The sequence below is a fragment of the Aquimarina sp. KJ22-3 genome, from assembly GCF_055808215.1.
Genome location: NZ_CM147859.1, coordinates 173,015 through 230,685, shown reverse-complemented (window position 1 = coordinate 230,685; position 57,671 = coordinate 173,015). Strand labels below are relative to the sequence as shown.

Sequence of the window (57,671 nt, the reverse complement as noted above, 5' to 3'; positions counted from 1 at the left end):
GTTCAGGTTCGTACTGCTCTAATCCGTTGGGAACACTTAATTTTGGTAAATCGAACAACTTCAGGTTACCATTACCTGTTACCGATACTTTGGCTTCTAGTGACTCTGTAGCATCCAATTCTCGTTTGTTGGTGGTTACCTTAAAATCAAAAGATCCCACTGCCCCCGAAAAATCATCAGGCCTACCTTGTTGTGGCAAAGGTTTTACATTAATCGTTCTATTACCCGCGGCCACGGTCTTGTTTACTGTAGAATATAGTCTACCCCCAAAGATATCTCTTCGTTTGGTAGGCACATCTACAGAGACCGTAAGAGTTAAAGGTTCTATGTTTAATTTCCCCGTTTTTTGAGGATACAATACGGTTTTGCGCAGTACTACAAATCGATAAGGTTCTCCTTTATATTCTCCATTTTCGATCTTCAGTTGTTTCATGTCAATGGCCTGACTCCAAAAATCACTATAGGTTGGACTATCTAATTCGCGCCAATTGCTCACGCTAATCCTTGGGCTTACATACAGTTTATACACTACTGTAATCGCTTCATTGAGATAAGGATTTCCTTTGGAGACTTCGGCAACCAAATGTAAATTCTCGCTGGCTACAAAATCAGAGTTATTTCCATCTTTTGGCTTATCGACAGCTGCTGTTATTTCTACTTGTACTGGTAAGGTTTTATAGGTTTGCCCATCAATCTCTATTGTCGCTTGTTTGATGGTGATTCTACCTCTTCGGGTGGGTTCTAGAAAATAGCTAAACGTTTTTGAATAGGATCTTTTACCATTGATCCAAGAATTACTAATGGATTGATTAGGACCACCTACAACCGTAAATCCCGAAAAAGAAGGAGGTGTAAAGTTATCCCCATCCTTATTCATCTCGAAATCCACGCGTAATCTTTCGTTTACGCCCAACTTTTTCTTACTCACCTTAGCTTCAAACTTTACCTGCGCAACGGTGAATTGAGTTACTGCGAGTACTAGGGTTAGAAAAATTAGTTTTAGTTTCATTCGTTTTATTTTTCTCTTTCACTTCATCAAAAGCTTTAGGGAAGACGATATACTTACCAGTCTTTATCGGTACGTACCTTTTGCCCTTGTGCTTTTTTGGCATTTATCTTATCCTGAACTTTCTTTTCTTCATTATTCATGGCTTCCAAGAGACTTTTTACCTGCTGAGGAGATAGCTGTCCTTGTGCCTGTTGTGGTTTTTGATCCTGAGGCTGTTCTTGTTTTTCATTTTCACCTTGTCCCTGATCCTTTTCTTCGTCTTTAGGCTCTCCTTTATCATCTTTCTCCTGATCGCCTTTATCCTTATCATCTTCGCCCTCTTCCTTATCATTCTGCTGATCCTTTTCATTGTCACCATCATCTCCTTTTTGATCCTGCTTATCATCTCCTTCTTTCTGATCCTGATTGTCCTGATTTTGCTGATCTTCGTTTTGATCCTGGTCCTGATCTTGATCATCCTGGTTTTGGTCATTTTGCTGTTGCTCTTCTTCCAGCATCTTTTTGGCCAAAGCTAGGTTATAACGAGTTTCATCATCCTTGGGATTATTACGAAGTGCATTTTTATAGGCTTCAACCGCTTCTTTATATTTCTTTTGTTCCATATAGGTATTTCCTTGATTATGAAATGCCTTATGTTTTTCGGATTTGGTCGCCGTTTCTATTTTTGTTGCCTCCTTATAACGCAGATGTGCCTCGTCATATTTTTCGGAATTATAATAGGCATTGGCAAGATTATATTTTGCTGTGGGATCTACAGGGTTTTTGGCAATAGCCTTTCTGTACTCTCCTTCAGCCTTTGGGAAATTACCATCTCTGATAAGCACCTCATTACCTGTTGCTACAAATTGTCTCGCTTCATTAGCCAACTCCTCGAGGTTCTGCTCTTGTGCAAAACTCAATCCAAATACAAACAACGATATGATAATACTATAATATTTCATTTTATTGCTCATTAAAAAGGTTTAACTTTTTTAACCAGGATGTCTTTCTCTCTAGCAAGAAAATATCTAAGAACAACAATAAAAGCCCTGCTCCCAAAAACCACTGAAACTGATCTTTGAAATCTGCGAACTGCTTTGCTTCAAACTCTTTCTTATCCATATTTTGTAATATGGTCGTTACTTCTTCTACCACATTACTGGTATTTCTCCCTTCAATATATGTGCCATCGGCTTCGTTGGCAATTTCCTGCAAAATTGACGCATTCAATTTTGTAATTACCGTTTCGCCCTGGCTATTCTTTTTGTAGGACTGTACAATTCCATTTCTTTTTATGGGGATTGGTCCTCCCTTTTGAGATCCTACACCAATGGTAAAAATTTTGATCCCTTCTTCTGCTGCTTCTTCAGCAATTGCTTGTACATTTCCTTCATGATCTTCGCCATCGCTTACAATAAACAATACTCTATTGGTTTGCTCTTCGTCATTGTAATAGGTTTTTGCCAATTCTATCGCCTCATAGATTGCCGTTCCTTGTGAGGATAACATATCGGTATTCATGGATTGAAGGAACATTTTACCCGAAGCATAATCTGTTGTAATTGGCAACTGTGGAAATGCACTAGCCGCATATGCGATGATTCCGATGCGGTCACTTGCCAGATTATTGATAATCTGAGTCACCAATTGTTTCGATTTTTCTAATCGATTAGGTGCAATATCCTCTGCCAACATACTCTTGGAAACATCAATAGCAAAAACAACATCTACTCCTTCTCGTTTTACGGTTTCCAGCTTGGTTCCGATTTTTGGGTTGACCAAAGCCATCACCAGGCAGGCCAAAGCCAGACTAATTACTGCAATCTTCAGTATCGATTTGAAAACAGAGCGATTAGGACTTAATTTCTTCAGCAATTCTGGGTTGGCGAACTTTTTTTGCATCGTCTTTTTCCATACCAACACTCCTAAAAACATGAGTACGAGTACCGGAATCCCCAGTAATAACCAAAAGTATATTTTTTCTTCAAGTAGATACATATGTTATTTGTGTTATCATCTATTATTACAACTATGGATCTCACCTATTGTTACAATTATTAACTCAACTTTTTATCTGCAATGCAAAAGCATTAATCTTTTCTTTCACATCAGCAGGAATTTCATCATCTTTTACCCAGGAATGCACATCTCCCAAATAATTCATGCCTAAATAAGAAGCACTTCTTGAAAATGGCAAATGAAACTCTTCTGGGCGATCATCACTGTTACTACAGCTCAACATACCCATATTCATCCCTCGAAGCATACGACCAAAGTCCTTTTCCTGATACAAAAAATCTGAAATTCGATCCAAAAATGTCTTCATCGTTGCACTCATTGTATACCAATATACAGGAGTAGCAAAAATGATCGTTTGGTAATTTTGTACTATCCCTTTAAAGAGATAATTAAAATCATCATCCTTATTTTTAAATTCATAATCAAAATAACCAATGTCTTTCTGACTAAGATCTACAGCTTCAAAACCAGTAATCTCCTGAAGATATGTTACCACTTTGGATGTATCTCCATGACTACGTGAACTACCAACTAGTATTATTCCTTTATTCATCAATTTTTACACAAAACTTCTAAATACGGTGTATCGAAGCAAAAACTCGACAAAAATCAACAATCCGGCTAGTAGCACCAGGGACCTGAATTTTTCTTCGTAGTTATAAAACTTAAACTCTTCGATATCCGTTTTTTCTAATTTATCAATTTCCTGATAGATTTCTTCTAATTTTTTGTTATTAGTTGCTCTAAAATATTTTCCTCCGGTTGCTTTGGCGATTTCCTTCAACAATTCTTCATCAATTTCTACCTGTACCCTTCCATACTGGAAAGAACCGTTGGGTAATATAGCAACAGGAGCCAGAGCCATCCCATTGGTTCCTAAGCCAATCGTATAGGTTTTAACACCATATTCTACCGCCAGTTCTGAAGCAATTTTTGGATCGATAAACCCGGCATTATTAGATCCATCGGTAAGTAATATGATCACCTTGCTCTTTGCTTTGCTATCCTTAAGCCTGTTTACTGAGGTTGCTAATCCCATCCCGATGGCTGTTCCGTTTTCCAAAACATTGTCGTAGCGTACATCTTTCATGCTATTCAAAACAATAGATTTATCACTTGTAATTGGTGTTTTGGTAAAACTTTCTCCCGCATATACCACTAACCCGATTCGATCATTAGGTCTATCTTTGATAAATTCTGCTGCTACATCTTTTAAGGCCTCAAGGCGATTTGGTCGTAAATCTTTGGCTAGCATACTGGCAGAAACATCGATAGCCATCACAATATCAATACCCTTGGTCGTTTTGGTTTTTGTAGATACATCTACTGTTCTTGGCCTTGCCAGGGCTGTTATAATTAACGCCATTGCAATTAATCGTAGTGCAAACAAAAGTGGTTTTAGTTTTGTTAACCAGCTACCAGTAACCTTAAAACCTTTGATACTAGATATTTTGAGCTCGGCCTGTTGTTTATTACGTTTCCATATGAACCAAGCTATCGCCAACGGTAACAACAAAAACAACCAGAAAAACTGTGGATTTTCGAATGTAAAGTTTTCAAACATTGCTATTTGGGATTTCTTAGTTCTACAGAATTAATAATGCGTTGGGCCACGTCTCTGGCATAACGATCTTCTATATCATACACAACTGTGATTTGCTGAAATCCTCCTTGTTCGGCAAAATTAAGCATCACATATTCATTCTTTTGTGTCGTTTGTTTTACTTGGTTGGTAATCTCAAAATTTCCAAACACTTTTACTCCTTTTGCACCACCCAGGGTCTGGTATTCTTCATTTTTCACCGAAATATTTTTAGCTCCATTCCCTTCTAGATATCCTACACTACCTTCTACTGCTTTTTTAAGATCTACCTGGGTTTGTTGTTGGTAAGATAAGGTGCTTACTACTACATAAAAATTACCAAGTATGCTTCCGTAGGCAAAGGTTTCGTTTCCTTTAAGGATTTGCTTTTGCTCCTCAGTCAATTGATACTCATTTCTGATCAATACTTTTGGAGTAGAGATTGTAACGGGTGGAGATCCATACGCACTAGATATCCATTGGCTTTCTGCCAGCTCCTTGGTAGGATGACCTAATAGCGAATCTTTTACCACATCATACCCTTTGATTAGGATAAAAGCAATGAGTGTAATAGCAACAACTCCTACTCCCGCCAAACTTCCCAGAATAATCTTCTTCTTCCTCTTTTTCTCTGCAACTGTCTTTCTGTATTCCTCATCCGCCAAAAGTTCTTCTTCGGTTGGCTCTGGAATTGCCTCTTTGGTTTCGGTAATCACTCGTTCGATCACATTTCGATCCGCTTTTGCCGTCCCAATATCTGGTTTTGATTTAGCGAATTTGGCCATATCGGCAGTTTTCAGAACACTCTTTAGCTCTTCTACCGTTTGCTTGTCTAAATCCAGTGCTCCGGATTTAATTTCTTCGTCTAACTTGGCGATCAACTCGTCGGTAGTACTCTCCATAGCGTGATCATACACCTCTTCATCAATATATTTTCTTGCGGTATCACTAAGTTGTGAGTAATATTCTTTATGAGAATCTTCTTCAAGTAAATGAGATTCGTCTATTCTTCGCAACGCAAGCATAGCTCTTTCGTAGGCCGGTAATTCTTCTTCTTTGGCCTGTTTCTTCTTTTTCTTCGGAAGACAAAAAATGCAATTGCTCCCAGCAATAGTAATGGAATCAAAATCCACCAAATGTATTTTTTCAAATTAAAAAAAGAAGCATCAACCTCAACCAGAGGTTTGATCTCATACATTTTTTGTTTGGTGGTATCTACCAAAACATCCCGCACCTCTACCTTTAATGAATCGGTAAAAAATACTTGATCCCCAACCATTACTTTTTGTCGAGGTATGGTATATTGTCCCGAATCAAACTGTGTCAGTGCGTACTCTTTAATAAGACTGTATCGGTTATCATTTCTAGCCGTATCAATAGTATACGAATCGATAACCTCTAGTGGCATGAATGTCTGCCCTTCTGGAAAAACTACAATCTGTGTAGAATCTGCTTGCACTTCCATCTTATATCGAATTTCTTCCCCGATTTTGATAGAAGTGGAATCAATAGTTCCCTTTACCTGCGCATAACCTGCGGTAGTCAATAAAGAAAAAACTACCCATAGAAAGAACGGAACTACTTTTAGGTTTTGTTTTTTTGTATGTGGTAATCGATTATTCTTCATTAATAGTGCTACTATCCTCTTCTTTTAAAATATCCTAGTAATTTTTTTACATAACTTTCATCAATCCTACTGCTTAGCGATCCTGCTCCACTTCGATTAAAGCTATCTTTGAAATAGTTGATCTGCTCGTTGTAGTACTTGCTATAATTCTGGCGTATTTTTTTAGAACCTGTATTGACCAAAAGCAATTCTCCGGTTTCTTCGTCTTCCATCTGCACCATCCCAAGATTAGGAATTTCCTCTTCGTACCGGTCATAAACTCGTATTCCGGTTACATCGTGTTTTCCAGAAACAATTTTGAGCGTTTGCTGATATTCGTCTGCAACAAAATCAGACAGTATAAAAACGATGGCTTTCTTCTTCATTACGTTCGAAAGAAACTTCAGTGCCTCGGTAATATTGGTCTTTTTACTCTTGGGTTCAAACTCCAAAAGCTCTCTAATGATTCGCAAAACATGAGACCTTCCCTTTTTTGGTGGAATAAACAGTTCGATCTCATCGGTAAACAAAATCAATCCTATTTTGTCGTTATTTTGCGTAGCCGAAAACGCCAAAGTAGCCGCTATTTCGGTAATGATTTCTTTTTTAAATTGTTGTTGAGTCCCAAATAACTGAGATCCCGAAACGTCTACCATCAACATCATGGTAAGCTCTCGCTCTTCCTCAAAAACCTTTACATAAGGTTCATTATAACGCGCGGTAACATTCCAATCTATATTACGTACATCATCTCCAAACTGATATTGTCGTACCTCGCTAAAGGTCATACCTCTTCCCTTGAAGGTAGAATGATATTCTCCCCCAAAGATATGATCACTTAACCGACGTGTTTTGATCTCAATTTTTCGAACTTTCTTTAGTAAATCCTTAGTATCCATTGCATTTCTTTACGATTCTGATTTTTTGACGAATGATTGAATTAAGTATCTGTGTAATCATTCTTCGAAAACCTAAAAACCCTATGGTACTTCGATCTCGTTAACGATCTTATTGATAATATCTTCAGAAGTTACATTTTCGGCTTCAGCTTCGTACGTAATTCCGATACGATGACGCAATACATCATGTATTACTGCTCGTACATCTTCTGGAATTACATATCCTCTTCTTTTGATAAAAGCATAGCATTTTGCTGCTGTTGCCAGATTGATACTACCACGAGGAGAAGCTCCGAAGTTAATCAAAGGTTTTAAATCTTCTAAACCGTATTTTTCTGGATAACGAGTAGCAAAAATGATATCCAGAATATATTTTTCAATCTTCTCATCCATATAAACTTCTCTCACTGCTTTTTGAGCATTCAGAATTTGCTCTAGAGAGACTACTGGATTTACTTTTTCAAAAGATCCTTTCAGGTTGGCACGAATGATCAACTGCTCCTCATCTAGTTTTGGATAATCAATCACGGTTTTTAGCATAAAACGGTCTACCTGCGCCTCTGGTAGCGGATACGTTCCTTCTTGCTCTACCGGGTTTTGTGTTGCCATTACCAAAAATGGTTTGTCCAGAATAAAAGTCTCATCACCAATGGTTACTTGCTTTTCCTGCATGGCCTCTAGCAATGCACTTTGTACCTTTGCAGGAGCACGGTTGATCTCATCTGCTAATACGAAGTTGGCAAAAATAGGTCCTTTTTTGATAGAGAAATCGTTCTCTTTTATGTTATATATCAAGGTTCCTACTACATCAGCAGGAAGTAAGTCCGGCGTAAACTGAATACGACTGAAACTACCATGAACTGCTCTCGACAAGGTATTAATCGCCAAGGTCTTTGCCAATCCCGGCACCCCTTCTAACAGAATATGTCCTTGACCCAATAATCCGATCAACAATCGTTCTACCATGTGCTTTTGACCCACAATCACCTTGTTCATCTCCAAGGTCAATAAATCCACAAACGCAGATTCCTTTTCTATTTTTTGGTTGATTGAAGCTATATCAATAGAATTGTTCTCTTCCATCTATTTTTAATTTTAAAAGCGTGAATTTAACATTACTAATTCAACATTGCAAATTGTTAAAATAATTTTCGACACCCTGTTAATTCTAGGTTAAATATATCCTATATAACTAAGCAAAAGCCCAAATTTTACAGTATATTTAACGCTCGTTTCAGAAAAAACAGGACATACTGATACACATCGTTTTTACGATGAGTATTTCAAAGACGAAACCTAGATATAGATGTTGCATTTCAAGCAGCCAACATGATCAAAAGCTTTTCTTTTTTGTCTGTGCTGTAGCTATATTTTATTTTTTGGCTACAACAGACGATTTTAAAGAAAGTAAATACTCCCAATATGTTGCTATATCTAATGGTTGGTATGACCATTTTTAGTAATCAGAATTTCTAAAATAAAAAGAATAAGTATTCACCTATGAAAACAGCCTTAATTACAGGTGCTACCAGTGGCATCGGAAAATCTACTGCTATTGCATTTGCCAAATTACACTACAAATTAATTCTATGCGGAAGAAGAGCAGACCGGCTTGATCAACTACAACAGGAATTAGGAGAACATACCCAAGTACATACCTTGTCTTTTGATGTAAGAGATAAACAAGCCGTATTTGATGGTATAGAAAGTCTTCCTTCTGATTTCGATACTATCGATATCTTAATCAATAACGCAGGGAACGCTCATGGATTGGATCCTATACAAACCGGAAATCTGGAGGATTGGGATGCTATGATGGATATTAATGTAAAAGGGTTGTTGTATGTATCAAAAGCGATCATCCCAAAGATGGTTAATCAAAAAACGGGTCATATCATCAACATAGGTTCTATAGCTGCCAAAGAGGTATACCCCAATGGTAATGTCTATTGTGCCAGCAAGCATGCAGTAGATGCCGTAAACAAAGCCATGCTTATTGATCTTAATCAATATGGCATAAAGGTGGGAGCTGTTCATCCTGGTTTGGTAGAAACCGAATTCAGCAATGTACGATTTAAAGGAGATGATGATCGAGCAGATAATGTATACAAAGGTTTTGACCCACTTACCCCAGATGACATTGCGGATATCATTGCTTTTGTTGTTACCAGACCCTATCACGTCAATATTTCAGACTTGATTGTATTGCCTACAGCCCAGGCTACAAGTACTATGGTTAACAAAAGTTTATGATTTCTTTATTTTCACATCATTGTCTCCCGAATAAAAATAGCTAAGTTTATGTTGGGAAAAATGTCGATTGCAATTTGTAAAAGGAATGATTAATAAACGCCTACTTATCAAGAACCTACTCGCTCATAATGACGAAAATAGTTTTTATGACAAAAAGAGGAAGCTTAATATTGGCGAAAAGGAGGGTAAAGCCAAGTTTTTGAAACATATCTGTGCTTTATCCAATTCTAATCCCGAAAACAACTCTTATATCGTGATTGGCGTTGAAGATGAAGATAATCAGATCGTTGGTGTAGATTTTTTTGACGATAGCAAAATCCAAAATCTGGTTAATGCGTATCTTGAAAATCCGCCTTTGGTAGCTTATGAAAATATCCCATTTCCACATTTACCTGGAGACAAAGTAGTTGGATTGGTATCCATCCGATCACAATCCAATAAAATATGTGCACTACGCAAGAACATCTGGAAATATTATGGTGGAACGGTCTTTTTCAGAGATGGAAGTATTAGTATGCCCAAAGTTTTTGATATAGAAATCAAAGATGTCAATTCTGAAATTGTAAGCGCTATCGAAAGTCATGCGCAAAACAATATCGAGCTTACTCTAGACGGTGTTTTTGATTTTATGAATTCCAGAAAAGATTACAACCCGGCATACAAGGTTTTTAAAGAGTATTTTGTGGTTTGCTGGGCAGGTAAAGAAAAAAGACAAAACGGAGACGCTTATTACTCCAGAGTCGATATTGCATTGATCAATGAACAGGTTAAGCTTTTTTATTCAGAACTTGATGAGGTGAGTATATCCTTATCTGAAGATCAGTTTAAAATTGTAGAATACGTACAACTTGGATTGCAAGAGACTTACAAATATTATCCGCTTGAAGAAGTTGTCATCACTTTCAAGGACAATGCTAGTTATGATATTGAAAGCAAATTACTTTTTGACCCTCCACAGTTTGATCGAAAAACATTGTATCACCTATACAACAGTAATAATGCACTAATTGATAAGTTAAAAAACAAAATTCCTTTATCAAAAAATGAAGAGAATGATTTGTTAAACCTCCCCGCAACTTATCTGATCTGTTATTTTAATGATTTTAAAGAAGCAAAAGAAAAACTTGAAGACGCCAAACCCCATCTAAAAACGTACAATGGTAAAGTATACTCCCTTTATAAAGAAAGCATAAGAATTTTAAGAAAAGTCAGATACAGTTAATACCTAGTAAAAAAACATGAGCAGAAATTTGGTAATAGGAGACATTCATGGCGCGCTAAAAGCCCTGAAACAATTAATACAAAAAATAAATATAACTCCCGATGATCATCTTATTTTCCTTGGAGATTACGTAGATGGGTGGAGCGAAAGTGCAGAGTTGATCTCCTTCTTAATAGAATTGAATACTACTCATAATTGCACATTTCTAAGAGGAAATCACGACGAATTATGTTATACTTGGTTGACCCAAAACTCCTATAATTCTGACTGGATTAAACACGGTGGTCAAGCTACCATGAATTCGTATGCAAAAAAGTCTAAAGAGGAAATAGAAACTCACTTACACTTTTTTGAAGAATTAATTAATTATCACATCGATAACCGTAATCGATTGTTTTTGCATGCTGGTTTTACCAATTTGCATGGTCCCCACCGAGAATATTTTGAAAAATTGTTTTACTGGGACAGAACCCTTTGGGAAACTGCTCTTGGTCTAGATACTCAACTAGAAAAAACGGACTGCAGGTACCCTAAAAGACTATTAATTTTTGACGAAATATACATAGGGCATACTCCTGTTACCCGAATTAATAAAACCGTACCTATTAAAGCAGCATGTGTTTGGAATATGGATACTGGAGCAGCTTTTAAAGGACCTCTAACCATTATGGATATAGATACCAAAGAATACTGGCAAAGTGATCCTGTGCATCTACTTTATCCTGAAGAAAGAGGAAGAAATTAAATAGAAAAGAGGACTTTGATAGTCCTCTTTCTTTTATCATATCCTCATATACGGATTATTGTTGTTCCCGGACAGTCATGGGTGTAACATTTATCGGTGTCTTTTGGACATACCCGAGGGTTCTCCGTTTGTATTAAAATAGTTAAAATAGAAGTGCCTGCTCCTTTGATCGTATCCAGTCGATCTAATTGCGCAACATTTAGCTTTTTAAGCTCTAATTTTTTTGCTTTTACTTTTTTCATGTCCTTGCCTTATAGTGGTTTACGTTGTCTGCTCAAATGTATAATAAGAATAGTAAAACCAGCCATTTAATAAAGCCACATTACATGGATTTCATGAATTTCGATAAATTATTCAATGGGCAAAGATGTGAGTTTACGCATAAAATAAGAAGGCTTAATACCCGTGCTCTTTTTAAAAGCAGCCGAAAATGATTCCGCACTATTAAAACCCATTTCTTCGGCAATACCTTGTATCGTATAATTTTTTAGGGATGCATTTTCTTTTAACTGTTCTACACTATACTGCACCCTTAATTCATTTACGTAATTGGTGAAACTCTTATTTTTATGATAATTAATAACCTTCGATAAATACTTCGTATTCGTATTAATTTCTTTTGCAAGAGAAGAAATGCTAATATTCTTCTGAAGAAATTGACGCTCTCCTTCAAACTGATCAAGTTTACTAAGAATATCATTAACTACATCGTCTGCAATCCCTATATCATCATCTGTCATTTTTTTAGATGATTCTTCTCTTTTATTTCCTTGGGTCAGTAATTCATTAAATTTTTGTTGGTACTTCTTTCTTTTTACAAATTGATAATAGGTAAAACCGGTAGCCATTAATGACAATAAAATCAAGATGATTACCCAAAAACTAAGGGTACTTGCGTTCTTTTCTAGTTCAGTGATTACATCTTCTTTTTCTTTTAGCAATAGTGGGGTGTCAAACTCTTTGAATAACTTGGTAGAAACGGATGCTCTTTGACTTCCAATCATACGGTCAAATTGAAGCAATCTATTGATATAGGTCAATTGCTTTTCTTGTTCTGAATTGGCCTTATACCATGCAATCAAAAACTCATATCCTTTTCTGGTTTCAGGAAGAATAATGTTATCCTTTTGAATTAGAGCATCCATACGTAAAAACTCCTTTTCTGCTCGCAGTGTGTCCTCCTTTTTAAGATAAAGCTGACCCAAATAAAAAGATCCCAGCACATAACTCTCAGTATCTTTTATCTGTTCTTCTTTCAGCAATCGTATTCCCTTGTTGATGCTATCGTATGCACCGTCAAAATGCTCTTTAAAGAATAAATTAACTCCTTCATTTAGTACCAGCTTCCCATAAAAATGATGTTTAAGTTTTTTGCTTTTCAAGGACATCACAATCCCTTTATGATTATAGAAAGAAGCTGAATCTAACAACTTGTTATATCTATAGGATTCTGCCATAGGAATCAATGACAACAAATAAGACATCGCATTTAATTCCTCCCTATTACTCTCATATTCAAAATTCTCTTTAAACAAAGTAAGCGCTTCTTCATGCTTATCAATCTTGGTTTTTATGCAGGCGATATTATGATTGGTACTTTGTATGTACTCGGTATTTTGTACTTGTTCTGATAATACTAAGGCAAGAATATAATTATCTAAGACACGTTGATAATCCCCTTTTGTAAAATAATACCCTCCCTTAAAAGAGTACGCCTTTATAGGATATCTATCATTATCCAATCTTTTGGTAATGGCAATAGCCAAATCCAGGAGTGCAATTTTTTCGGATTCCTCGGCCGCATAATAGGATAAAGAACTATAGGCTTCTGCCATTTTTATGGTATCCTTATCGGCCATTGCTTTTTCGAGATATGTCGATAAATACAATTTGGATATAAGCGTATCTCCATTTGCATTTCTGTAGGCAGTGTACAACTCGTCGTAAGAGAGTTTCTGCAACGAATCCTTAGTAATCGACTCTTGCCCAACTGCAGTATACACCCCCAAAACAAAAACTGTGAATAGTCTAAACAGACTAATTAAGCTAAAAAAACCATTTGTTTTTTTGGGTATTAAGACTATCATTTTCTTACGAAAAAGGAGTTGCAAGTGCTACAAATATAAGATTTTGAACCAATAACAGGTTTCATAAAAAATGTAACTACATCCCAAAAAAATGGCACTTCATTAAAAAGCAAATACCCCAAAAAACAAAAATAACGGAATTCATGAATTTCGACATTGATTTCATGAATTCCGACATAAGTCATTTGTTTTCAAGTAAATAGCGAATCTATATTTGCCATTTACAGCTAACAAATTAATCTTTAAAATTAAAACAAATGAAGAAAGTATTTTATTTTTTACCAATCCTTGCAGTTTTAGTTTTCACATCTTGTGAGAAGGAAGAAGCAGATGAGATCATCAACCACGACCTTGAAACCAATCCTTTCAAAATTGAAACCATTGAAAACGATAATGGTAAAATTTTCACTTTAGCACCGGGGTTATACGGTCCAAATGAGACAACCCCGTTTATCAATATAAACTATACTCTAGTTGTCCCGCAGGAAATATTAAATCAAGCTCCGGAAGCAAGTCATAAATACCAGCTTAACATCTCTTATCAAGCATATGATTGGACTACAGGTGAACACTTTTGGGCACCAGCCTTAAACACAGATGTTCCGTCAAATGGGACATTACTTCGTTTTCCTGCTCAATTTGATGGCGCAAAAAGAACTAAATGGCTTATAGGATATGGAATCTATGGAGGGGTTGGCCCCTGGTTTCAGTACAAAGAGCTTGTTGTTAATCATTAATCATATTAAAATTTACTATCATGCTCAAAAACATCTTACATCTTGAAAACGTTGAAAAAATCGACCGTGACCAACAAAAACATATTACTGGTCAGGGGTTTGCTCTCCATCTTCCTATAGGAATCGCTTGCCGAAAAGGAGATCAGATTTGCTGCGGTAGTGGTCGCGGTAAATGTGGACTTGCCGGTGGTATATACAACGGTGGTCAATGCTTTTGTTTCAACTCCTAATTTTCATTTATTAGAGAGTGTTTGTCCTTAATTTACAAGCTTCAAAGAAATAAAACCTTTGAAGCTTGTTGTATTGATATGATCTCTATTGATCTAAAATTAATTTTTCTTCGACATTTCTATTTTGTAGATTTAGGACACGAATTCATAAAATAGACAATCCATGGGAATTTTTGACGAAATAAAGAAAAAGCTCAGCCACGAATTTATTGATATAATTGAGTGGTTAGATAATACTGATGACACTATTGTTCATCGATTTGAACGCTATCAAAATGAGATAAAAAACGGTGCTCAACTCATCGTAAGAGAAGGGCAAACTGCTGTATTTATTAATGAAGGCCAATTAGCAGATGTGTTTACACCCGGCACCTACACACTAAATACACAAAACCTGCCAATTTTGGCAACCCTAAAAGGATGGAAATACGGCTTTAATAGTCCATTTAAAGCCGAAGTATATTTTGTAAACACTCATTTGTTTACCGACGAAAAATGGGGAACAAAAAACCCAATTACACTCAATGATGATCGTTTCGGATTAGTAGAGATAAGAGCTTTTGGAACCTATGCTTTCAAAATTAATGATCCTGGTAAGTTTATTATCGATGTAGTGGGTACTGATGCCAACTTTACAAATTTTGAAATTAACGAGCATTTAAAAAGCTTAATATCCACTCGTTTTACAGATACTATTGGGGAAGCCAATTTGCCTATCGAATTATATGCTGCCAATACCACCGAACTTTCTGAAACCTGTCTGGAGGTGATGCAACCTGAATTTAATTCTGTGGGAATTTCTTTAGAAAAATTCTTCATCGAAAATGTATCGATGCCAGAAGAGTTGAAGAAAGAAATTTTTGAGTACAGCCGAATCGATAAGTTAGATTTGGACAAGTTGACCAAATTCAAAACCGCCAAAGCTATCGAAGCTGCAGCGGCTAACGAAGGCGGCACAGCAGGCGCAGGAATGGGAATGGGAATGGGATTCGTTCTAGCTCAGCAGATGGGTGGAATGATGAATCCAATGGCCGGGCAGCAACAAGCTCAGGTACAACCTACCTCTCCTACAGCTCCTCCACCAATGCCGGTACAAGTGCAGTATTTTTATGCTCATAACGGACAACAAGCAGGCCCTGTTTCATTTGATCAATTAAAAGCACTATTTGCTAACAGAACGGTAAATAAAGATTCTTTGGTTTGGAAACAAGGAATGGCTAATTGGACTGCCTTGAAGGATGTCGAAGAGCTAAAATCATTTTTAGGAGGTAGTACACCACCGCCACTACCAGGGAACTAAGAAAAGAGAGATAATATAGAAATCATCAAACCCGATCATTGCTCTATTGGATAATGATCGGGATATCGGATTTATGGAAGAAGAAAAGAGAGCTGTTTCAGAACAAAAAAGTCCTGTTCCAATTGCGGAGCAGAACTTAAATATAAACCCGGTACGACCTCTATTACTTGTGAGTACTGTGGAAATGTAGAGGAAATCGTTCAAGATCCTAATGGGTTTCAAGAATTGGAACTCAAACCCTATCTAAACGAAATGGGGTCGCAATCACATTCAGAAAAGATTGTGATGTTGCAATGCACAAACTGTGGAGCGAATCAACATGTCGAAGAAAATTATAAGTCTTTGCATTGTGTGTATTGCACCACACCACTAATCATTGAAGATGCGTATAAAGAAGATTGGATTTTACCAGGTGCGGTACTTCCGTTTCAATTTGATCAAAAAAAATCACATCAGATATTTTCAAAATGGGTAAAAGGATTATGGTTTGCTCCTAATAAGCTTAAGAAAGCCGCATTAGACCCTCAAAATACTAAGGGATTATATTTACCATACTGGACCTTTGACGCGCAGTTATATGCCAATTACTCGGGGCAAAGAGGAGATTATTATTATGTTACTGTGCCCTATACCGCAACTGTAAATGGGAAACGAGTACAAAGAACTCGCCAGGAACGAAGAACCAGATGGACGCCAGTACGAGGCTCTATCAGTGGTTTTGTGGATGATACGCTTATCCAAGCCTCTCATCAGCATAAAAACCCAATCCCTTCAAAGATCTCTAATTGGAATTTGGAGGCTTTAGAAAGTTTCAATACGAGTTATTTGGCTGGCTTTGTAACCGAGAAATATACTATTCCGTTAAAAGACGGTCATCTTGCTTCTACCCAAGAAGCAGAGCGTATCGCAACTACTTGGGCACGTAGAGATATAGGAGGGGACACTCAACGTGTTTCTTCGATTGATATGACACTTTCAGAAGAAACCTTCAAACATATTTTACTTCCTGTTTATATTAGTGCATACCGATTCAACAGTAAAACCTACAATTTTTACATCAACGGCCAAACTGGAGCCATTTCTGGAAAACGTCCTTACTCCTTCTGGAAAATTTTCTTTTTTGTACTATTCATTATAGCAGTAATTGGAATCATTTTGGTGTTATCTAATCAGTAATTAATGCAGTATTGCGTTTTTGTTTAAAGCCAAACAATAAACATAGATTATACTTTACCATTAAAATAAAAAAGGAGTTGAATATTCAACTCCTTTTCTTTGTTATGTATCTAAAACTAATTAGTTTTTAACTAGTTTAAATGTTCCTTGTATATCTCCAGAGAATTTTGCAAAATACAATCCAGGAGCAAAGTTTGAAGCGTTCCAAACAAAAGCTCCACCCAGACTAATATCAGAATTAACCTGTACCAATCTTCCTATACTATTGTAAATTCTTACAGTAGTTTTTCCTCCTGATTTTGATAATCTATCTCCAAAGTTGAAAATAAATTCACCGTTAGAAGGGTTAGGATGAACCCCTGCACTTGTGAAGGCTTCTATAGTTGCCAGTTCTGTTTCTGCTCCTTCAGTCTCATCACCCCCTGAACCAGTAATGTCTCCAAAAATTTGAAATCTTTGATCAGCTGAAACTTCACCGAATATTTCAGATCCACTCGTCCAATCTACTGCTCCTGTTCCGAAAAGATTAAGGACATCTCTAAAATGGCTTTGTTCACCTACCACATTGTCTTGTGATAGCCAACTCCAAATATTAGATCCGGCAAAAGCAAGATTCACATATACGGATATCCAATAATTACCACTTTCTAAAGTCACAGCTTCAGGAAGAGCTATATTAAGATTTGCATCATCAGCTTCTGATAACGGAACAATCTCTCCGCTATTATATACCTCATCTCCAGGAAGTCCGGCATTATCTTCATAAATTACTACCGTGACATTGTTAAGTGCACCGGTTCCACCAAAACTTCCAAATGCTAATACTCTGTTTATACTCCAAGTATCTCCAGCTGGTACTATAAAATCATCAGCAGATTGTGCTAAACCACCAAAATCTAAGAAATTCTGTGAAGGTAAAGAGCTTACAATTGCATTCGTTTGCTCATAAATAGAAGGTTCTGCTACAGTGATTGTAAATCCTTCAGAAACTTGCTCTTCTCCTGAAGTTGCTATCAAACCAATAGATGCAACTCCTATAGCATCTGAAGTATACGATACCGTTAAAACATCTCCTACTAAAGTTGCTGTCACTAATTCTGGATTTGTATTTGTAACTTCAATATCGATAGGGCGCCCTTGAGATTGAACGAATAACCCAGTAACATCTATTTCTGTGTCTTCACTGTTTTCATTTACTGTAAAGTCATCTAGAGGAAATGCTACACTTAAGGTTGGTTCTGGTACCTCATTGAAAACAGGGAAACGCGCACTAAACATACCACTACCTCCTGATGCTATAGCGATAAATCCATCTTTTCTGGCTACCACCTCATCGGTAACTGCACTTCCAATTCTTACATTTTCTTTTCTCCAAACTGTGTTCTCTCCATTCAATCTGGTCGTGTAATATAACCCCGTACTAGTTGCAGCGTAAATTCTTTGTCTTCTAGATCCGAAAAATCCTTGACTTCCTCCAAAGAAAGCAGTACTTCTTACTGAAGGACCATTACCAGATCCGTCAGGATTTTCTTCAAGATTACCACTGATATTAGTCCAAGTATCCCCGCCATCTTCGGTAATAAATACACTTGGGATTCCATAATTTGAAAAAGTAACAATAACGCGGTCTGAATTTGAGGCATCTATATTGATATCATTAACAAACCCTGTTGGTAATCCTTTTCCTGTAGTAATATCGACTGCTTGTTGCCCGTCTATATTAGCATTGTCCATTCTAAACACCTGACCTGCATTGGTACCGTAGTATAACCTGTTTGCTACTGGGAATTTTGATACTTCCAAAGCAGTTACTCTAGTTCCTACTGGCGTAGCAGAAGTTTCTATGTTTACCCAATTAACTGGTGTTGGACCTGTTGATGATAATGGAATTTCATCCAGGTTATTATTTCTCCATATTGTATTTCCGCCAGGAACATACATTACATTATCTTTGATTGGATCTAATGCAAAAGGATTAATGAACGCAAATCCAGTTGCACCTGCAGGATGTACAGTTGCAAAAGACACTCTATTTCCTTCTTCATCTAAGTTAAGACGACGAATAATTCCATTTTGAACGGAAACATAATGTGTTCTTCCATTGTCTGCGATAGCATTATAACCACCGTCAGCTCCTAGTTGTTCGTCCCAATCATCGGTAGGGTTTGAAGAATTAGTAAACCAAGAACCGTTATCCTGGAATCCAGCTAAAAGATTTTCATCCTCAGACTGTGGATCAAAAGCAACATGATATGGGTGTGTTGTTACATAATTATTATTTAACGATTCCCAGGTTACCTGTTCTGCATCATCATTAACAACAGTAATATCTTCTGTTAATGACAAACCTCCATCATGACCAGCAATGGCTTTATTTGGATTTGACGGAAAAAACACTAAAACGTGTTGATCTGCATGCTGATTGGTATATGATGCTCCTCTACCAATAGTATTTAATAAAATATCTAATTCACCCGGTCCGTTTCCTCCTATCCAGGTTTCTGCTCCTGCAGGAGTGGTAAACCCTGTATTCGATCTGTATAAACATGTACCTCCAACAAATACAATATTGGATTGTGTAGGGTGCACCTCACAAACCATATTATATCCACCTTGAAGATTTAAATCTCCAATACCAAAGTTTATCGGTATTGTAACCGGTAAATTCGCCGTAAGATCTACCCAAGCTTCTTCTAGTGTAGGAGCCAATGCATCATATCTAAATAACACCGCTTGATTTGCTGGGTTTCTGTCTTGTGTAAAGAAATAAACCGTACTCTCGTTAGAGTGATCTATTCCGATTTTACTTCTTCCATAAGCAGGAATAAAATTTGGAGGCGTGATGTTTGTCCATGTCTCTCCATTATCACTAGAAGTTAAAAACCCAGTATTAGGAGCAGCATTGGATGATGTTGAAGCATAAATAATACCTGTTGGGCTGATGCTCATTTCTGCAAAACTATCAAATCCCGTTTCCAGTACTTCTTCAAAAGAATTTCCACCATCCTGTGATCTGAAGATTCCGTTGAAAGTAGCTACAAATAAATCTCCATTAGTTGGGTTCATTACCAGGTCATTGATAAGATCAAAAGGAGACTCAAAAGCACCTACATTTTCGTTAAGGGTAGCTCTTAATTGCTCCCAGGTACGTCCTCCATCTTGAGATTTGAAAATTCCGTTCCCTTGAAAGAAAGCACCTCCTGCACTAACACCACTTCCTCTACGCTCTCCTCCGGCGTAATACCAGGTAAATCCTCTACCTGGTCGTGGATCCTGTACAATGGCAGTAACACTAGGGTTCTGAAATCGTCTAGTCACTTTTCTCCATGTACGACCTCCATTTTGTGATCTCCAAAGACCACCAGAAACACCCCCAGCTAAGATCACATTTTCATTGTTACGATCAACAGCCACAGCTCTAGTTCTTCCACCTACGTTAGCTGGTCCTCTGTTTTTCCAATTTGAAAAGCGTGCTCTTTTAGAAGATTTTGAGATTTGCTGCAATGATTTTTGAGAATCATCTCCAATCGCAATCTTGCTAGAAAACTCAATTTCCGCTTGTCTGATTCCATTAGGAATTTTACCCGATGGATCTTTTAAACGCTCGAATTCGAATTTCGCTCTTTCAATAGCATCTTCGCGTTTAAGCGCTTCACGATAATCTATTGGACCAGCATCACTACTAAAAACCTGTTGGTTTTTTAATGTTTGTGTGTTTGCTGATGGTTTTGCCTGAGACTTGAGGCTTGGTTGTTGGGCATAGGTAATCGTTGTAGCTCCCAACAAAGCTACAGCCCAAACCGAATGTTTGAGCGAGAATAGCAATTTTTTCATTTTATTAAGCTGATTTGTGAGTAAGCGCCAAATCTAACTTAATTTTTTCAAAATTTTTCTTAAAGTTTAAGAAAAATTGTTCTGACCTTTTATTTTTTTATGAAGACCTTTTGTTGAAGAGAAGAATCAAACCTTAAGGTACTACATTTCATTATTTTTTACTACCGTAACTAACAATTTCGTAGGTTGTTTGATTAAAATCCTGGCACAAAGTCTCTATTACAACCATAGAAAGTCGTTTGTCTTTCGTCAAATCTTTCTGTATCACTTTTCTACTCAGCGTCTTATTTACAAAACCTAATTCGATCTCCTGCCCTATAGACAACAAGTTCACTATAGCTTGCCCTGATCCATTAATAGCATCAATTTTAATCTTGACTACATCTTTATAATTTCTGCTACAAATCGTCTTTTCTTCTCCCACTGCCATAACAGTCGCCACAATATGCACAGTGCTTGGATCTATTCGATCATAAACTACAACATCCTCAAACTTTGGTTTTTCCACTACAGTAGGTTTTTCTTTTTTGGCAGGCTCTTGTTCTTGTGCAACAGTGTTGGTCTTACAAGATACAATTGCAATCACAACCAAAATATATACTATCCTTTTCATGTTTGGTAAAATAAAAAAAGGAGCTGAGAATATCAACTCCTTTTTGTTTTAATATGCTTAATTAACTTATCTTTTTACAAGTTTGAACATGGTATTCAGACCACCTGAAACTTGTGCAAAATAGAACCCTGACCTAAGACTTGATGCATCCCACGAGAATCTAGAATTTGGATCCAAATCCCTTTGTTGATATACTAGATTACCAGTGATATCAAAGATGTTTATTGAGATCCTACCATTAGCGCTAAGACTCTTCAGATTAAATGTAAAATCACCTTGCGAAGGATTCGGCCAAACCAGTGCATTAAACTCACTTTCTAGCGTAGTTAATGGCTCTGGATCTTTAGTTTCTGGGCCTACTGGTCCAGAAAGATCATTAAGATCTCCAAAAATTTGGAAAATCTGATCTAGTGAAGCCGCACCAAAAGCTGTAGAAGCTGGAGTCCAATCGGTAGCTCCTACTCCAAATAAGTTCAGCTCATCTCTAAAGTGTGTTTCCTGACCGATGCCTCCGGTCTGAGCAGCCCAGAACCATTGTGTATTGTTTGGCGAAAATGCCAAATTAGCATATACCGTTAACCAGTAGTCTCCGCTTGCTAACTCAACAGGCTCTGGAAGCAATAGGTTCATATTCGTATCCGAAGGATCAGAAATTGGAGTAAGCACTCCACTATTGTATACTTCTGCACCAGGAACTCCTCCGTTATTTTCGTAGATAACCACTGTAGCATTATCCAAAATAGGAGAGTTATTTGCTGCACCAAATGCTAGTATTCTTTCTACAGTCCACGAAGCTTGTTCTGGTACTGTAAAATCATCTGATGATTGTGCCAATGCTCCAAAATCTAAGAAGTTTTGAGATGGGAAAGTTCTAACCTGACCCGCAATTTGCTCGTAAATAGCAAACTCTAATACATTTACTGTAAATCCTTCTGCCACTTGTTCTCCACCAGATGTAGCAATCAATCCAATAGTTGCCTGACCCAAGCTGTCTGGTGCGAAAGAAAGATTAAGAACATCTCCTTCTTGCGTTACTGTTACTAACTCTGGGTTTGTATTGGTCAACTCTATATTAATAGGTGCTCCTGTAGAACTTACAAAAAGATCGGCAACATTTACCTGCACATCTTCGCTATTTTCTGGAAGACGTAGATCATCCAACAAATAAGCTACGCTTAGCGTAGATTCTGGTTGCTCATTAAAGATTGGGAATCTTGCACTAAACAATCCGTTTCCATGCACTGCTAATGCGATAAATCCATCATCACGAGTTACCACCTCGTCTGCTACGGCATTACCAATAGCAAAAGGCTCTTTGATCCACCTTGTATTTTCACCATTTAATCTATTTGTATAATATAAACCTGTACTGGTAGCTGCAAATACGCGTTGTAAACGAGAACCAAAGAATCCTTGACTACTTCCAAAGAATGCAGTACTTCTTACCGAAGGACCGTTTCCAGATCCATCTGCATTTTCTTCCAGGTTACCACTAATATTTGTCCATGTATCTCCACCATCTTCGGTAAGGAATAAACTAATCACTCTATAGTTAGAAAAAGTAACGATTACACGATCAGAATTTGAAGGATCAACGTTGATATCATTAACAAATCCTCCTTCTGGTAATCCTTTACCTTCAGAAATATTAACAACCGGTTGGTTATCTAAGTTAGCATTATCCATTCTGAATATTTGCCCTGCATTAGTACCGTAATACAATCTGTTTGCCACTGGGAATTTTGAAAGTGCCAAAGAACTTACTGTAGTTCCTGCCGGAGTATCAGAATTGGTTAAACCTACCCAATTTACTGAAGCATTTGCCGTTGAGAATAGAGGAATTTCATCCAGGTTGTTGTTTCTCCAAACTCTGTTACCTGCTGGTAAATACATGATTCTTTCGTCATTTGGATCCAACAGAAACTGTGTTACAAAAGGAAACCCAGTTGCTCCTGCAGGAGTAACTCTTGTAAATGATTCAAAGGCTCCTTCTTCATCAAAATTCAATCTGAAGAGTGTTCCTCTTTGTGCAGAAACATATCTGGTTCTACCTTCGTTGGCAATAGCCGAGAAACAACCATCTCCTCCAAAATCCTCTATCCAAGGAGCAGTCCCATCGGTAGAGTTGGTAAACCATGTACCGTTATCCTGGAATCCAGCTATTAAATCATCGCTATTACCACTTGGATCAAAAGCAACGTGATATGGCTGTGTCGTTAGATATCCATTATTCAGATCGATCCATTCTATAGGCTCTGGCCCTGGGTTTTGTGTAGTAATATCTTCTACAACATAAACTCCTCCATCATTTCCTGATAATACTCGATTTGGATTAGAAGGGTAAAAAACTAATGCATGTTGATCTGGATGTTGATTGGTATACTGTGGGAAACCATTTGGATTTGTTGCGCTATATCCAGCGATCCAGCTTCCTATTCCTACAGGTGTAGTGAATCCGTCTGTAGAACGATATAAATTAGTTCCACCAACAAACATCAAGTTAGAGTCTGCAGGACTTATTTCTAGGACCATGTTATACCCTCCTTGAAGATTAAACACTCCTCCTCCGGTTCCAAAGTTTCCTGGAAGGTTTGCAGTTAGGTCTACCCAAGCTTCTTCTGGAGAAGCCGCAGCTGCATCATATCTTAATAAGAACGCTGCACCTCCTGGTCCAACATTTTCAGCAAAGAAATACACGGCATTCTCATTAGCCGGATCTGCTTTCATAATTGTTCTTCCTATAGTTGCAGGAAGGAATTCTGGAGTAATACTTTCCCAAGTATCTCCACCGTCGGTTGAAGTAAAAAACCCTTCATTTGGGTCACTTCCCGAATCCAAGGTAGCGTATAATCGACCACTTGCAGTTGCCATTACTTCGGCCTTAACGTCGAATCCACCTGATAATACTTCTTCAAAAGTTCTACCATCATCCTGAGATCTTTGCACACCGGTAATTGTACCTGCATACAAATCTCCGTTGGTAGGGTCAATTGTAATAGAGTTGATCAAATCCAATGGCCCAAAAGCTCGAACATCACCATCGCTAGAAGCTTCTAGTAATCTCCAGCTTCTTCCACTGTTTACAGATCTGTAAATCCCTGTTCCTTGAAAGAATGCTCCTCCTGCTCCTGCAGAGTTACCCAAACGCTCACCAGTAGCGTAATACCAGATTCTATGTTTTCCTGGTCTTGGATCTTGAATAATATCAGTTATACTTGGAGACTCTCTGCGGCTGGAAACTCTGTTCCAGGTTTCACCACCGTTTGAAGAACGCCATAAACCACCAGATACACCACCGGCAAAGATGATATTCTCGTTAGTACGGTCAATTGCTAACGCACGTGTTCTACCACCTACATTAAAAGGACCTCGATTTTCCCAATACTGAAATCTTCTAAATTTACCAGAAGACTTTGCATTTACAGATTGTTTGAGTTCTGTACCTACAGGAAGATTTTTGGAATAACTGATTTCCAAATCTCTTATCCCCAGAGGTATTTCGCCTGTGCTAGGATCTTTGAGTCGACTTAACTCATAATTCATTCGATCAACCGCACGATCACCTACAGCAGGAATTTTTGTTTCCTTTGCTCCATGCTTACTATCGTAAATTTTGGATTGTTTGTAGAGCTCGTGACCTTTTACTAGTTGATCCGCTTGTGTTTTCAGACCTTTAACTTGTTGAGCTTGTACTGAAGCTACCATCCCGAATAGGGATAAAGCCCAAACCGAACGTTTGAGACAGAGTAAAATAGTTTTCATTTTATTAAGCTGATTTGTGAGTAATTCTCAAATCTAACCTAAATTTTCGAGATTTTTTCTTAAAATTTTAGAAAAATTAACAGAATATTACTTTTTCTGCAAAATTACACTTACTTTTTCGGTGATTACATGGCAAGCATCTTCTTCTACGATGGTAGGTTCAGCAGTAGTGCTATCATTATACCCTTCCTTTGTGGCTGTAATTATGTAAGTACCAACACGTTCGTAGGCGCCTACAAAAGTTCCGGTTCCTTCGATATTGATCAATGTTTCGGTATATTGACCATCAACAACCACAACATTTACTCCTTCGGTAATAGGATCTCCATTTATTCCATCTGTTACGGTCACCTCTAGCCCAGGACGTAAGTCTTCTGTACAAAAAATAGGATCATCAGTGGAATCGTCATCATTACATCCAAAAAAAGCAACGGTCAACAGGATTACAAAAAGTTTTTTCATCTTAATTAATTATTCTCGTTTCTACTATCGTTAATTAGATGTTGCCCTAATCGAATGGTTGCGTTATGATACAATTTCTAGAAGTCGCAGATACGAAAATTACTTAACCATCATTCTTTTTGAAAGAACGACTTGATCATTAAGAAACATTGTATAAATATATGTCCCCGAGGATATAGAACGATCTTCTAGTTTAATAGTATTGATTCCAGATTTTAATTTTTTATATATCTTTATTTGTCTACCATTTAAATCAAAAATTTTGATGCTCGCTCGATGCTCATACCCTTTTGGGATGGTATAAGAAATTATAGCAGAAGTAGTAAACGGATTAGGGATATTTTGAGACAGTGCAAATCCTTTTGCAAAAAAACTCTGATCTTCATTTCTATTACTAGTATTTCCAGTTGTTAAATGAACTATTGCAGATAACTGTTCTTTCAGCTCTTCATTTTCTTTCTTCAATTCTTTAACTGCCTCAATAAGCACAGGAATCAGACCTTGATAGTTTATAGCCGTATGTTCCTTATTGGATTTTACCAAAGCAGGGAACACATTTCTCAACTCATTGGCATCCAAAACATATTGCTTTTCCTTTCTGGATTTTTGATGATCTCTTTCTACTATGATTGTTTGTTCTATACTATTAATCATTTGAAGCTTACCAATTGGATCTTTCAATGAACTAACATTGTTTTTGTTTCTGAAAACACTTCCACCTGAATTACTTACCCAAACTCCTGTGGTATACGCATCTCCGTTTACATATAACCTGTAGCCAAAATTAGAAGTACTATTAATAGAAACATTACCAGTGCCGAAATCTCCATAGATCAAAGGTGTTCTGTTTACGTCACCGTCCTGGATTACTAACTTATTACTTACATCTCCGGTCCAGGTAGCTACATTCCCGATCATCACATTATGACTGCCCGTAATAATCCCATTACCAGCACCACTACCCAAGAACACATTATAACTTCCGGTTGTATTAAATGATCCGGTTCTGTAACCAATAAATGTATTTCTTTCTCCCGATTGATTTGCTAATCCCGTATAGGCCCCTAAAAAAGTGTTGTAATCGGCCTGGTTATCAACTCCGGAAGCAGCACCTAAAAAAGTATTCTCTTCACCAAATCTATTTTGTTCGCCGGCAGCATTACCAATAAATGTGTTAAGATTACCCCTAAAGTTCATACTACCCGACCTATTCCCCAAAAATACATTTTCGTTACCATCGTAGTTCTCTCTACCAGATTCATTACCGATAAATACATTAAAGAAAGCGTTACTACCAGAACCTGACCGGTTTCCTATAAAAACATTTTGAGCACCGTTTGCATTATTGACTCCAGATGCTCTTCCGATAAAAACATTCTGTCTTCCGCTAGTCGTAAATGCTCCACTTTGCAGCCCCAAAAATACGTTGTCAGAACCTATCGTATTTCTTGCGCCTGCTTCAAACCCTAGAAACGTATTAGCATTAGCAGTGACCACATTTCCTGCTTCATAACCGATAGAAGTATTACCAAAACCACTATTACCAGCATTATAACCAAGATTGGTATTTGCCCCATTGGCAACTATCTTATTTTTGACTAACTGATCAGACTCTTGCGCATGTAGTTGAGTGATTACAAAAAATAAAACGATAAGTTTTTTCATTGTGTAAGGATTTATTAATCCCACAATATTAATTGTATCTCTTTTAATTTAAAAAAAGTAAAGGTCTCATTATCTTGAATTTATCGTGAATCCATCTAGTAGACGGATACTAAAAAAGCACCTCAACCAAATGAGATGCTTTTAAGCATATACTTTATGTTCAATACTCTTTATAAATCAAATTTGATTCCCTGCGCCAGTGGCAACTCGGTGGTATAATTGATCGTATTGGTTTGTCTTCGCATGTATACCTTCCAGGCATCTGATCCAGACTCTCGACCTCCACCAGTTTCTTTCTCTCCTCCAAAAGCTCCACCGATTTCGGCTCCAGAAGTTCCAATATTTACATTGGCTATTCCGCAGTCTGATCCGGCATGCGATAAAAATCGTTCTGCTTCTCTTAAGTTGTTGGTCATAATAGCCGACGATAATCCCTGAGCCACTCCATTTTGAACTTCGATTGCATTTTCTATCTCTCCACTATACTTAAGTAGATATAATACAGGAGCAAAAGTTTCGTGCTGCACGATTTCAAATGAATTATTAGCTTCAGCGATAGCAGGTTTTACATAACAACCACTTTCATAACCTTCTCCAGATAGCACTCCACCTTCAACAACGATGTTTCCTCCTTCTGCAACCACTTTTTCCAAAGCATTTTGATACCCTTTTACAGCATCAATATCAATAAGAGGCCCAACATGATTGTTTTCATCTAGTGGATTCCCTATTCGTAATTGACCATAGGCATCTACCAACGCATTTTTAACCTGATCGTATATAGAATCATGAATAATTAATCTACGGGTTGATGTACATCGCTGTCCAGCAGTTCCTACCGCTCCAAAAACAGCACCAATCACGGTCATTTTGATATCTGCATCTGGTGTAACGATAATCGCATTATTACCTCCAAGTTCAAGCAAGGATTTTCCTAAACGTTCTCCTACTTTTGCCGCAACGATTTTACCCATTCTCGTAGATCCAGTGGCTGAAACAAGAGGCACACGACCATCGGTAGTCATCATCTCTCCTACTTTGTAATCTCCATTGATCAAGCAAGAAATACCTTCTGGTAAGTCATTTGCCTTTAATACTTTGGCTATAATGTTCTGGCAAGCTACTCCACAAAGAGGTGTTTTTTCACTTGGTTTCCAAACACAAACATCTCCACATATCCATGCTAGTGCTGTATTCCAGGACCATACCGCTACAGGGAAATTAAAAGCAGAAATAATCCCAACAATCCCAAGAGGATGATACTGTTCGTACATTCTATGTCCAGGACGTTCTGAATGCATAGTCAGACCGTGCAATTGTCTAGAAAGACCAACTGCAAAATCACAGATATCGATCATCTCCTGTACTTCTCCTAATCCTTCCTGATAGGATTTTCCCATTTCGTAAGAAACTAATTTACCTAGAGGTTCTTTTAACTTACGAAGCTCTTCACCAAACTGTCTTACGATTTCTCCTCGTTGAGGAGCAGGCATCACTCTCCATGTTTTAAAAGCCTCTTGTGCTTTTTGAATTACTTTTTCGTAGTCCTCCTTGCTTGTCGTTTCTACCTTACCGATTAATTCTCCATCTACTGGAGAATACGAAGAGATAGTATCTCCCGAAGAGAACCATTCTGTACCTGTTGAAGTTCCTTTGTTATGATCCGAAACACCTAATTGTTGTAATGCTTCCTGAATCCCGAAATCCACGATTGCTGTTGCCATGTTATTTGTAACTTTTTGAAAGTATAAAGATAATGTGTTTTGAAGATATATTAAATTCTGATTGTTCTTAAAGTTAGTTTTAATAGATTTTGCAACAAAATGCCTTTCAAAAAATCAAAAATGTAAAAAAGCAGAAAGTCCATACATCAAATTGACATTCTGCTTCTACCTTATATTAAGACATATAGGATTTTACTACATTCTAAAAAAGAAAAGCGAACCGAAGTTCGCTTTTACCATTTTAGCATCCTGTATCTTCATATTCCAAACTTCCGTCTACCGGACATGGAATCGAGCACGGTTGAGTAATCAAAATCGGGAAAGGTCTTCCTGCCGGTGTAAAAACGCAAGCACAGCATTCCTCAAAAAATGGAAAGCTACCTCCCTGTATTAATTGTTGCTCATTCTTGTTTAACTTCTTGGTGTTCTCGATGTTTAAGATTTTTTTCAGCATAATATAAAATTGATTTGTGAATACATTAAAAATAAAAAATGTAACCCTCATTTAATCCTATTTTACCTTAAAATCAGACAAATACTTCCTCATTTTTATAAAAATGAGTCTTGGTCATTTATGGTTTACATCTATTTTTTCGTCTGTTTACAAAGAGCTTTCCACAAAAAAGAAATCGCCCAAACAAGATTTCTCCTGTAGAGCGATTTCCAACTAAATAACCAACCAAAAAGTTTATATTGTTTAGCGCGATCCTTACTTTTATTTTACAAGCTTTCTTAGTTTAAGATCGGCTTTTTTTAATCTCTTCGTTTCGTTTTGTATCTTCTTATCTGTGGTCGAATTTTTGAAAAGTAAATGACCTCTACCTTTAAAATGATATACAGTTCCAGAATTTGGATGATACAATTCTATTTTACTATCATTGATAACGGATAATTCGAAGTATTCATTGCCCAGATAGTCGTAATCAAGTGTTAAAATTTTCCTATAAAAATTATTGGCGATATCATTCACTTCGTAATACCCCGTATAATCGTAATAGATATCATCGATGGGAATCCCTACATGATCCCTTGAGCTGTTAAAATTATCTCCTGCACCGTAGTACAAAAACTGAAGGTAATTCTCTTCATCAAATTCGTTTAACACCCCATATTCACTAGTGTATACTTTTTCCCAAACCTCATACTCTTGTAGGAAATAGTGAATGTTGTCATAAAACACTCGATCATAATCAAAAGTGCTTCTTTGATGACCTATCAAGTAGTATCGTGTGTTTGACACTCGATCATACAATTCGATTTCGTTGCTAGATAATTGACTCACCACCAACTCGTATCTTCCATCGATATCATGAGTAATATCTACTTCCATACGGAAGGTATCATAATATCCAACATCCAATCCAAATCCGCCTCCATTATCTCCTATTCCTACCAAATTGTTATTTGCATAAAACGTACCTCCACGGAAAGAAACAGTAAATGCTTTCTGCAGGAAAGGAATTTCACCATTACCCTGGGTACGTTCGATATCAACATACCAAATTTCATAATCTCCTAAAAGGTCATACAAACTAATTGTAGGTTCCTCGATAAAAACATCTTCTTCAATCACCACCTCTGCCACACATGATGTAAACAACATTGAACCTAAAATAAGAACCGAAAGTAATTTTAACGTCTTCATAAGCTGTGAATTTTGAATTTCACTAATTCGAAAACCAAAACGTGTGCCAAACTCATATCTATTTGATTATCAATCTTTTATTTTGAATACTATTTTACTTATTTTTGACCCAATAATCTTATTTATGGAAAGCAGTCCGAAATTTGCAGTTATTGGTGGTGGTAGTTGGGCCACTGCTATTGTAAAAATGTTAACCGAAAATCTAGACGAGATCGGCTGGTATATGCGTAGTGCATATGCTTTGGAACATCTAAAAAGACAACAACACAATCCAAATTACTTAAGCTCGGTCGAGTTTAAACTAGAACAATTAAAACTTACCAATGATATTAACGAAGCGGTAAACTATGCAGACTATGTTATTTTTGCTATTCCTTCTGCTTTTTTGCATAGTGAGCTGGAAAAACTTACCGCCTCATTAGAAAACAAGGTGATCTTTTCGGCTATCAAAGGTATTGTTCCTGAAACTGGATTGATTGTAGGAGAGCATTTTCATGACATTTATAACATCCCTTTTAATAATATTGGTGTGATTACAGGACCCTGTCATGCTGAGGAGGTAGCGCTCGAGCGTCTTTCTTATCTGACTATAGCTAGTAACGACGAAGAAAAAGCTACCATCATGGCCAATCACCTGAGCAGTTATTACATCAAATGTAAAACGAGCGACGATATCATAGGTACTGAGTATGCCGCTGTATTAAAAAACATCTATTCGGTAGCTGCAGGAATTGCACATGGACTAGGTTATGGGGACAATTTTCAGAGTGTATTGATGAGTAATGCCATTCGTGAGATGAAACGTTTCATTAAAAAAGTCCATAAGATGAAGCGTAATATTAACAATTCGGCTTATCTAGGAGATTTATTGGTGACCGGATATTCTATTTTTTCGCGTAATCGAATGTTTGGGAACATGATTGGTAAAGGATATACGGTAAAAAGTGCACAAATGGAGATGAATATGGTCGCCGAAGGATACTATGCGGCAAAAACCGCCTATGAATTGGATGCCACCAAAAAGACGAGAACCCCTATCATTGATGCGGTTCACGATGTTTTATACGAAAACAAAAATCCAAAAAAAGTATTTAAGAAATTAGCCGAAAAGCTAGATTAATTATGCTTATCTTCATTGCTCAGCTATTTTAGTCTTTGACCTATGAAGCATCTTATCGAAACTTTTTACACGGCGCTTAATAATCGTGATGCAGATACCATGATTTCCTGTTATCATGATGATGTAGAATTTGAAGATCCCGGATTTGGAAAATTGTATGGGGATCGTGCCAAAGGAATGTGGCAAATGCTCTGCAAGAATGGAACCGATCTGAAGGTAGAATTCTCAAAAGTTGAAGCCGATGAAGAGAAGGGATCCGCACATTGGGAAGCCTGGTATACCTTTAGCAAAACAGGAAGATCAGTTCATAACAGTATTGATGCCCAATTTGAGTTTAAAGACGGGAAAATTATAAAACATACGGATCATTTTAACCTACATCGATGGGCTTCGCAAGCCATTGGATGGAAAGGGAAACTATTGGGTGGAACAGGGTTTTTTCAGAAAAAACTCATCCAGCAAACCAATCGATTACTGGATAAATTTATGAATTCCTGATATTCTATTAAACACACAATGAATACGTTAGAACTCCCCTCTCCCTTAGTATCTGTTGATTGGCTAGCAGCACATTTGGATCATAAAGACCTCATCATTCTGGATGCTACCATCAAAAAAGTAGCCAGTGACGCCACAGAAAGCTACCCAGAAGTTAAAATCAAAAACAGTCGTTTTTTTGATATCAAAAAGACGTTTTCGGATACCACCTCGGATATTCCTAATATGCTCCTATCTCCAGAAAAATTTGCTGAAGCTTGCCAACAATTGGGCATCAGTTCTCATCATAAGATTGTGGTGTATGATAAAATTGGGATGTATTCCAGCCCAAGAGTTTGGTGGATGTTTAAAATTATGGGACACTCACAAATAGCGGTTCTTAACGGAGGTCTACCTGCCTGGCAAGAAAAAGATTTGCCTTGTGAACCAGAAGATGCATTACAAAAGGAGTATGCGCTAGGAAATTTTGAGGCTCATTTTAACCCTAAATTAGTAACCGCTGTAAGTGAAGTTTTGGAAGAGATGAATAATGAACAAACCCTTATTCTTGATGCACGATCTTCCGGACGATTTAACGCTACCGAACCCGAACCCAGGGCAAGTTTAAAGGGAGGACATATTCCTAATTCGAAGAGCTTACCTTATAAACAGCTTTTGGAAAAAGGCATAATGAAATCCACCCCAGAATTAGAAAAGATTTTTTCAGATTTTAATATTGACAATAAAAAACTGATCTTTACCTGTGGATCTGGGATTACGGCTTGCATCCTTATGATGGCAGCAGAAATGGCTGGATATTCTAATCTGTCTGTTTATGATGGATCCTGGAGCGAATGGGGACAGCTGGATGGCGTGCCTATTTCAGTTTAATTATCGAATACAATACCTACTTAATTACCTATGAAACATTTTTTTGCGTTTTTCATTTTTTTACTATTAGGATCTTTTGTTGGCACCTCCCAGGAAACACAATTTACCTTAGCCGATTTTTATACTCAAAATCCAGATTTGGATAAAGAGGTAGATTCTATTTTCAATTCGCTTTCTGAAAAACAAAAAGTGGCACAAATGATCATTAGCTGTACCGGAGAATTAGGAAAGTCTGAAACCACTGTAAAAAAACTAGCTCAAGATGATATTATCGGAGGAGTCGTATTTCTAAAAGGAAGTAAAAAAGAACATACTACTACCATAGATGAACTGAACACCATTTCAGAAAAAAACAAGACATTACCTCTTATCTTTAGTATGGATGCGGAGCCTAGTTTGTTTGCCAGCAGGATAAAAGGTGCCAAAAAAGTAGGAAAAACTATTGAGATCAAGACCGATACCAAATCGGATTCTGTAGTGGCTATCATTAACAACGAACTGAAAGCAATAGGAGTGCATCATAATTTTGCACCCGTATTGGATATCAGCCCGAATAATGAAGCGATCAAGTCCCGTAGTTATGGTAGCAATAAGGATTCTGTAATTAATTTGGCGAATCGCTTTATCAAATGTACTCAGGAGGGTGGTATTATTGCTACAGCCAAACACTTTCCCGGTCACGGATTGGTAAAAGGAGATACGCACAAACAAAGTGTATATATCGATGGCCCATTACAAGAAATTGATAACTACAAGCCTATTATTGCCGATGGGGTATTGTCGATAATGATTGCACATATCACCGTAGTGAATAATGACCTTTTTGGTACCGATGGGCTTCCGTCGAGTTGTTCCCGAAGAATTGTAACCGATCTTCTTAAAGACGGGATGTGCTTTGAAGGGATTGTCGTTTCTGATGCTTTGAATATTATGAAGGCGGTAACCATTCTGGACAATGCACCGCTTCAAGCTTCAAAAGCTGGGTGCGATATGATTCTCATGCCTCAAGACGAAAGAAAGACTATGGATTCAATTCTAGCCGAAATCAAAAAGGATGCTACATATCAACAACAAGTTATGGAATCGGTAAGAAAAATTCTACGATTAAAAATCTGTGCAGGTATCATTTAAAAACTCAACATCATGGCAACATCACAAGGACTGGCTTTATGGCATCAATTTGTAAAAGAAAGAAATACGGCCGGGTTAGACGAACTTATAGCCGATGATGCTGTTTTACATTCTCCAGTAGTTTGGACACCTCAAAAAGGTAAAATGATCGTAAGCCTCTACCTTACTGCCGCAGCTACGATTATTGCTACACCCCATTTTAAATATGTAAGAGAAGTGACCAATAATGAACATGCTATTTTGGAGTTTGTCACCGAAATCGATGGCATTACTGTAGAAGGAGTAGACATGTTAACTTTTGATGATGAGGGTAAATTAAAAGATATCAAAGTGATGATCCGCCCTCTAAAAGCAATTCAAATCGTACATCAAAAAATGGGTGAATTTTTGGGAAGCAAATCATAACATTTTCTTTAACCCATTCAAACTTTTTTTAACTATTTTGTGATTAGTTTAGGAATACAACCTAAATACTATTAACCAATAAACTTAGATAAATGAATCACAAAAGGATCAAAAAAGACATATGTCTTTTTACACGGGTATGCGCAATATTCTTACTTCTCTCAGTTTGCGCCAGTTGCGAAAATGAAACAGATTTCGAAAAAGAATCAAACGAACCATTGATTACAGAAAGCCTTGAAAAACCGGAATTGGCATTTCCAAATGCTTCTGGAATACAAAAGGAAATTCGAATCGGAAAACAAACCTTGCACGTAGAGCAAATTGAGAATCATCTTGTTTTCGAAGGAGATATTTTAATCTCTGACAACCAATTAGAAACAAAAAGTGTAGGTAGAAGTAATCTAGCACGAAGATGGCCAAACAACACAGTCTATTATGCGATCGAAACGGGCTTACCTAATCAGGCCAGAGTGACTAATGCCATTGCACATTGGCAAAATAACACGCCTCTACGGTTTGTTGCTCGTACTAATCAGTCTGATTATATCTATTTTAAAAAAGGTTCTGGTTGTTCTTCCTTTGTTGGGCGAGTTGGAGGTCGACAGGACATTAACCTGGCTGATGGCTGTTCTACGGGAAATACTATTCATGAGATTGGTCATGCTATTGGTCTTTGGCACGAACAAAGTAGAAAAGACAGAGATAGTTATATCACTATCAATTTTGGTAACATTCAGGCAGGAAGAGAACATAATTTCAGAACCTACGTACAGCAAGGTCAAGATGGAGCAGAGTATACTTCTACTTTAGATTTTGGCAGTATCATGATGTACGGACCTTATTTTTCTCAAGCAATAATCAGCCCACAATTACCAAAAAAGATGGTAGTACTTATTCTATCCAAAGAAATGCTTTGTCTGCAGATGACAAACTAGGGGTTTTGAGAATGTATCCAAACATAGGACTGGGTAGTTTTGATATGGCAAGTTCTAAAGATCTATCCGTATCACTGGATTATAATGGGGATGGTTATGAAGACATAATTAATTATCGCCCGGGAAACAAGGTATTTTATCTACAACGTAATGATAAAAATGGAAAATTCACCTCCGTTGTGCGAAGTCATAATGGCGTCGCTGGATATGACCTTGCAAGTTCCAGAGACCGAATCATAGCCTTGGACTATAATGGAGATAATAAAGATGATATCATTATTTATCGCCCTGGAAACAAAATTGCATTCTTACTTCGATCCAATGGTAACGGAACATTTACAGCAGTTTATAAAAGTTGGAACGGATTTCAGGGATATGATCTGGCAGTAACTACCGATAAAATGGTTGCTTTAGATTATAACGGAGATGGAAAAGATGAAGTGATGTGTTTCCGACCAGGAAAAAGTGTATTTTTCTTATACCGTTCAAACGGAACTGCAACCTTTCAAAAAATGATTGATGCCAGATCTGGTTTTGGTGGTTTTGATCTTAAAAGCGCAAATGACAACGCTATTGCCTTGGACTATAATAAAGATGGAAAAGATGATATTGGATTTTACAGACCAGGTTCAAAAGTATTCTTCTTATTAAAATCTAATGGAAACACTACTTTTTCTACTCCTATTAAAAGTTTTAACGGTATTGCCAGTTTTGATTTAGCTAGAAGCAATGATCGCTTGGTAACCCTGGACTATAATAATGATGGTTATGAGGATATTGTGGCATATCGACCAGGGAGCAGAGTTTTTTATCTGAATAGAGCAAATAGCAATGGCTCATTTACTAGTGTAATACGAAGTCATAGTGGAATCATGGGATACGATTTGGCTTCGGGTCTAGACAAAATAATTAGTTTGGATTATAATAAGGATGGAAGATCAGACATTTTATGTTACCGCCCAGGAAGTAGGGTTGTGTACTACGGTCGTTCTAATGGTAGCACTTTTATCAGAGAGTATTAGCATAATCTTTTAAGATAAACAGCATAAAATAGAGAAGAGCATTTTATACTGCTCTTCTTTGTTTTTTATAATACTGATCAAACCACTTCAAATAGTTTCCCTGGTAATGGTTTCACTACTCCTTTTAGTTCCATATTCAACAACATTGAAGCTAATTGAGAGGTAGGAATCTGACATTCTAGTGCAATAACATCCAGCAGCTCCTTTCCATGTTGATGCAAGTAATTATAAATTTTTTGCTCCTCCCCTTCCAGCTCTACAAATAATTGTTTCTGAACAGCAGGTTGTGTCTTTTCTTCGAGTTCCCAATTGAGCATGTAAATCAAATCTGCAGCGCTAGTGAGCATATTCGCTTGTTGTGTTTTGATCAACATATTACAACCCGTACTTTGAGAATCGCTTGCGCGACCAGGCACTGCAAACACCTCTCTGTTGTAGGAGTTGGCAATGTCTGCAGTTACCAAAGACCCCCTTTGCCGGCACTTTCTATGACCACAGTGGCTTCGCTTAGCCCAGCAATAATTCGATTGCGGCCTAAAAAATTCTTACGATCAAAAGTATCTGTACTCCAAAAATCGGTGAAAAAGCCTCCATTCTCTTCAATTTGAGCCATGTATTTTTTGTGTGCTTTGGGATAAACTTGATTGAGACCGTGAGCCAAACAACCGATGGTCTGTAACCCATGCTTTACGGCAGCTCGTTGGGCAGTAATATCCACACCGTAGGCAAAGCCAGAGACGATTACCGGATCTATAGGCGCCAAGCTTTCTATCAATTCTTCGCAAAACTGTACCCCATATCTTGTTACTTTGCGGGTGCCAACGATACTCAACATCTTCTTTTGTTTGATATCGATATTGCCTCGACTAAACAAAACCACTGGACCATCTATGCAATGTTTTAATCGATCCGGATATCCTTCCTGATCATACATCACATAATTAATATGCTGATCCTGAATAAACTTCAATTCATTTTCGGCATCCCGTTGATGTTTAGGGTCCTTTAAATTTTTGATTTTCGCCTTTCCGATACCGTCAATTTTTAACAAGTTATCCACTTTTTCTGTGAATATCTCTTCTGGAGTTCCGATTTCTCTAATCAATTTTTTGATAGAACTATCCCCCAGATTGGGTACTTTTTTAAGCGCTAGTAGTGCTAAGAGTTTTTCGTTGGACATCTAATGATTTGTATATCAATGCAAGAAACGAAAAAAATTAAAACTGTTGATAAATTCATTCGTTCCAGCGCTCACGATTTTCATTTTTTTTACCTTTGAGTTAACTAACCATTGGCTGTACGCAGCATTTTTAGAAGGGGGCAAATGAACAACACGGCAAAATACATCAGTGAATTATTATATCGTTACGAATGTGTAATCCTACCTGGTTTTGGAGCATTTTTGACCAGACGAGAGTCTGCTTCAATTCAGGAAACCACTCATTCATTTTACCCTCCTAAAAAAAGCATTTCTTTTAATCGCCAATTGCAGAATAATGATGGGTTATTAGCGAATTATATTGCTGCTGCCGAAGGTATTTCGTATACAGATGCGGTTGCCAAGTTGCAACGCTATGCGTTATCGCTTAGAGATAAAATGGCGTTGGGAAAACGTGTTGAGTTAGAAGGTATTGGTGCTTTCTTTACTTCTGTAGAAAATACTATCCAGTTTGAGCCTACTCAAGATGTAAATTACCTTACTGAAGCTTTTGGTATGCAAAGCTTTGTTTCTCCAAATATAGAAAGAGAAATCCCGATTCAAAGGGAAGTGTATAAAGAAGAGGTGGAAGCTATTGAAGAAACGACTCCTATTGCATTTACTCCCGAGAAAAGACAAGAACGTCCTTATTTACAGTATGCAGCAGTTGCAGCAATTGTTATCGGTCTTGGTGGTTTTTTTGGATTGAAACAAATTAGCAACAATACCATTAGCCATAACAATCAGGAATGGGTAAAAGCAAATCAGGAAATTGAGAACACCATTCAGGAAGCAACCTTCGAGATTTCAAATCCGCTACCTGCAATCAGCTTAAATCTAACTAAAGAAGAGAATGGTGCTGAAGAAAACATTGCAGATAGCCCAGCCCCTGTTTCTGAAGATGTAACCACAGGAAAATTTCATATCGTTGCAGGAGCCTTTAGAATTGCTTCAAACGCCGATAAGAAAGTACAACGACTAAAAGAACAAGGATTTGATGCCCGTCTTATTGGGGTTAACAAATACGGACTCCATCAGGTGGCGTATTCAAGTTACTCCAACAGATTAGACGCGCTAAAAGCGCTTCGAAAAATCAAGAATGAACAAAGTCCTAAGGCTTGGTTATTGGTTCAGAACTAAAATTTTAAAAAACATTCTTTTCAACATAAACTTTGCATCATCATTATTCTGATAATGACTGTTGCTGTTTGTTTACGAATCCTCTTTTCTAAATCCTAAAAGTTTTTCAAAATCTCAAACCTTGCTTAACTGGTATAAATCACTTTTGGCCAGCGAAATAGTGTAAGTTCTTTTTACGTGATTATCTTTGCCAAAAATTTTATTGTTTATGGAAGCTCGATATCCTTCAGAATCGTTAACTACACTTACGGATTTAGTTTTACCAGGAGAGACCAATCCTTTGAATAATTTATTTGGAGGAGAATTACTTGCCCGTATGGACCGTGCAGCTGGAATTGCAGCCGGGAGACACTCTAGAAGAATTGTAGTAACCGCTTCTGTAAACCATGTAGCCTTTAATCAAGCCATTCCATTAGGTAGTGTCGTTACTGTAGAAGCAAAAGTATCTAGAGCCTTTACCTCCTCTATGGAAGTGATTATCGATGTATGGGTAGAAGACCGACAAAGTGGTGATCGTACCAAGGTGAACGAAGCCATTTATACCTTTGTAGCAGTAAACGAAACAGGGAGCCCGGTTCCTGTACCTCCCATACAACCACAAACTGATCTGGAAAAGCAACGTTATGAAGCAGCGTTACGTCGCAAGCAATTGAGCTTGGTATTGGCCGGAAAGATGAAACCAGACGATGCTACAGAACTTAAAGCACTATTCATTTAGCACCTCATTATCAGATTACTTAAATCTATCTTAAAGTCGAGAAAATAGCATTTCCTTTTGACCATTTTTATCTATCTTGATAAAGACAATAGGAACTTCTAGATGAAGAAACAACACAAAATAGTCATATCGGTATACATCACTTTGGTTGGGTTTATCCTGATGCTTGCGCTATTTATACGATATCGATATTTTGGATCCGGAGATGTATACAGTTATCTTTCTCTGGTGTTTACTTCGCTTACTGAAACACTTTCGCCCTCTTGCTAGTTGAGGAAAAGATTACAATCGATAAATCCATTGGTGAGGATTTAATCGCTTAGCATTTTGATAAATTAAGAACTTCATGATTGCCCTTCCTGTTGTTGGATTTGTTCTAACTTCGCCTATAGACTGTTTTGTGGTAACCTTCTGGCCTTCCTTTACAGAAATATTATGCAAATTATAATAAGTAGTAATGTAGTTACCATGTCGGATTTGCACTAATCGACTTGCTCCCTTCAATTTTTGAATGGCTATTACTTCTCCCTCAAAAATTGCTCTTGCGCGTTCACCTGACCTTGTTTCAATTTCCACACCACTACTATTGATTTGAATATTGGGTAAGGTAGGATGCGGTTGTCGACCATATTTTTTGGTCAATCTCCCTGTGCCTACGGGCCAGGGCAGTTTTCCTTTGTTGGATGTAAAATTATCGGCTAGTATTTTGGCTTCGGCGGTCATCGCAAAAGTGGTAGCTGTACCTTTTTTGGCCACCTTATTCCCAGCTTTTTTATTGGCCCGAGCAATGGCCTCACGAATTAATTTTTCGATTTGTTTATCGATCGCACTGGCGCGCTCCTGTTTCTTTTTGATTTGCTTCGTATAGACACCTTGCTTCTTTTTGATAGAAGCCATGAGCACCTGTTGTTCTTTCTTCTCTTCCTTTAATTTTTCTTGTGCTTCGCGATTCTCGCTAATCAAGGTTTCTTTATCCTCTTTTTGCTTAGACAGATTTCGATTTAATTGCTGAAGCTCCATGGTGTTTCTTTCGATACGATCTGCCTGCTCTTTTCGATGTTCATTGTACTGCTTCATGTATTGCAATCGCTTATAGGCTTGCGTAAAATTGGAGGACGACAACAAAAACATAATCCTGCTTTGATGCGACTTACTTTTGTAAGATTTCTTGACCATATTGGCATAGTCTTCTTTCAGCACCTTTAATTCGTTGCGATAGGTATCAATTTTATTTAGATTACTATTGATTTCTCTGGTCAATAAGTTAGTCTGCTGATTGGTAATCTTGATCAGGTTTTGGCGCGTGCTTATCTGTGCAGAAATCGATTCTACCTCATCCAGAACGGATAACTCTTTTACTTTATTCTCTTCTCGTAAACGTCTCATTTGCTCAATTTCCTGACGCAAACGTTGCCGTTCTTCTTCAAGTTTCTGTTGTTTGGCACTTTGGGCATACATAGGTGCCACACACAATAGCAATACAACAACACTTATAAATCGCAATACTTTCATTAAATACTGATTTCCTTGGACCCTGATGGTATTTTAAACGGAAAACTTACGCGAGCATTGTAATCTACTGCTCTATATTCTACATCAATTATGGTAGTATCGTCGCCTTCTACTGCTTCGATGATGATTCTTTTGGGGAAATCCTGATTTCCTATCTTTTGATAACCCTGATATTTGATGGATAAATTTCGATTTTCAGCAGGTTGTTTCAACTTTTGCTCTGCCATCTTAAAATTACCTGGGTCAACAAGAAATAACCGCTCAAAAAGCACGAAATCAGTTTTAGGTTTTAGTAGATAAGACCCTTCGTCTATACTGGTTTTATATTTGTCTTCTCTAAGATTAAATAATGCCTGACCTAACAAGAGCTGTTGCACTTTTTCAAAATCCAGATCGGTGCCCAACCATTCACTTAGCAATTGGAAATCTCCTTCAAAATGAGAGTTTTCGATTTTTTCGTAGTAACTTACTTTATCTGGAGTAATTAGTGCTTTTGCTAAGGTAATTCCCAACATTTTGACACTTACCCATATTACCTTATCCTTTTCAATTCTTAAGGTTGCTGTTGGGCTTACACCACGTTTACCATCGTCGTATTTTACTTTGATCCTGGCGTTAAGAGTCTCAAAGTTGAAAGAGCGGTTATAGTGATTGGCGATTACCTTCTCTGCACTCAATTTTTTAACCTTGGTAGTATTTGCAGTTTTTGTTCCTTTACACGAATACAGAAAGAATAAAGAGAAACATAAAAGATAAAATACTTTGTTCATCAACTATTATGATTTTTTCTGAAGCTGAATAGCCTTTTGCATATATTCTGAAGCCTTATTTTCGTCTCCGAGTTTTTGATAAGCTTCACTAATTTGTTTATAAAAATCGGATTCCATCTTCGAATCATCGATAACGTAATCGATTCCGGTAGTCAAAATTTCTATCGCAGCATCCGCCTTTTCTAATTGCAATAAAGACACTCCATTTACCAAATAAAAGATCGGTTGTGCCGGATACATTTCTAAGGCCAATTCGCTTCCGTTTTCCGCTTTTTGATACCTTTTTAAATCTAATTGTAGCAGCAATATCCGTTTTAGCAATCCAAAGTCATTGGCGTTCGCTTTGATTCCTCTTTCGTAGAAATTAAGCGCTTGTTCCTTCTGATCTTTTTTATAGTAAAAGTGTCCTAATTCTGTAAATACCTTGGCACCATTACCATCTCCAGAAAGTGCATTCATTACCGTAGTCAACTCACTTTCATATTCTGGATTGGTGTTGATAAACTGTAAAAAGTCACTTACTACCTTATACTTTGCTTCAGTATCTACTTTACTACTCTTTAATGTAATCTCCATTGAGCGAATGGCCTCTTTGGTTTGCCCTTTTTCCAAATAAAACTTGTACAAAGACAGGTGTACCAAATCTGATTTCGGTACCTTTTTCAAAAGACGTTTAGCGGTTTCGAATGCTTTTTCCTTTTGGTTATCCTGACTATACATGTAGATCAGATTCAAATAGTTTTGCTCTACTTTAGGCTTTTCTTTGATTTGTTGTTCAAGTCTACTGATCTGATTTGAAGGATCGGTAATTTTTAAGGCAATCCGTTTCCGTAATTGAAGTCGATACGTATCGATCCCATACTCTTCATTCAATTCATCCAGTACTCTTAGAGCATCGTCATAACGTTTTTCGATGTAGTAAAGATTAGCCAGCTGCTCTTTAAACAGACTATTGTATACCACCAGTTTTTCTACAATTTCTACTGACTCTTTATACTTTTGTTCTTTGAAATAGACTTCATATAAAAGTTCGAGAACAAATCGGTCGTCTGGTTTTTCTTCCAATACCTTTTGAAAATTGGATTCCGCCTGTTCGTAGAGTTTAAGCTCGAGATAATTTTTTCCTAATTCGAGATATAGATAGTTAGGCTTGGGATCTATTTCTATACATTTTTCTAAAGCTTTGATCGCTTTATCGTAGTTCGTGATCGCTTTTTGTTTCAGTGCCTCAAAGAAATTCTCTTGAAATTCGTCAGAAACATTTCCCAGATCATCAATATTTACTTCTTGTTTAGGCTCAATATCCTGAGCCAAAACAACTGTATTGCCCCATCCCAAGGACAAACAAAATAAATAAATATAGACCCTTCTTTTCATCACAAATCCATCTTAAACGATTAAAGCATCATAAATTATTCCAAAACCGAATAATCTCCAATACTAATGGTCGAGAATTTCCCATCGTAAACTACGTGATTACCAACCATAGCATTGTCTAAGTTAGCATTTTTTATTGTAGTTTTCGTTTGTACTAAGCTATTTTTAATCCTAGTATTCTCTACTGTACAGTCATCTCCTATAGATACATTAGGTCCAACCGTTGCATTTCTTAAAGTTACATTCTCTCCGATGTAACATGGTTCAATAATAGTTGCGTTTTCTTGAGTAACTGAATCACTCACCAGATTTTCGCCATCTTTTTGTAAAAAACCTAGCATTCTAGAATTGGTTTCTACGGTTACATTTTTATTTCCACAGTCCATCCATTCATCAACTTTTCCGGTAACAAAAACTTTTCCGTCGACCATCATTCTTTTGATACCGTCGTTTATCTGATATTCACCTCCGTTAATGATGTTGTTGTCTAACACATATTGCAATTCATTCTTTAATACACCAACATCTTTAAAATAATAGATTCCTATCACTGCTAAATCCGACACAAATTCTTTAGGTTTTTCTACTAATTCTGTAATATGACTTTGCTCGTTTAGTTTTACTACCCCATAGGCCTCAGGTTGATCTACCTGCTTTACCCAAATAACAGAATCTGCATCTTTATCCAAATTAAAATCTGCTCGGATTAATGTATCTGCGTAGGCGATAACTGCTGGTCCAGATAAAGAATCCTTGGCGCACATAATGGCGTGGCCGGTACCCAAAGGTTGATCTTGTCTATAAATAGAGGCTTTTGCTCCCAGACTTTCTGCTAGTTCTATTAGACTAGTCACCACATCATCTCCAAAAAAGGCTGGATCCCCAAGTACAAAAGCAATCTCTTCTACTGGCTCTCCCAAAACCTTGGCAATATCTGATACCAATCGGTGAACGATAGGTTTTCCCGCAACAGGAATTAAAGGTTTAGGAACAGTTAATGTATGAGGTCTTAGTCTTGAACCTCTTCCTGCCATAGGTACGATGATCTTCATGTTATGTTTTTTGTGTTTTTATTTTTAATTACTCATTAGAAAGTTAAGGATGTTCTTCTCTCATAACCTCTTACTATTGTTTTACTCCAAAATTCTTCAGATGTTAAAAAAGATATTATTAATCCTTGTTGATTCAATCCATTTCTCATTTCATTTTTCCAGAAATTAATCCCTGATTCCTCTCCTGTTCTCTCAAATATTATTTGATATTGTTCTTTTACAAATAACTCTAAAAACTCATCACTTTTAATAAGATCTATCACAACAGAGTACCTCGGCAAACCATTATTCAATTGATAGACCCAAGTATCTAAATCTGTAGGTTTAACTTCAATATTTAATAGTTTACTATATAGACGCCTTACAAAATCAATATTGTTCTGATTTGATCGGTTCCAGAAATCACTTCCAGAACAAAAATCAACAATTACCTGTTCTCTTGAGGCTCCACTTCGCATTCTTTCTGTCCAATAATCTATTCCTAATTGATCTCCTTCTTTATCTAATAGTTTCCTGAATTGTTCTTGTACGAATCTTTTATAATTTTCTTCTGGTAAAATTTTTAGAAGGAATTTTTCCTTATCTCTTAGTTTTTTGAAAGCAGTTCTCCAAAAATTAATTCGTCAATTCCAGGCGATCTTTGGTACATTGTCCTGTAATAAGAATGCACATAATCTTCATATCCATACTTTGATTCTTCGACTTTAAATTTTAGTGCGCCCGAAACAGGTTTGTACTCTAACGTCTCCCTTAAAAAAGGATGGTCATTATTAATCCATTTTGTAATGCCATAGCTAGCTTCTTTTGGATCATCCGCTCTAGTTCTTGGTTCGTTAAACAATTCATAAACAAAAAATGCTTTAACTCCACTTTTATCTAAGTTTTTCATCATAGATATCATCCTTTTCTCTTGCTCGATTTCACCACCCAAACTACCATTTGTTCTATTTACTTCGGTTATCCAGATATCTTTGCCAAAGCCTCTAAATGTGCTAAGAATATCCATAAGATCATCTTCTTTTTCATTATACGAATACCAATGATGCCCTATTATATCATAACTTACATATTCTGTTTTATTATCTATATTAATTGAAAATTCATTCAATAAATCAAAAAATCCTGAATGCTTCCATGTTACATTTATAATAATTTTATACTCTGGGTTTTCTCTAACTGCCTTAGACATTCCTGCAAGGAAAGAAGCAATTTTGTTGACTAAGTCTTGATCATAATCGTCCTTATCTATGCCGTCTTTTCCAATAGTAATAACTCTTTTAACACAATCTCCATTTTGATCAAGAGCAATACATCTAATTTCTTCTTCGTTACCAAGAACAATATACTTATTACTCTCATCATCCTTCTTAAAATCCTGATCATAATGTAATAAAAAGCCTTTAGCTTGATTATAACCTCGGTTGTATAGTGTCTCATTTGTCAAGCTAAAATCCAGATCCGCTAAACCTAAAACGGGTAATATCTTTATATTTTTATTAGTTAGTTTTTCTGTTAGATTTCTATAAAAATATTGCTGCCATTCCCACCCATTTATTACCCCTGATGAGTCTGTTTTATAGTCAACTCTATAATAATCAAATTGAAATTCTTTTATTAAGTCGACTTGTAAATTACCATATTTATCTAAGTTTTGATTGGCTACAGGTGGTCTATACTCCGTGGATGATATAGGATGACCATTTACTCCCCATTTAAAATTTTCTGGTAATATTAATGGTAAATTTGCAATAGAATTATTCATCTTAACTTTTGGTAGACTAGACTCTATCGTATATTGATCACTCTCTTCTAAATCATTAAAAATTTCTTTTTCACAACTAGTTAAGAATAAGATCGGGGCTATTAAAAGATAAAAATTAAGTTTCACAGTTTTCATAAAATTAATATTTAAACATTAGTGTTTTATATAAATAAAACATTACCCCCTTATTATGTTACTAATTTAATTATCAAAAAAACTTACTTCACCCCAGTGCTACCAAAACCTCCTTCACCTCTAGAGGTTTCAGATAATTCGGTTACTTCTACCCATTCTGCACGTTCGTGCTTCGCGATTACCAACTGCGCTACTCGCTCTCCATTTTCGATAGTAAAGTCATCATTAGACAAGTTCACCAAAATGACTCCTATCTCTCCTCTATAATCTGCATCTATTGTTCCTGGAGCATTAAGCACTGTGATTCCTTTTTTTGCTGCCAAACCACTTCTTGGTCTCACTTGGGCTTCGTATCCTACCGGTAGTTCGATAAACAGTCCTGTTTTGACAATGGCACGATCCAAAGGTGCTAAGGTAATGGGTTCATCTATATTTGCTCTTAAGTCCATTCCTGCAGAGGCAATGGTTTCATAATTAGGAAGATCATGAGATGATCTATTAATGATTTTGATTTGCATAGGTATCGGTAAAATTGCTATCAGCCTTTGGTTGACCTTACTTTTTAAAATTTGTTTCAATTCCCTTCTCTCAGAGGCGTACAAAATTACTAAAAACAGTACGAACAACGGGATAGAAATCAAATAATTACTGTCGAAAATATAAAAGGATACTACAGAAAAACTTATGGATAAAAGAAGATACAATCCGATCTTTTTAAGATTGTACGGAATTGGGTAATATTTTCGACCAAAATACCAGGACAGGATCATCATCGTTCCGTATGCTGCCAAGGTAGCGATCGCAGAACCGAGATAACTATATTTTGGAATCAAAGCAAAATTAAGAACAAGGGTTACTAAAGCTCCCACAATAGAAATGTAGGCTCCAAATTTGGTTCTATCCGTAATTTTATACCATACCGAAAGATTATGATAGATCCCAAGGCAAAGATTAGCCAACAAAATAATAGGTACTACAACCATAGCTTCCCAATACTCTGGATTTTTGATCATAAACGCTTTCAGCAGATCAGAAAATGTGATAACTCCGATCAGAATTACACATCCAAAAATCACAAAATACTGTGTGATCTGAGCATAGGTTTTGGGAGCGTTCTTCTCTTTGGCATGGCTAAAAAAGAAAGGTTCTATTCCCATTCTAAAGGCGGTTGCAAACAAAGTCATAAACAAAGCCAGTTTATAACATGCCGCATAGGCTCCAGAATCAAACAATCCTTCTTTCTCTCCCAATATCCATTCTAACAGGATTTTGTCAAAATGCTCGTTGATCGCAAATGCTAATCCCGAGATCAGTATCGGGAAACCGTAGCCCAACATTTTTTGCCATAATTCTTTGTCAAAACGATACTTGATTTTAAGATAGAAAGGCAACATCAATAGCAGGGTAACTCCACTAGCAATTACATTGGAAAGGAATATGTACTGTACCTGGAAATCTTCAATATACATTTCCTGAAACATCTCAGATTGAGAAGCAAGATCTTTAAGAAAGATCAGGAAAAACACGTTCAAAGAAGCATAAATGACCACATTAATAATCTTAATGATTGCATAACGCATAGGTTTTTCCATAGCCCTTAAATGCGCAAAAGGAATGATCACTAAAGCGTCTAATGCCAAAATCCATATCACATATCTCAAAAATTCTGTTTCTACACCTATCAAGGATGCTATTTGATCTTGAGCCAAACTGGTGATAACTACAAAAATGGCAGTAGAAAACACAATAGATATCGCTGAAGTACTTGTAACCTTACTTTTGAATTTATCGAGATTCAAAAATCTAAAAAACGAGGTTTCCATACCATAAGCAAGCACCACATTAAAAACAATAATCCAGGAAAACAAAATAGTAACACGGCCGTAGGCAATTGGGCCGTCTAGATATTTGGTATGAACAATTACCAAAAGAAAAGACAACATTCTGGGCAGAACTGTTGCCAATCCATAGATAAAGGTTTGCTTAAATAATTTCTGAAAGATACTCAATGTGTGGTACTGCTATTTCTCTTGAATGTTCTCTATTTTAAAATGACTTTGCACACCGTTTTTGGTATAACTGATCACACACTCGTTACCCTTAAGCTGAAAAGGAATTCTTTCTATACCCGGTGGTGGTGTATTATTAAATTCTTCTTTCGGATCAGAACTCATCACCCTTTCGTCACTTCCCTTTGGAAAGGTATATTTACCGACGTAAACGGAGGTTCCTTCTTCTTTACTAAGTGCTATTTTTTTGAACTTAAAATACGCATGTTCCAGCACAAGTTCTGAAGATTCTTCTACAGGGATATAAATAGTTAATCCTTTTTCATCGTCAGTACTCCATCTCTCGAAATATGGGTTTTCAACTTTTATAGGTGCGATCTTATCCATTTTCTGACTACTTGCGCATTGTATACATAGAGGGCATATTACTAAAAACGTAATTGCTATAGTAAGCGATTTCATTAATTTCATGGCTATTATTGATTAAATGTACATCAATATAGAAAATCAAACGTAAAAAAGAAGAAAAATTTATTTCTTACCAAAAAAACCTCATAAGTTTCCTTATGAGGTCAATTCTAAGAATAGAGTTGTCTAAAATTCTTGTTCAGACTTCTTTTCTAATTCCTTGATTTTTAACGAAACTCTTTCTTTGTATTCTTGGGAAGCATTCAACTCTCTAGCCTTTTTGTAGTTTATAACTGATTTTTGAAATTGCCCATTTACTTCATAGATCTCCCCAAGGCTGTCATATGTATTCCATGAACCGGGATGCTCTTCGCGATTAAACTCTAATACCGCAATCGCCCTTTTCATATTATTCTCCATATAGAAAATATATCCGAACTCATTTAAAATCTCTTCGAATTTAAGATCAGGTGCTAATTCTTTGATCTTCTTATATTCTTGTTTTGCGGCTACAATTTCAAGATTCGAAAAGGCATCAATAAGCTGAGTCTTATGATTTTTTACTTCTTCTTTTTGAATCACCACTTTATTTTCTTTGGTCTGATTTCTGAAAATCACAATCTCCTTCAATGCAGAGTTGCTATTAGTCACGAATTCTATATCATTTGGATAGTCTTCAATTTTGAATGTATTGTTACCCACATAGTACATCTGGTTTTTCTTCTTTTGTAACATAAACTCAAACATCGGCGAGCTAATAAACAAGTTACCATCTTCTTCAAAAATCTTATTTACTCCAGGCGCGTGATACAAGAAATCCAGATAGGACCCAACCACCATATTTTTTACGTTCTCTGGTATTTCTTTTAATAGTTTTTGATCGATAGATTGTTTCCAGTTACATCTCTCTACAATTTCGTTTCTCAAAAAATTCATCACTGGAAATCGATTAGGCTTATCTCCATTGGCAAGGATTGCAAGGCCGCTTCCTCCCTCTAGGGTAGCCATAAATTCTCCTCCAACACCCGTATTCGATCCACCATGAGAGAACCATTCGCGATTTCCTATCCCAAAAGACCTATTCCAACCCGCACTCCAACCACCTACTTCATCCAGCGATAGCACTTTGGTGATTCGTTTTGCCACAGCATGAGATATCACCTTGTTGTTTTTATTGCGTAATGCATTTTGCATTTCTATCCCGATAATCGCCAAATCTGAAGGCGTAGACCACATTCCTGAAGGAGCTACCTGAGGAGTGATCGGAAGTCCCGTTTTTATAATTTCTCCTTTCATGTTATGTACTTTTGCTACATTGTTCAGAAAACCTTCTTCATTAGGTTGTTTCATGGTTGTGTTTTTAAGTCCAAGCGGATCAAAAACATATGTTTTTACCAAATCTGCTAATGGAGTATTCAAATGATCTTCTAGTGCCATCTGGATAATCACGTATCCTCCTCCACTGTATTTCCAATGGGTGCCGGGTTCAAATAAAAACTCTATCTCCCTATCGTATCTTGGCAGCAATTCTCCTTTTAAACTTTGCAAAATGGTAGGGATTTTATCTCCTTCATAAAAATCCGCAAATCCACCTTGACTTGTACCTGCAGTATGAGATAAGAGTTGCATCCAGGTAATATCCTTGCTATCTTCGAACTCACTCGATGGTAATTGCCATCGTTTTAAATGTTTTGAAATCGGATCATCAAGGTTGATATGTCCCTTTTCTTCCAAAATCCCACAAAGCATACCAATGATCGCTTTGGAAGTAGAGGCGGTAGAAAAAGCGGTGTTCTCGTCAATTTTATCTGTTGCACCAGAAGCTTTGATCCCCCATTGATGTGACCATATCATCTTATAATCGTCGAATACAGCAACACTCAATCCGTGAAGTTGATGTTTCTGCATTTTCTGATTGATTTGTTCTGTCAACGCTTCTAAACGTTGTGATGGCTTTGATTGGCCATAAATCATGTTCCCCATCAAAGCACAACTAAAAAAGATACTCAGTATCCCCAGTTTAATTTTTGTAGTTCTCATATCCATAAAGTATTTGTTCGTATTTTGATTATCTGGATCTAAATTCCTCTTTTATACACCATTTTAAAAGGTTTTCTTTACCAACTGCTCTATAGTTATTTGAACTGCATTTTTTGACTTTCTTTTTGTCCTATCTTAGCCTTATCAAGATCTCTTTGCTCATGAACCGATTTGGTATATTCAAAATTGTTGTCTTTATCACTAGTATTGCTTGTTTTATCTCTTGCGAAAATGATTTTAAGGTGCAAGCTCCCCAAATTAGATACAAGACAGGGGACAACCTAAATTGGCGATTAAAAAACATTGATGACGCTTCTTGGTCGTTGCAAAGAGAAAATAGTAAGGATGCCATTTTTTGGGCAAGAACTACTATTCGAATAGATCAGCACCCTCTAGATGACACCCCTCAAGGTTTGCTTGTCTATGGTTTTGGCGCTTATGAAGTGTATTGGGATGAAGTTTTGATAGGAAGTAATGGTATTCCAGGCAAGGAACACCTTAAAAAAGGAGAAGTGGATCGATCCTTTATTATTCCTGATTCCCTGGCAAAAAAAGGAGAACATCTTTTGGCGCTACGCATTTCGCAACAGTATTACCCAGATAAAAAAAGAGGTTTTGCTTTTGTAGTAAGCAGCTATAAAAACCTTATCCTGTCCCCCGTAGTTTTAACCGCTATTACCTACATTTTTGCAGGTGCCTTTTTACTTACAGCCGTTTATTTTTTCATGCTCTATTTTTATAACAAAAGGTTTTTTCCAGTACTGTTATTTAGCTTATGTTCCTTTCTCTTTTCGGTACTTATTATCATAGAGTATATCAAATTTTTCCTCCCTATTCACTACAGCGATTTTTACATTCGGCTGGAAATCATAGGTGTATTGACGTTTTTGATTGCTTTTTTGATCCCGGTATACTTCTCGATACAATTTTCACTCCCAAAAAGAAAGTTACTGTTGTCTTGTTACTTTATACTATTGCTATTTATATTTTTCTATTTCAGAGGGAGATACGATTATACCACAGAACTTCTTATTATCTGTATGTGGATTTTTTCTCTAATCATCGTAGGTATTTCGGCCTATAAAAGAACAGAAAATGCAATTGTAGTATTAGGCTCATTACTGATCAATATTTTACTGTATTATATGATTACCTACGATTTTAGCCTTATCATTAGTTTTACCATCTTATTGTTGAGTATGTTTTATGTTCTTGCCCAACACATCCGAAAACAACGCGAGGCTTTTGAACATTCTTTGGTAGAAACCTCCAGATTAAAAAATGAATTATTGAAGAAAAAAATACAGCCTCATTTCTTAATGAACACCCTTACCTCTTTGATAGATTGGGTAGAGGAATCCCCAAGTAAAGGAGTTGATTTTATTGAAGCCCTGGCCGAAGAATTCGATCTACTAAATCAGATTGAAGACAAAAAACTTATCCCTATCCATCAGGAGATACAGCTTTGTAGAAGCTTTCTCAATATTATGAAATATCGAAAAGAGATTATCTATTCCTGGAGCGACGAAAGTATTGATCCAACCCAAAATATCCCTCCAGCCGTATTGCATACGCTGGTAGAAAATGGAATCACCCATTGTATACCCAACAAACACAATGAAATTCGTTTTCATCTTTCACAAGAATCATCATCCACTTATAGAAGCTATGTGTTGAGCACAATTGCCTCCTTACGAAATCCTGAAAAAACCATTGAAGATGGTACCGGAAACACCTATATTAAAGCACGCCTAACCGAAAGCTATGGTCAAAAATGGGGTTTTGAATCTCATCAAACTCCAGAAGGTTGGAAAAATATCATAACCATTTATTCTTAAGCTTATGCACATCCTAGTCATTGAAGACGAATCAAGAATCGCTAAGCGTATCATGAGAATGACCAAGGAGTTTTTCCTGAATACGTTATCTGAGATTACGCATATGGAATCATTGGCTAAGGGACTTGAATTTGTTACAACGCATAAAGTCGATCTTGTTCTTTTGGACCTCAATCTGAATGGAGAAAGTGGTTTTGACCTCCTCAAGGAAACAGTTGCCCAATCCTTCCATACCATTATCATATCCGCCTATAAAGATCAAGCTATACAAGCTTTTGAATTTGGGGTTCTGGATTTTGTGCCTAAACCATTTAACAAAGAAAGGTTACACAAAGCTTTCGATCGGGTAATGTATAAAGAAGATACTTCTCACAAAAACATAAAGTTTCTGGCCGTCAAAAAACGCGGAGAGGTAAAACTCATTGATATTGAACATATCATTTATATCAAAGGAGCAGGAGTATATTCGGAGTTAGTATTGAACAACAATAGCACCTTTCTTCATGATAAATCCCTTGAGAAATTAGAACAACTTCTACCGGATAGCTTTGTTAGAATTCATAAATCATATATCACCAAAATTGAGGAGATTAAAACCATCAAAGTAAACTCTGGAAGTAAGTATCAGGTAGAACTTAAGAATGGTGAAATACTTCCTATTGGAAGAACCAAATACAAAACGTTGAAGGAGCTGTTTAAATAAAATGCCTAGCGGATATAAAAAAAGCCTTATAAACTGGTGCTTATAAGGCTTTTTTGATGTTGATATTATCTATTAGCTATTTAACGCTTCTGCTCCACCAACGATCTCTAGAATCTCATTAGTAATCGCAGCTTGTCTAGCTTTGTTGTATGATAATTTAAGCGAATCTCTAAGCTCTGTTGCATTATCTGTTGCTTTGTGCATCGCAGTCATACGCGCACCATGCTCAGAAGCAAAAGAATCTCTAATTGCCTTGTACAATTGTGTCTTTAATGACTTAGGAATAAGTTGTTCAACGATTTCCTCTTTTGAAGGCTCAAAAATGTAATCTACATTAGTAGCCGTTGCATTTTCTACCGGCAGAATTGGCAGGAACTGCTCTGTGGTTACATCTTGAGAAGCAGCATTTCTAAACTTATTGTATACAACAACAATCTTATCATAAGAACCGTTTGTAAACTTCTCCATTAACTCTTCTGCGATTGCAGCCACATTTGCAAAAGTAAGATCATCAAAAACCTCATTTTTGTTGGCTACTACGGTATGCGTTTTGGAAACCACATCGTTTACTTTTTTACCAATTGTATAAAAGTCAACTTGCTTACCTGCATACTCATTCTCGTATAAGCCTCTTACAGCCTTAATGATATTAGAATTAAAAGCACCGGCCAAACCACGGTTTGAGGCAACCGCAACAATTAATACTTTGTTTACCTCACGTTGTTCTGCATATGCACTGGCACTATCTCCTTCTAGAGAAGCACTTAAGCTTTGTAAAAGCTCGGTCAGTTTATCTGCATACGGACGCATTGCTGTAATAGCCATCTGTGCCTTATTCAACTTTGCCGCCGATACCATTTTCATGGCACTGGTAATCTGCATGGTCGAAGATACCGATGTAATTCTACTACGTAATTCTTTTAAGTTTGCCATTTTTAATACTTATGAATTCTGAAATTCAGAATTATGAATTTAATTAAGCTTTATACTTTGCTGAGATCTCTTTACAAGCAGATATAAGCACATCCGTAACTTCGTCTGTTAACTTACCTGATTTAAGAGTATCTAGCGCATCTCTATGCTTTGCATTAAGATATTCGATATAATCGCTTTCAAATTCTTTTACTTTATTTACAGGAACATCCTTCAACAAGTTTTTAGAACCTGCATAGATGATCGCAATTTGATCTTCTACAGTATAAGGATCATTTTGTGCCTGCTTAAGAATTTCTACGTTACGCTTTCCTTTTTCGATTACATTTAATGTAGCCGCATCAAGGTCAGATCCAAACTTAGCAAATGCTTCTAATTCACGGAACTGTGCTTGATCCAGTTTTAATGTACCTGCTACCTTCTTCATCGATTTGATCTGAGCAGATCCCCCTACACGAGATACTGAAATACCTACGTTAATTGCAGGACGTACACCAGAGTTAAATAAATCTGATGTTAAGAAAATCTGACCATCAGTAATCGAAATTACGTTGGTTGGAATATACGCCGAAACGTCACCAGCTTGTGTTTCGATAATTGGAAGAGCGGTTAATGAACCACCACCTTTTACTTTATCTTTTAACGAATCCGGTAAGTCATTCATATCTTTTGCAATGCTATCATCAGCAATTACCTTTGCAGAACGCTCTAATAATCTTGAGTGCAAATAGAAAACGTCTCCAGGGTACGCCTCACGTCCTGGTGGACGACGTAATAACAAAGATACCTCACGATATGCTACCGCTTGCTTTGATAAATCATCATAGATGATTAATGCGGGACGACCAGTATCACGGAAGTATTCTCCGATAGCCGCACCAGCAAAAGGAGCATATACCTGCATCGGTGCAGGATCAGAAGCATTTGCTGCAACGATAGTTGTATACGCTAGAGCACCTTTGTCTTCTAATACTTTAGCAATTCCTGCTACAGTAGAAGCTTTTTGCCCGATTGCAACATATATACAATATACTGGCTCACCAGCATCATAAAATTCTTTTTGGTTAAGGATCGTATCGATACAAACTGTAGTCTTACCAGTCTGACGGTCACCGATTACCAACTCACGCTGCCCTCTTCCGATAGGTACCATAGCATCGATAGACTTGATTCCTGTTTGAAGTGGTTCGTTTACCGGTTGACGGAAAACTACCCCAGGTGCTTTACGCTCTAATGGCATTTCAAAAGTTTCACCTTCGATTGCTCCTTTACCATCAATTGGGTTACCTAGTGTGTCTACAACACGTCCTACGATTCCCTCTCCAACATTAATCGATGCAATACGCTGAGTACGTTTTACTGTTGCACCTTCCTTTACCTCTATAGAAGAACCTAAAAGTACTACACCAACATTATCCTCTTCAAGGTTAAGTACGATACCTTCTAACCCTGATTCGAACTGCACTAACTCTCCGTACTGTGCATTAGATAATCCATATACACGTGCGATACCATCACCAACTTGTAATACCGTTCCTACTTCTTCCAATGAAGCTGTTGCCTCAAATCCGGATAATTGTTGTTTTAAAATTGCTGATACTTCAGCAGGATTCACTTCTGCCATAATTACTATTATTTCTCTTGATTACTTACAAGAGTTGTTATAAAAATTAATAAGTTCTTTTATCGTTTCTATTTTTTGAAGACCTGCTTCGTCATAAGATCCATTTCCATAATCACATCCACCTAGATATTCTTTTAACTTAGCGATCTTCTTTTCTTCTTTGATTAGCGGTCCAAAAGCAAAATCAAATGCCTTTTCTTGACCTTCTACTCTTAGATAATATTTTTTACTTGGGAATTCTTGATAAATAGTTCCTTTCCCATCCTTGAATACTTCTCGCATAAAAAGCGCACCAGAACCACCTATAGTTAAGGCATCTCCTCCACCTGCAAGCATCCCGTTACTTTTTACTTTTATACCTTGATAACAAGTTTCATTACCTTCCTTATCAAATGTACAGAAGCGAGTACCTTTTTTTGCTGATAAGGTTTTTGTTCTCTTCTTTTCTTTTTCGTTTAGATAGATGATACTTACCTTTTTTCCAATATCACTTCCTCCTACATTTACAATAGTTCCTCCTGCCAATGGATCTGTCGGATCTTGAATATCTTCAAAAAGCATAGTTACTTTTCCTTCAAAACGTTCTCCTTTATCATCAATACCGTATCCTAACTGACCATAGATATTTGCAGAATTTGCTTTTGCCTCTTCATAGCTTTTGATCGCTTCGGCCTTTGCTTCTTCGTTTACTTTTGCTAAAGTCTCATTAGCACTATGTCCTAGCTCTAATCCACGAGTATGCATACGACGTACTGCCTCTATTACAAACTCTTTTGTAGAATACTTATCTGTAGCGCTATACCTGTTTTTGGTCGTATAGGTAAGTGGACTTGTAAGTAATTGTGATTCTATTTTTACATTTCCGCTTACATCCTGAGTTACTACTCCGATCTTGTACGTGTCTAAATCACGGATGATCATAGTACTTGCATCCGCAAATCGATATGTACCGATCTTTTCTCCTTTCCTGGTGATTTCCTTAAGTTCTGGATCCACGAAAATCCCGATACTTTCTGTAGCCGCATAGGCTGCAGCACTTTCTTTGGCTGCAACTACTAGTTGCTCATATTCTGCTTTGCTAGCTCGTTCTCTTTTCTCGCTGAAAAAAGCAGTAATCTTATCATTGTTTACGGTACCAGCAGCATCAAAAAATCCAAGCTCTTTCATCAAGAACTCGGCAATAGCTTTTTTCATGTTTAAGGTAAAAGACATATACTTCATGTCTATTTCGTTCTCAAACTCGCTATTCTCATTTTTTAATATTAGCCATTCGAAACTTTTTGTTTCGTCAACCTTGTAAGCCTCTCGTTTTGCAGTGATAAACACTTTATCCGAAGATGAATCTGTGAAAATATAGTCGCCACCTTCTGATGTAGTTACTCGTATAGGAGTTTCCTGTTTATCTACTAAAACTACACCTTTTTTAACCTTAACCTTTTGTGCGCAAAGGGTAAGACTAAAAGTAAGTAGTACGATGGTTACAATATTTCTCATAGTTATTTGGATTAGTTACTAAGTTCTCTTCTTAGTGCGGTTAGTTTGTGTGCGATACTAGCATTATACTGCATATCTCCCACTCTCAAAATAAACCCTCCAATAATACTTTCATCGACAATATTCTCTATAGTTGCTTCATTTCCTGTTAGCTCCTTTACTTTATCAAGTACTTTTGCACTCAATGCTTTATCCAAAGGAACCGCAGTAGTCACTTTAGCAACTTGTGTATTGTTTAATTGATCTAAAAGTACATTGTATTGTTTTGCAACATCACCTAATAGATTTACCCTTTTATTCTGAACCAAAGTTTCGAATAACTTTTGAGTAATCTCTTCTGTACCTTTAAAAATCTCACGTAGAGAAGCTAGTTTTACTTCGCTTTTGATCAATGGACTGTTCAGCACCATTCTAAGATCTGCACTCTC

Annotated in this window: 51 protein-coding genes and 1 pseudogene (2 of these 52 running past the window's edge); 20 read left to right on the top strand and 32 right to left on the bottom strand. The window is 36.9% G+C overall.

All coding sequences use genetic code 11. The annotated features are described in order from the left end of the window. The 8 genes from AC0L3Q_RS00950 to AC0L3Q_RS00915 all read right to left on the bottom strand — a co-directional run. Positions 1–1,009, bottom strand: the 5' portion of a protein-coding gene (locus AC0L3Q_RS00950) for a BatD family protein (RefSeq protein WP_473284300.1). It extends 758 nt beyond the left edge of the window; only the first 1,009 of its 1,767 coding nucleotides appear in the window; it begins with the start codon at positions 1,007–1,009; the stop codon falls past the left edge of the window. A 53-nt stretch (positions 1,010–1,062) separates the two neighbouring features. Then, positions 1,063–1,962, bottom strand: coding sequence for a tetratricopeptide repeat protein (locus AC0L3Q_RS00945; protein ID WP_473284298.1), 900 nt, complete (start codon positions 1,960–1,962; stop codon positions 1,063–1,065). After that, entirely contained in the window at positions 1,952–2,986 is a 1,035-nt protein-coding gene (locus AC0L3Q_RS00940; RefSeq protein WP_473284296.1) for a vWA domain-containing protein, read from the bottom strand. Before AC0L3Q_RS00940 ends, AC0L3Q_RS00945 begins: the two co-directional genes overlap by 11 nt. Before the next feature lie 64 nt (positions 2,987–3,050). Beyond that, positions 3,051–3,560 carry a flavodoxin family protein gene (locus AC0L3Q_RS00935; protein WP_473284294.1) on the bottom strand — a complete coding sequence of 170 codons (510 nt, stop codon included), beginning with the start codon at positions 3,558–3,560 and terminating at the stop codon, positions 3,051–3,053. Between the two features lie 6 nt (positions 3,561–3,566). Then, positions 3,567–4,571 (bottom strand): vWA domain-containing protein, encoded by a 1,005-nt coding sequence (locus AC0L3Q_RS00930; protein WP_473284292.1) that lies wholly within the window; start codon positions 4,569–4,571, stop codon positions 3,567–3,569. Between the two features lie 2 nt (positions 4,572–4,573). Beyond that, positions 4,574–5,722, bottom strand: coding sequence for a hypothetical protein (locus tag AC0L3Q_RS00925; RefSeq protein WP_473284290.1), 1,149 nt, complete (start codon positions 5,720–5,722; stop codon positions 4,574–4,576). A gap of 505 nt (positions 5,723–6,227) precedes the next feature. Continuing rightward, positions 6,228–7,094, bottom strand: coding sequence for a DUF58 domain-containing protein (locus AC0L3Q_RS00920; RefSeq protein ID WP_473284288.1), 867 nt, complete (start codon positions 7,092–7,094; stop codon positions 6,228–6,230). A gap of 81 nt (positions 7,095–7,175) precedes the next feature. Next, on the bottom strand, positions 7,176–8,177 hold the full coding sequence (locus AC0L3Q_RS00915) for an AAA family ATPase (protein WP_073315931.1): 1,002 nt from the start codon (positions 8,175–8,177) through the stop codon (positions 7,176–7,178). 417 nt (positions 8,178–8,594) lie between these two features. On the opposite strand from AC0L3Q_RS00915, the gene AC0L3Q_RS00910 reads away from it, so the two are divergent. From AC0L3Q_RS00910 to AC0L3Q_RS00900, 3 genes are all read left to right on the top strand, one after another. Next, complete coding sequence (locus AC0L3Q_RS00910; RefSeq protein WP_473284286.1) at positions 8,595–9,347, top strand: SDR family NAD(P)-dependent oxidoreductase; 753 nt, start codon at positions 8,595–8,597, stop codon at positions 9,345–9,347. Between the two features lie 85 nt (positions 9,348–9,432). After that, on the top strand, positions 9,433–10,569 hold the full coding sequence (locus AC0L3Q_RS00905) for a DUF5929 domain-containing protein (RefSeq protein ID WP_473284284.1): 1,137 nt from the start codon (positions 9,433–9,435) through the stop codon (positions 10,567–10,569). 16 nt (positions 10,570–10,585) lie between these two features. Next, positions 10,586–11,314, top strand: a complete 729-nt coding sequence (locus AC0L3Q_RS00900) for a metallophosphoesterase family protein (RefSeq protein WP_473284282.1) — start codon at positions 10,586–10,588, stop codon at positions 11,312–11,314. A gap of 44 nt (positions 11,315–11,358) precedes the next feature. Here the strand turns inward: AC0L3Q_RS00900 and AC0L3Q_RS00895 are convergent, their stop codons facing one another. Together AC0L3Q_RS00895 and AC0L3Q_RS00890 are read right to left on the bottom strand one after the other, a co-directional pair. Then, complete coding sequence (locus AC0L3Q_RS00895) at positions 11,359–11,556, bottom strand: hypothetical protein (protein WP_473284280.1); 198 nt, start codon at positions 11,554–11,556, stop codon at positions 11,359–11,361. 108 nt (positions 11,557–11,664) lie between these two features. Next, positions 11,665–13,401: a helix-turn-helix domain-containing protein gene (locus AC0L3Q_RS00890; protein ID WP_473284278.1), complete on the bottom strand. Its 1,737-nt coding sequence runs from the start codon at positions 13,399–13,401 to the stop codon at positions 11,665–11,667. Between the two features lie 257 nt (positions 13,402–13,658). On the opposite strand from AC0L3Q_RS00890, the gene AC0L3Q_RS00885 reads away from it, so the two are divergent. The 5 genes from AC0L3Q_RS00885 (at position 13,659) to AC0L3Q_RS00865 (ending at position 16,844) form a co-directional block, all read left to right on the top strand. Further along, positions 13,659–14,138 (top strand): hypothetical protein, encoded by a 480-nt coding sequence (locus AC0L3Q_RS00885; protein WP_473284276.1) that lies wholly within the window; start codon positions 13,659–13,661, stop codon positions 14,136–14,138. 20 nt (positions 14,139–14,158) lie between these two features. Beyond that, positions 14,159–14,368 (top strand): hypothetical protein, encoded by a 210-nt coding sequence (locus AC0L3Q_RS00880; RefSeq protein WP_073315939.1) that lies wholly within the window; start codon positions 14,159–14,161, stop codon positions 14,366–14,368. 163 nt (positions 14,369–14,531) lie between these two features. Then, positions 14,532–15,668, top strand: a complete 1,137-nt coding sequence (locus tag AC0L3Q_RS00875; protein WP_473284274.1) for an SPFH domain-containing protein — start codon at positions 14,532–14,534, stop codon at positions 15,666–15,668. Between the two features lie 46 nt (positions 15,669–15,714). Next, positions 15,715–15,858 carry a hypothetical protein gene (locus tag AC0L3Q_RS00870; protein WP_473284272.1) on the top strand — a complete coding sequence of 48 codons (144 nt, stop codon included), beginning with the start codon at positions 15,715–15,717 and terminating at the stop codon, positions 15,856–15,858. A gap of 95 nt (positions 15,859–15,953) precedes the next feature. After that, positions 15,954–16,844, top strand: coding sequence for a TFIIB-type zinc ribbon-containing protein (locus AC0L3Q_RS00865; RefSeq protein ID WP_473284270.1), 891 nt, complete (start codon positions 15,954–15,956; stop codon positions 16,842–16,844). Between the two features lie 120 nt (positions 16,845–16,964). Here AC0L3Q_RS00865 and AC0L3Q_RS00860 read toward each other — a convergent pair whose 3' ends face one another. From AC0L3Q_RS00860 to AC0L3Q_RS00825, 8 genes are all read right to left on the bottom strand, one after another. Continuing rightward, positions 16,965–20,678 (bottom strand): T9SS type A sorting domain-containing protein, encoded by a 3,714-nt coding sequence (locus tag AC0L3Q_RS00860; RefSeq protein ID WP_473284268.1) that lies wholly within the window; start codon positions 20,676–20,678, stop codon positions 16,965–16,967. 151 nt (positions 20,679–20,829) lie between these two features. Next, on the bottom strand, positions 20,830–21,291 hold the full coding sequence (locus AC0L3Q_RS00855) for a hypothetical protein (RefSeq protein ID WP_473284266.1): 462 nt from the start codon (positions 21,289–21,291) through the stop codon (positions 20,830–20,832). 66 nt (positions 21,292–21,357) lie between these two features. Next, positions 21,358–25,053: a T9SS type A sorting domain-containing protein gene (locus AC0L3Q_RS00850; protein ID WP_473284264.1), complete on the bottom strand. Its 3,696-nt coding sequence runs from the start codon at positions 25,051–25,053 to the stop codon at positions 21,358–21,360. Positions 25,054–25,140: 87 nt separating this feature from the next. Beyond that, positions 25,141–25,515 (bottom strand): hypothetical protein, encoded by a 375-nt coding sequence (locus AC0L3Q_RS00845; protein WP_473284262.1) that lies wholly within the window; start codon positions 25,513–25,515, stop codon positions 25,141–25,143. 99 nt (positions 25,516–25,614) lie between these two features. Beyond that, the gene (locus AC0L3Q_RS00840; RefSeq protein WP_473284260.1) at positions 25,615–27,180 is read right to left on the bottom strand and encodes a T9SS type A sorting domain-containing protein; all 1,566 of its coding nucleotides are present in this window, start codon (positions 27,178–27,180) and stop codon (positions 25,615–25,617) included. Between the two features lie 170 nt (positions 27,181–27,350). Then, positions 27,351–28,904, bottom strand: coding sequence for an L-piperidine-6-carboxylate dehydrogenase (gene amaB, locus AC0L3Q_RS00835; RefSeq protein ID WP_473284258.1), 1,554 nt, complete (start codon positions 28,902–28,904; stop codon positions 27,351–27,353). A 241-nt stretch (positions 28,905–29,145) separates the two neighbouring features. Next, positions 29,146–29,358 (bottom strand): hypothetical protein, encoded by a 213-nt coding sequence (locus AC0L3Q_RS00830; protein WP_473284256.1) that lies wholly within the window; start codon positions 29,356–29,358, stop codon positions 29,146–29,148. A gap of 261 nt (positions 29,359–29,619) precedes the next feature. Beyond that, on the bottom strand, positions 29,620–30,549 hold the full coding sequence (locus AC0L3Q_RS00825; RefSeq protein WP_473284254.1) for a nicotinic acid mononucleotide adenyltransferase: 930 nt from the start codon (positions 30,547–30,549) through the stop codon (positions 29,620–29,622). Between the two features lie 124 nt (positions 30,550–30,673). On the opposite strand from AC0L3Q_RS00825, the gene AC0L3Q_RS00820 reads away from it, so the two are divergent. The 7 genes from AC0L3Q_RS00820 (at position 30,674) to AC0L3Q_RS00790 (ending at position 36,530) form a co-directional block, all read left to right on the top strand. Then, positions 30,674–31,669, top strand: coding sequence for an NAD(P)H-dependent glycerol-3-phosphate dehydrogenase (locus AC0L3Q_RS00820; RefSeq protein ID WP_473284252.1), 996 nt, complete (start codon positions 30,674–30,676; stop codon positions 31,667–31,669). Between the two features lie 42 nt (positions 31,670–31,711). Beyond that, positions 31,712–32,167: a nuclear transport factor 2 family protein gene (locus AC0L3Q_RS00815; RefSeq protein WP_473284250.1), complete on the top strand. Its 456-nt coding sequence runs from the start codon at positions 31,712–31,714 to the stop codon at positions 32,165–32,167. A gap of 18 nt (positions 32,168–32,185) precedes the next feature. Further along, entirely contained in the window at positions 32,186–33,037 is an 852-nt protein-coding gene (locus tag AC0L3Q_RS00810) for a sulfurtransferase (RefSeq protein ID WP_473284248.1), read from the top strand. A 30-nt stretch (positions 33,038–33,067) separates the two neighbouring features. Beyond that, positions 33,068–34,168, top strand: a complete 1,101-nt coding sequence (locus AC0L3Q_RS00805; protein ID WP_473284246.1) for a glycoside hydrolase family 3 N-terminal domain-containing protein — start codon at positions 33,068–33,070, stop codon at positions 34,166–34,168. 12 nt (positions 34,169–34,180) lie between these two features. After that, a complete protein-coding gene (locus tag AC0L3Q_RS00800) occupies positions 34,181–34,573 on the top strand; it encodes a nuclear transport factor 2 family protein (RefSeq protein WP_473284244.1) in 393 nt (130 codons plus the stop codon). 92 nt (positions 34,574–34,665) lie between these two features. Beyond that, entirely contained in the window at positions 34,666–35,508 is an 843-nt protein-coding gene (locus AC0L3Q_RS00795) for a M12 family metallopeptidase (protein ID WP_473284242.1), read from the top strand. Next, positions 35,487–36,530: an FG-GAP repeat domain-containing protein gene (locus AC0L3Q_RS00790; RefSeq protein ID WP_473284240.1), complete on the top strand. Its 1,044-nt coding sequence runs from the start codon at positions 35,487–35,489 to the stop codon at positions 36,528–36,530. The genes AC0L3Q_RS00795 and AC0L3Q_RS00790 overlap by 22 nt, the downstream gene beginning before the upstream one ends. A gap of 77 nt (positions 36,531–36,607) precedes the next feature. On the opposite strand, the pseudogene dprA reads toward AC0L3Q_RS00790, so the two are convergent. Further along, positions 36,608–37,710: pseudogene (gene dprA, locus AC0L3Q_RS00785) on the bottom strand (DNA-processing protein DprA). 144 nt (positions 37,711–37,854) lie between these two features. Here dprA and AC0L3Q_RS00780 point away from each other — a divergent pair. The 3 genes from AC0L3Q_RS00780 to AC0L3Q_RS00770 all read left to right on the top strand — a co-directional run bounded on the left by AC0L3Q_RS00780 (position 37,855) and on the right by AC0L3Q_RS00770 (position 39,856). Further along, the gene (locus AC0L3Q_RS00780; RefSeq protein WP_473284238.1) at positions 37,855–38,868 is read left to right on the top strand and encodes an HU domain-containing protein; all 1,014 of its coding nucleotides are present in this window, start codon (positions 37,855–37,857) and stop codon (positions 38,866–38,868) included. Between the two features lie 208 nt (positions 38,869–39,076). After that, complete coding sequence (locus AC0L3Q_RS00775) at positions 39,077–39,586, top strand: acyl-CoA thioesterase (protein ID WP_073315956.1); 510 nt, start codon at positions 39,077–39,079, stop codon at positions 39,584–39,586. A gap of 102 nt (positions 39,587–39,688) precedes the next feature. Continuing rightward, positions 39,689–39,856, top strand: a complete 168-nt coding sequence (locus AC0L3Q_RS00770; RefSeq protein WP_473284236.1) for a hypothetical protein — start codon at positions 39,689–39,691, stop codon at positions 39,854–39,856. A 12-nt stretch (positions 39,857–39,868) separates the two neighbouring features. On the opposite strand, the gene AC0L3Q_RS00765 is transcribed toward AC0L3Q_RS00770, so the two are convergent. From AC0L3Q_RS00765 to AC0L3Q_RS00725, 9 genes are all read right to left on the bottom strand, one after another. Further along, positions 39,869–41,098: a murein hydrolase activator EnvC family protein gene (locus tag AC0L3Q_RS00765; RefSeq protein ID WP_473284234.1), complete on the bottom strand. Its 1,230-nt coding sequence runs from the start codon at positions 41,096–41,098 to the stop codon at positions 39,869–39,871. Beyond that, positions 41,098–41,868 (bottom strand): lipoprotein insertase outer membrane protein LolB1, encoded by a 771-nt coding sequence (gene lolB1, locus AC0L3Q_RS00760; protein WP_473284232.1) that lies wholly within the window; start codon positions 41,866–41,868, stop codon positions 41,098–41,100. Before lolB1 ends, AC0L3Q_RS00765 begins: the two co-directional genes overlap by 1 nt. 6 nt (positions 41,869–41,874) lie before the next feature. Beyond that, positions 41,875–43,245 (bottom strand): tetratricopeptide repeat protein, encoded by a 1,371-nt coding sequence (locus AC0L3Q_RS00755; protein ID WP_473284229.1) that lies wholly within the window; start codon positions 43,243–43,245, stop codon positions 41,875–41,877. A gap of 35 nt (positions 43,246–43,280) precedes the next feature. Then, positions 43,281–44,297, bottom strand: a complete 1,017-nt coding sequence (locus tag AC0L3Q_RS00750) for a sugar phosphate nucleotidyltransferase (RefSeq protein WP_473284227.1) — start codon at positions 44,295–44,297, stop codon at positions 43,281–43,283. Positions 44,298–44,332: 35 nt separating this feature from the next. After that, positions 44,333–44,857 carry a DUF4214 domain-containing protein gene (locus AC0L3Q_RS00745; protein WP_473287030.1) on the bottom strand — a complete coding sequence of 175 codons (525 nt, stop codon included), beginning with the start codon at positions 44,855–44,857 and terminating at the stop codon, positions 44,333–44,335. A 26-nt stretch (positions 44,858–44,883) separates the two neighbouring features. After that, positions 44,884–46,194: a glycosyl hydrolase gene (locus AC0L3Q_RS00740; RefSeq protein ID WP_473284225.1), complete on the bottom strand. Its 1,311-nt coding sequence runs from the start codon at positions 46,192–46,194 to the stop codon at positions 44,884–44,886. 83 nt (positions 46,195–46,277) lie between these two features. Further along, positions 46,278–48,203 carry a dUTP diphosphatase gene (gene dut, locus AC0L3Q_RS00735; RefSeq protein ID WP_473284223.1) on the bottom strand — a complete coding sequence of 642 codons (1,926 nt, stop codon included), beginning with the start codon at positions 48,201–48,203 and terminating at the stop codon, positions 46,278–46,280. 12 nt (positions 48,204–48,215) lie between these two features. Next, a complete protein-coding gene (locus AC0L3Q_RS00730) occupies positions 48,216–48,590 on the bottom strand; it encodes a hypothetical protein (protein ID WP_473284222.1) in 375 nt (124 codons plus the stop codon). A 207-nt stretch (positions 48,591–48,797) separates the two neighbouring features. Then, entirely contained in the window at positions 48,798–50,651 is a 1,854-nt protein-coding gene (locus tag AC0L3Q_RS00725; RefSeq protein ID WP_473284220.1) for a serine hydrolase, read from the bottom strand. Between the two features lie 161 nt (positions 50,652–50,812). Between AC0L3Q_RS00725 and AC0L3Q_RS00720 the strand changes: the two genes are divergently transcribed. Continuing rightward, entirely contained in the window at positions 50,813–52,489 is a 1,677-nt protein-coding gene (locus AC0L3Q_RS00720) for a histidine kinase (protein ID WP_473284218.1), read from the top strand. Positions 52,490–52,493: 4 nt separating this feature from the next. Further along, on the top strand, positions 52,494–53,192 hold the full coding sequence (locus AC0L3Q_RS00715) for a LytR/AlgR family response regulator transcription factor (RefSeq protein ID WP_473284216.1): 699 nt from the start codon (positions 52,494–52,496) through the stop codon (positions 53,190–53,192). A 72-nt stretch (positions 53,193–53,264) separates the two neighbouring features. On the opposite strand, the gene atpG is transcribed toward AC0L3Q_RS00715, so the two are convergent. The 4 genes in view from atpG to atpH are tightly spaced (at most 43 nt apart) and all read right to left on the bottom strand, a layout consistent with a single transcriptional unit that may run on beyond the window. Continuing rightward, positions 53,265–54,125 (bottom strand): ATP synthase F1 subunit gamma, encoded by an 861-nt coding sequence (atpG, locus tag AC0L3Q_RS00710; RefSeq protein ID WP_073315967.1) that lies wholly within the window; start codon positions 54,123–54,125, stop codon positions 53,265–53,267. A gap of 43 nt (positions 54,126–54,168) precedes the next feature. Beyond that, the gene (gene atpA / locus AC0L3Q_RS00705) at positions 54,169–55,749 is read right to left on the bottom strand and encodes a F0F1 ATP synthase subunit alpha (protein WP_473284214.1); all 1,581 of its coding nucleotides are present in this window, start codon (positions 55,747–55,749) and stop codon (positions 54,169–54,171) included. A gap of 21 nt (positions 55,750–55,770) precedes the next feature. Then, entirely contained in the window at positions 55,771–57,243 is a 1,473-nt protein-coding gene (locus AC0L3Q_RS00700; RefSeq protein ID WP_473284212.1) for a hypothetical protein, read from the bottom strand. 11 nt (positions 57,244–57,254) lie between these two features. Next, positions 57,255–57,671, bottom strand: partial view of an ATP synthase F1 subunit delta gene (atpH, locus tag AC0L3Q_RS00695; RefSeq protein WP_473284210.1) — the 3' portion only. Its footprint extends 111 nt past the window's final position; 417 of the gene's 528 nt are visible here — the last part of the coding sequence; its start codon lies off the right edge, out of view; its stop codon occupies positions 57,255–57,257.

What these genes read in the sequence shown, in the direction of transcription:
- AC0L3Q_RS00945 (WP_473284298.1), bottom strand. Translation starts at nt 1,962, where the DNA reads ATGAGCAATAAAATGAAATATTATAGTATTATCATATCGTTGTTTGTA.
- AC0L3Q_RS00940 (WP_473284296.1), bottom strand. Translation starts at nt 2,986, where the DNA reads ATGTATCTACTTGAAGAAAAAATATACTTTTGGTTATTACTGGGGATT.
- AC0L3Q_RS00935 (WP_473284294.1), bottom strand. Translation starts at nt 3,560, where the DNA reads ATGAATAAAGGAATAATACTAGTTGGTAGTTCACGTAGTCATGGAGAT.
- AC0L3Q_RS00930 (WP_473284292.1), bottom strand. Translation starts at nt 4,571, where the DNA reads ATGTTTGAAAACTTTACATTCGAAAATCCACAGTTTTTCTGGTTGTTT.
- AC0L3Q_RS00920 (WP_473284288.1), bottom strand. Translation starts at nt 7,094, where the DNA reads ATGGATACTAAGGATTTACTAAAGAAAGTTCGAAAAATTGAGATCAAA.
- AC0L3Q_RS00915 (WP_073315931.1), bottom strand. Translation starts at nt 8,177, where the DNA reads ATGGAAGAGAACAATTCTATTGATATAGCTTCAATCAACCAAAAAATA.
- AC0L3Q_RS00910 (WP_473284286.1), top strand. Translation starts at nt 8,595, where the DNA reads ATGAAAACAGCCTTAATTACAGGTGCTACCAGTGGCATCGGAAAATCT.
- AC0L3Q_RS00905 (WP_473284284.1), top strand. Translation starts at nt 9,433, where the DNA reads ATGATTAATAAACGCCTACTTATCAAGAACCTACTCGCTCATAATGAC.
- AC0L3Q_RS00900 (WP_473284282.1), top strand. Translation starts at nt 10,586, where the DNA reads ATGAGCAGAAATTTGGTAATAGGAGACATTCATGGCGCGCTAAAAGCC.
- AC0L3Q_RS00895 (WP_473284280.1), bottom strand. Translation starts at nt 11,556, where the DNA reads ATGAAAAAAGTAAAAGCAAAAAAATTAGAGCTTAAAAAGCTAAATGTT.
- AC0L3Q_RS00890 (WP_473284278.1), bottom strand. Translation starts at nt 13,401, where the DNA reads ATGATAGTCTTAATACCCAAAAAAACAAATGGTTTTTTTAGCTTAATT.
- AC0L3Q_RS00885 (WP_473284276.1), top strand. Translation starts at nt 13,659, where the DNA reads ATGAAGAAAGTATTTTATTTTTTACCAATCCTTGCAGTTTTAGTTTTC.
- AC0L3Q_RS00880 (WP_073315939.1), top strand. Translation starts at nt 14,159, where the DNA reads ATGCTCAAAAACATCTTACATCTTGAAAACGTTGAAAAAATCGACCGT.
- AC0L3Q_RS00875 (WP_473284274.1), top strand. Translation starts at nt 14,532, where the DNA reads ATGGGAATTTTTGACGAAATAAAGAAAAAGCTCAGCCACGAATTTATT.
- AC0L3Q_RS00865 (WP_473284270.1), top strand. Translation starts at nt 15,954, where the DNA reads ATGTTGCAATGCACAAACTGTGGAGCGAATCAACATGTCGAAGAAAAT.
- AC0L3Q_RS00860 (WP_473284268.1), bottom strand. Translation starts at nt 20,678, where the DNA reads ATGAAAAAATTGCTATTCTCGCTCAAACATTCGGTTTGGGCTGTAGCT.
- AC0L3Q_RS00855 (WP_473284266.1), bottom strand. Translation starts at nt 21,291, where the DNA reads ATGAAAAGGATAGTATATATTTTGGTTGTGATTGCAATTGTATCTTGT.
- AC0L3Q_RS00850 (WP_473284264.1), bottom strand. Translation starts at nt 25,053, where the DNA reads ATGAAAACTATTTTACTCTGTCTCAAACGTTCGGTTTGGGCTTTATCC.
- AC0L3Q_RS00845 (WP_473284262.1), bottom strand. Translation starts at nt 25,515, where the DNA reads ATGAAAAAACTTTTTGTAATCCTGTTGACCGTTGCTTTTTTTGGATGT.
- AC0L3Q_RS00840 (WP_473284260.1), bottom strand. Translation starts at nt 27,180, where the DNA reads ATGAAAAAACTTATCGTTTTATTTTTTGTAATCACTCAACTACATGCG.
- amaB (WP_473284258.1), bottom strand. Translation starts at nt 28,904, where the DNA reads ATGGCAACAGCAATCGTGGATTTCGGGATTCAGGAAGCATTACAACAA.
- AC0L3Q_RS00830 (WP_473284256.1), bottom strand. Translation starts at nt 29,358, where the DNA reads ATGCTGAAAAAAATCTTAAACATCGAGAACACCAAGAAGTTAAACAAG.
- AC0L3Q_RS00825 (WP_473284254.1), bottom strand. Translation starts at nt 30,549, where the DNA reads ATGAAGACGTTAAAATTACTTTCGGTTCTTATTTTAGGTTCAATGTTG.
- AC0L3Q_RS00820 (WP_473284252.1), top strand. Translation starts at nt 30,674, where the DNA reads ATGGAAAGCAGTCCGAAATTTGCAGTTATTGGTGGTGGTAGTTGGGCC.
- AC0L3Q_RS00815 (WP_473284250.1), top strand. Translation starts at nt 31,712, where the DNA reads ATGAAGCATCTTATCGAAACTTTTTACACGGCGCTTAATAATCGTGAT.
- AC0L3Q_RS00810 (WP_473284248.1), top strand. Translation starts at nt 32,186, where the DNA reads ATGAATACGTTAGAACTCCCCTCTCCCTTAGTATCTGTTGATTGGCTA.
- AC0L3Q_RS00805 (WP_473284246.1), top strand. Translation starts at nt 33,068, where the DNA reads ATGAAACATTTTTTTGCGTTTTTCATTTTTTTACTATTAGGATCTTTT.
- AC0L3Q_RS00800 (WP_473284244.1), top strand. Translation starts at nt 34,181, where the DNA reads ATGGCAACATCACAAGGACTGGCTTTATGGCATCAATTTGTAAAAGAA.
- AC0L3Q_RS00795 (WP_473284242.1), top strand. Translation starts at nt 34,666, where the DNA reads ATGAATCACAAAAGGATCAAAAAAGACATATGTCTTTTTACACGGGTA.
- AC0L3Q_RS00780 (WP_473284238.1), top strand. Translation starts at nt 37,855, where the DNA reads ATGAACAACACGGCAAAATACATCAGTGAATTATTATATCGTTACGAA.
- AC0L3Q_RS00775 (WP_073315956.1), top strand. Translation starts at nt 39,077, where the DNA reads ATGGAAGCTCGATATCCTTCAGAATCGTTAACTACACTTACGGATTTA.
- AC0L3Q_RS00770 (WP_473284236.1), top strand. Translation starts at nt 39,689, where the DNA reads ATGAAGAAACAACACAAAATAGTCATATCGGTATACATCACTTTGGTT.
- AC0L3Q_RS00765 (WP_473284234.1), bottom strand. Translation starts at nt 41,098, where the DNA reads ATGAAAGTATTGCGATTTATAAGTGTTGTTGTATTGCTATTGTGTGTG.
- lolB1 (WP_473284232.1), bottom strand. Translation starts at nt 41,868, where the DNA reads ATGAACAAAGTATTTTATCTTTTATGTTTCTCTTTATTCTTTCTGTAT.
- AC0L3Q_RS00755 (WP_473284229.1), bottom strand. Translation starts at nt 43,245, where the DNA reads ATGAAAAGAAGGGTCTATATTTATTTATTTTGTTTGTCCTTGGGATGG.
- AC0L3Q_RS00750 (WP_473284227.1), bottom strand. Translation starts at nt 44,297, where the DNA reads ATGAAGATCATCGTACCTATGGCAGGAAGAGGTTCAAGACTAAGACCT.
- AC0L3Q_RS00740 (WP_473284225.1), bottom strand. Translation starts at nt 46,194, where the DNA reads ATGAAAACTGTGAAACTTAATTTTTATCTTTTAATAGCCCCGATCTTA.
- AC0L3Q_RS00730 (WP_473284222.1), bottom strand. Translation starts at nt 48,590, where the DNA reads ATGGATAAGATCGCACCTATAAAAGTTGAAAACCCATATTTCGAGAGA.
- AC0L3Q_RS00725 (WP_473284220.1), bottom strand. Translation starts at nt 50,651, where the DNA reads ATGAGAACTACAAAAATTAAACTGGGGATACTGAGTATCTTTTTTAGT.
- AC0L3Q_RS00720 (WP_473284218.1), top strand. Translation starts at nt 50,813, where the DNA reads ATGAACCGATTTGGTATATTCAAAATTGTTGTCTTTATCACTAGTATT.
- AC0L3Q_RS00715 (WP_473284216.1), top strand. Translation starts at nt 52,494, where the DNA reads ATGCACATCCTAGTCATTGAAGACGAATCAAGAATCGCTAAGCGTATC.
- atpG (WP_073315967.1), bottom strand. Translation starts at nt 54,125, where the DNA reads ATGGCAAACTTAAAAGAATTACGTAGTAGAATTACATCGGTATCTTCG.
- atpA (WP_473284214.1), bottom strand. Translation starts at nt 55,749, where the DNA reads ATGGCAGAAGTGAATCCTGCTGAAGTATCAGCAATTTTAAAACAACAA.
- AC0L3Q_RS00700 (WP_473284212.1), bottom strand. Translation starts at nt 57,243, where the DNA reads ATGAGAAATATTGTAACCATCGTACTACTTACTTTTAGTCTTACCCTT.